52 protein-coding genes and 1 pseudogene (2 of these 53 cut by a window edge) are annotated in these 56425 nt (G+C 61.7%); 25 read left to right on the top strand and 28 right to left on the bottom strand.

Annotated elements, in window-relative coordinates; genetic code table 11:
- The 6 genes from bamA to lpxB form a co-directional block, all read left to right on the top strand.
- On the top strand, positions 1-1693 hold the 3' portion of the coding sequence (gene bamA, locus FJ419_RS17820) for an outer membrane protein assembly factor BamA (protein WP_140696093.1). 665 nt of this gene lie to the left of the window's left edge; only the last 1693 of its 2358 coding nucleotides appear in the window; its start codon lies off the left edge, out of view; it ends in the stop codon at positions 1691-1693.
- Positions 1694-1771: 78 nt separating this feature from the next.
- Entirely contained in the window at positions 1772-2827 is a 1056-nt protein-coding gene (gene lpxD, locus FJ419_RS17815; RefSeq protein WP_140696090.1) for a UDP-3-O-(3-hydroxymyristoyl)glucosamine N-acyltransferase, read from the top strand.
- Complete coding sequence (gene fabZ, locus FJ419_RS17810) at positions 2820-3281, top strand: 3-hydroxyacyl-ACP dehydratase FabZ (protein WP_095765364.1); 462 nt, start codon at positions 2820-2822, stop codon at positions 3279-3281. The genes lpxD and fabZ overlap by 8 nt, the downstream gene beginning before the upstream one ends.
- 15 nt (positions 3282-3296) lie before the next feature.
- Entirely contained in the window at positions 3297-4133 is an 837-nt protein-coding gene (gene lpxA, locus FJ419_RS17805; protein ID WP_140696083.1) for an acyl-ACP--UDP-N-acetylglucosamine O-acyltransferase, read from the top strand.
- A complete protein-coding gene (lpxI, locus tag FJ419_RS17800; RefSeq protein WP_140696080.1) occupies positions 4120-5037 on the top strand; it encodes a UDP-2,3-diacylglucosamine diphosphatase LpxI in 918 nt (305 codons plus the stop codon). The genes lpxA and lpxI overlap by 14 nt, the downstream gene beginning before the upstream one ends.
- Positions 5027-6208 (top strand): lipid-A-disaccharide synthase, encoded by a 1182-nt coding sequence (gene lpxB / locus FJ419_RS17795; protein ID WP_140696073.1) that lies wholly within the window; start codon positions 5027-5029, stop codon positions 6206-6208. The genes lpxI and lpxB overlap by 11 nt, the downstream gene beginning before the upstream one ends.
- 74 nt (positions 6209-6282) lie before the next feature.
- On the opposite strand, the gene gltA is transcribed toward lpxB, so the two are convergent.
- Positions 6283-7611 (bottom strand): citrate synthase, encoded by a 1329-nt coding sequence (gene gltA / locus FJ419_RS17790; protein ID WP_140546402.1) that lies wholly within the window; start codon positions 7609-7611, stop codon positions 6283-6285.
- A 178-nt stretch (positions 7612-7789) separates the two neighbouring features.
- Positions 7790-9214, bottom strand: coding sequence for a glutamate--tRNA ligase (gene gltX, locus FJ419_RS17785; RefSeq protein ID WP_140696070.1), 1425 nt, complete (start codon positions 9212-9214; stop codon positions 7790-7792).
- Between the two features lie 102 nt (positions 9215-9316).
- Here gltX and FJ419_RS17780 point away from each other — a divergent pair, with 102 nt between their 5' ends.
- A complete protein-coding gene (locus FJ419_RS17780) occupies positions 9317-11788 on the top strand; it encodes a ComEC/Rec2 family competence protein (protein WP_140696067.1) in 2472 nt (823 codons plus the stop codon).
- A 36-nt stretch (positions 11789-11824) separates the two neighbouring features.
- On the opposite strand, the gene lexA is transcribed toward FJ419_RS17780, so the two are convergent.
- Positions 11825-12559, bottom strand: coding sequence for a transcriptional repressor LexA (lexA, locus tag FJ419_RS17775; RefSeq protein WP_140696064.1), 735 nt, complete (start codon positions 12557-12559; stop codon positions 11825-11827).
- Between the two features lie 434 nt (positions 12560-12993).
- Between lexA and kynU the strand changes: the two genes are divergently transcribed.
- Together kynU and FJ419_RS17765 are read left to right on the top strand one after the other, a co-directional pair.
- On the top strand, positions 12994-14241 hold the full coding sequence (kynU, locus tag FJ419_RS17770) for a kynureninase (protein ID WP_140696060.1): 1248 nt from the start codon (positions 12994-12996) through the stop codon (positions 14239-14241).
- A 47-nt stretch (positions 14242-14288) separates the two neighbouring features.
- A complete protein-coding gene (locus tag FJ419_RS17765) occupies positions 14289-15119 on the top strand; it encodes an alpha/beta hydrolase (RefSeq protein ID WP_140696361.1) in 831 nt (276 codons plus the stop codon).
- Positions 15120-15218: 99 nt separating this feature from the next.
- On the opposite strand, the gene glp is transcribed toward FJ419_RS17765, so the two are convergent.
- The 5 genes from glp to FJ419_RS17740 are packed head-to-tail and all read right to left on the bottom strand — an operon-like array spanning position 15219 to position 20626.
- The gene (gene glp / locus FJ419_RS17760) at positions 15219-16424 is read right to left on the bottom strand and encodes a gephyrin-like molybdotransferase Glp (protein ID WP_140696057.1); all 1206 of its coding nucleotides are present in this window, start codon (positions 16422-16424) and stop codon (positions 15219-15221) included.
- A complete protein-coding gene (gene moaC / locus FJ419_RS17755; RefSeq protein ID WP_140696054.1) occupies positions 16424-16903 on the bottom strand; it encodes a cyclic pyranopterin monophosphate synthase MoaC in 480 nt (159 codons plus the stop codon). Before moaC ends, glp begins: the two co-directional genes overlap by 1 nt.
- Before the next feature lie 2 nt (positions 16904-16905).
- Complete coding sequence (gene trpC, locus FJ419_RS17750; protein WP_140696051.1) at positions 16906-17718, bottom strand: indole-3-glycerol phosphate synthase TrpC; 813 nt, start codon at positions 17716-17718, stop codon at positions 16906-16908.
- A 5-nt stretch (positions 17719-17723) separates the two neighbouring features.
- The gene (gene trpD / locus FJ419_RS17745; RefSeq protein ID WP_140696047.1) at positions 17724-18734 is read right to left on the bottom strand and encodes an anthranilate phosphoribosyltransferase; all 1011 of its coding nucleotides are present in this window, start codon (positions 18732-18734) and stop codon (positions 17724-17726) included.
- Complete coding sequence (locus FJ419_RS17740) at positions 18731-20626, bottom strand: peptidylprolyl isomerase (RefSeq protein WP_140696043.1); 1896 nt, start codon at positions 20624-20626, stop codon at positions 18731-18733. Before FJ419_RS17740 ends, trpD begins: the two co-directional genes overlap by 4 nt.
- A gap of 143 nt (positions 20627-20769) precedes the next feature.
- On the opposite strand from FJ419_RS17740, the gene tpiA reads away from it, so the two are divergent.
- From tpiA to FJ419_RS17715, 5 genes are all read left to right on the top strand, one after another.
- A complete protein-coding gene (gene tpiA, locus FJ419_RS17735) occupies positions 20770-21537 on the top strand; it encodes a triose-phosphate isomerase (RefSeq protein WP_140546413.1) in 768 nt (255 codons plus the stop codon).
- A 338-nt stretch (positions 21538-21875) separates the two neighbouring features.
- The gene (gene secG, locus FJ419_RS17730; protein WP_140696032.1) at positions 21876-22370 is read left to right on the top strand and encodes a preprotein translocase subunit SecG; all 495 of its coding nucleotides are present in this window, start codon (positions 21876-21878) and stop codon (positions 22368-22370) included.
- A 211-nt stretch (positions 22371-22581) separates the two neighbouring features.
- On the top strand, positions 22582-23709 hold the full coding sequence (locus FJ419_RS17725; RefSeq protein WP_140696029.1) for a L,D-transpeptidase: 1128 nt from the start codon (positions 22582-22584) through the stop codon (positions 23707-23709).
- A gap of 148 nt (positions 23710-23857) precedes the next feature.
- On the top strand, positions 23858-25495 hold the full coding sequence (locus FJ419_RS17720) for a CTP synthase (protein WP_140696021.1): 1638 nt from the start codon (positions 23858-23860) through the stop codon (positions 25493-25495).
- 175 nt (positions 25496-25670) lie between these two features.
- Complete coding sequence (locus FJ419_RS17715; RefSeq protein WP_140696007.1) at positions 25671-26216, top strand: DUF1697 domain-containing protein; 546 nt, start codon at positions 25671-25673, stop codon at positions 26214-26216.
- 113 nt (positions 26217-26329) lie between these two features.
- Here FJ419_RS17715 and FJ419_RS31195 read toward each other — a convergent pair whose 3' ends face one another.
- The 9 genes from FJ419_RS31195 to FJ419_RS17670 all read right to left on the bottom strand — a co-directional run bounded on the left by FJ419_RS31195 (position 26330) and on the right by FJ419_RS17670 (position 30995).
- Positions 26330-26557 carry a GDCCVxC domain-containing (seleno)protein gene (locus tag FJ419_RS31195; RefSeq protein ID WP_140696004.1) on the bottom strand — a complete coding sequence of 76 codons (228 nt, stop codon included), beginning with the start codon at positions 26555-26557 and terminating at the stop codon, positions 26330-26332.
- Positions 26554-26835 carry a cation transporter gene (locus FJ419_RS17705; protein ID WP_140696001.1) on the bottom strand — a complete coding sequence of 94 codons (282 nt, stop codon included), beginning with the start codon at positions 26833-26835 and terminating at the stop codon, positions 26554-26556. The genes FJ419_RS31195 and FJ419_RS17705 overlap by 4 nt, the downstream gene beginning before the upstream one ends.
- An 11-nt stretch (positions 26836-26846) precedes the next feature.
- Positions 26847-27227: a mercuric transporter MerT family protein gene (locus FJ419_RS17700; protein WP_140542382.1), complete on the bottom strand. Its 381-nt coding sequence runs from the start codon at positions 27225-27227 to the stop codon at positions 26847-26849.
- Positions 27224-27877, bottom strand: a complete 654-nt coding sequence (locus FJ419_RS17695; protein ID WP_140695998.1) for an NrsF family protein — start codon at positions 27875-27877, stop codon at positions 27224-27226. The genes FJ419_RS17700 and FJ419_RS17695 overlap by 4 nt, the downstream gene beginning before the upstream one ends.
- Positions 27874-28479 carry a sigma-70 family RNA polymerase sigma factor gene (locus FJ419_RS17690; RefSeq protein WP_140695995.1) on the bottom strand — a complete coding sequence of 202 codons (606 nt, stop codon included), beginning with the start codon at positions 28477-28479 and terminating at the stop codon, positions 27874-27876. Before FJ419_RS17690 ends, FJ419_RS17695 begins: the two co-directional genes overlap by 4 nt.
- Entirely contained in the window at positions 28476-28958 is a 483-nt protein-coding gene (locus FJ419_RS17685) for a DoxX family protein (RefSeq protein ID WP_140695992.1), read from the bottom strand. Before FJ419_RS17685 ends, FJ419_RS17690 begins: the two co-directional genes overlap by 4 nt.
- Positions 28955-29749: a DNA-binding domain-containing protein gene (locus tag FJ419_RS17680; RefSeq protein ID WP_140695989.1), complete on the bottom strand. Its 795-nt coding sequence runs from the start codon at positions 29747-29749 to the stop codon at positions 28955-28957. The genes FJ419_RS17685 and FJ419_RS17680 overlap by 4 nt, the downstream gene beginning before the upstream one ends.
- Entirely contained in the window at positions 29733-30596 is an 864-nt protein-coding gene (locus FJ419_RS17675; RefSeq protein WP_140695986.1) for a DUF692 domain-containing protein, read from the bottom strand. The genes FJ419_RS17680 and FJ419_RS17675 overlap by 17 nt, the downstream gene beginning before the upstream one ends.
- Before the next feature lie 66 nt (positions 30597-30662).
- Positions 30663-30995 (bottom strand): DUF2282 domain-containing protein, encoded by a 333-nt coding sequence (locus FJ419_RS17670; RefSeq protein ID WP_140695982.1) that lies wholly within the window; start codon positions 30993-30995, stop codon positions 30663-30665.
- Between the two features lie 187 nt (positions 30996-31182).
- Between FJ419_RS17670 and FJ419_RS31190 the strand changes: the two are divergent.
- A pseudogene (locus tag FJ419_RS31190) lies at positions 31183-31388 on the top strand (hypothetical protein); the annotation flags it as partial.
- 80 nt (positions 31389-31468) lie between these two features.
- Here the strand turns inward: FJ419_RS31190 and FJ419_RS17660 are convergent.
- Entirely contained in the window at positions 31469-32926 is a 1458-nt protein-coding gene (locus FJ419_RS17660) for an NCS1 family nucleobase:cation symporter-1 (protein WP_140695978.1), read from the bottom strand.
- A gap of 303 nt (positions 32927-33229) precedes the next feature.
- On the opposite strand from FJ419_RS17660, the gene FJ419_RS17655 reads away from it, so the two are divergent.
- Positions 33230-33532 (top strand): DUF982 domain-containing protein, encoded by a 303-nt coding sequence (locus FJ419_RS17655; RefSeq protein ID WP_095765383.1) that lies wholly within the window; start codon positions 33230-33232, stop codon positions 33530-33532.
- An 83-nt stretch (positions 33533-33615) separates the two neighbouring features.
- On the opposite strand, the gene FJ419_RS17650 is transcribed toward FJ419_RS17655, so the two are convergent.
- From FJ419_RS17650 to FJ419_RS17630, 5 genes are all read right to left on the bottom strand, one after another.
- Entirely contained in the window at positions 33616-34002 is a 387-nt protein-coding gene (locus tag FJ419_RS17650) for a hypothetical protein (RefSeq protein ID WP_181170738.1), read from the bottom strand.
- 560 nt (positions 34003-34562) lie between these two features.
- A complete protein-coding gene (locus tag FJ419_RS17645) occupies positions 34563-35606 on the bottom strand; it encodes a hypothetical protein (RefSeq protein WP_140695975.1) in 1044 nt (347 codons plus the stop codon).
- A gap of 285 nt (positions 35607-35891) precedes the next feature.
- On the bottom strand, positions 35892-36551 hold the full coding sequence (locus tag FJ419_RS17640) for a PIG-L deacetylase family protein (RefSeq protein WP_140695972.1): 660 nt from the start codon (positions 36549-36551) through the stop codon (positions 35892-35894).
- Positions 36548-37363, bottom strand: a complete 816-nt coding sequence (locus tag FJ419_RS17635) for a sugar phosphate nucleotidyltransferase (protein WP_140695969.1) — start codon at positions 37361-37363, stop codon at positions 36548-36550. The genes FJ419_RS17640 and FJ419_RS17635 overlap by 4 nt, the downstream gene beginning before the upstream one ends.
- Entirely contained in the window at positions 37360-38655 is a 1296-nt protein-coding gene (locus FJ419_RS17630; RefSeq protein WP_140695964.1) for a class I SAM-dependent methyltransferase, read from the bottom strand. The genes FJ419_RS17635 and FJ419_RS17630 overlap by 4 nt, the downstream gene beginning before the upstream one ends.
- Before the next feature lie 253 nt (positions 38656-38908).
- On the opposite strand from FJ419_RS17630, the gene rfbC reads away from it, so the two are divergent.
- A complete protein-coding gene (rfbC, locus tag FJ419_RS17625) occupies positions 38909-39466 on the top strand; it encodes a dTDP-4-dehydrorhamnose 3,5-epimerase (protein ID WP_140695961.1) in 558 nt (185 codons plus the stop codon).
- Here the strand turns inward: rfbC and FJ419_RS17620 are convergent.
- Positions 39455-40768 carry a DUF4910 domain-containing protein gene (locus FJ419_RS17620; RefSeq protein ID WP_140695958.1) on the bottom strand — a complete coding sequence of 438 codons (1314 nt, stop codon included), beginning with the start codon at positions 40766-40768 and terminating at the stop codon, positions 39455-39457. The two genes, rfbC and FJ419_RS17620, sit on opposite strands and share 12 nt — an antisense overlap.
- Positions 40769-40778: 10 nt before the next feature.
- Positions 40779-41846 carry an SDR family oxidoreductase gene (locus tag FJ419_RS17615; RefSeq protein WP_140542368.1) on the bottom strand — a complete coding sequence of 356 codons (1068 nt, stop codon included), beginning with the start codon at positions 41844-41846 and terminating at the stop codon, positions 40779-40781.
- 431 nt (positions 41847-42277) lie between these two features.
- On the opposite strand from FJ419_RS17615, the gene FJ419_RS17610 reads away from it, so the two are divergent.
- From FJ419_RS17610 to FJ419_RS17595, 4 genes are all read left to right on the top strand, one after another.
- Entirely contained in the window at positions 42278-43798 is a 1521-nt protein-coding gene (locus FJ419_RS17610; protein WP_348642820.1) for a lipopolysaccharide biosynthesis protein, read from the top strand.
- On the top strand, positions 43795-44739 hold the full coding sequence (locus tag FJ419_RS17605; RefSeq protein WP_140695952.1) for a glycosyltransferase family A protein: 945 nt from the start codon (positions 43795-43797) through the stop codon (positions 44737-44739). The genes FJ419_RS17610 and FJ419_RS17605 overlap by 4 nt, the downstream gene beginning before the upstream one ends.
- A 43-nt stretch (positions 44740-44782) precedes the next feature.
- Complete coding sequence (locus FJ419_RS17600; RefSeq protein WP_140695949.1) at positions 44783-45730, top strand: NAD-dependent epimerase/dehydratase family protein; 948 nt, start codon at positions 44783-44785, stop codon at positions 45728-45730.
- A gap of 138 nt (positions 45731-45868) precedes the next feature.
- Complete coding sequence (locus tag FJ419_RS17595) at positions 45869-47302, top strand: exopolysaccharide biosynthesis polyprenyl glycosylphosphotransferase (protein WP_140695946.1); 1434 nt, start codon at positions 45869-45871, stop codon at positions 47300-47302.
- Between the two features lie 25 nt (positions 47303-47327).
- Here FJ419_RS17595 and FJ419_RS17590 read toward each other — a convergent pair whose 3' ends face one another.
- On the bottom strand, positions 47328-48005 hold the full coding sequence (locus tag FJ419_RS17590; protein ID WP_140695943.1) for a polysaccharide deacetylase family protein: 678 nt from the start codon (positions 48003-48005) through the stop codon (positions 47328-47330).
- A gap of 387 nt (positions 48006-48392) precedes the next feature.
- Here FJ419_RS17590 and FJ419_RS17585 point away from each other — a divergent pair, with 387 nt between their 5' ends.
- On the top strand, positions 48393-49757 hold the full coding sequence (locus FJ419_RS17585; protein ID WP_140695940.1) for a nucleotide sugar dehydrogenase: 1365 nt from the start codon (positions 48393-48395) through the stop codon (positions 49755-49757).
- Positions 49758-49766: 9 nt separating this feature from the next.
- A complete protein-coding gene (locus FJ419_RS17580) occupies positions 49767-51017 on the top strand; it encodes a glycosyltransferase family 4 protein (protein ID WP_246679237.1) in 1251 nt (416 codons plus the stop codon).
- A gap of 18 nt (positions 51018-51035) precedes the next feature.
- On the opposite strand, the gene FJ419_RS17575 is transcribed toward FJ419_RS17580, so the two are convergent.
- The gene (locus FJ419_RS17575) at positions 51036-51938 is read right to left on the bottom strand and encodes a glycosyltransferase family A protein (RefSeq protein WP_140695937.1); all 903 of its coding nucleotides are present in this window, start codon (positions 51936-51938) and stop codon (positions 51036-51038) included.
- 378 nt (positions 51939-52316) lie between these two features.
- Between FJ419_RS17575 and FJ419_RS17570 the strand changes: the two genes are divergently transcribed.
- Positions 52317-53477 carry a GNAT family N-acetyltransferase gene (locus tag FJ419_RS17570; RefSeq protein WP_140695932.1) on the top strand — a complete coding sequence of 387 codons (1161 nt, stop codon included), beginning with the start codon at positions 52317-52319 and terminating at the stop codon, positions 53475-53477.
- Between the two features lie 171 nt (positions 53478-53648).
- Here the strand turns inward: FJ419_RS17570 and FJ419_RS17565 are convergent, their stop codons facing one another.
- Positions 53649-54302, bottom strand: coding sequence for a class I SAM-dependent methyltransferase (locus FJ419_RS17565; RefSeq protein WP_210241668.1), 654 nt, complete (start codon positions 54300-54302; stop codon positions 53649-53651).
- Positions 54303-56162: 1860 nt separating this feature from the next.
- On the opposite strand from FJ419_RS17565, the gene FJ419_RS17555 reads away from it, so the two are divergent.
- Positions 56163-56425, top strand: partial view of an acyltransferase gene (locus FJ419_RS17555; RefSeq protein WP_181170737.1) — the start only. Its footprint extends 853 nt past the window's final position; 263 of the gene's 1116 nt are visible here — the first part of the coding sequence; its start codon is at positions 56163-56165; its stop codon lies off the right edge, out of view.

Raw genomic sequence — 56425 nt, 5'->3', positions numbered from 1 at the left:
CGACGACGTCTATGACGAGGACAAGCTGCGCGCCGACCAGGAGCTGCTGCGCCGCTTCTACTACAATCACGGCTATGCCGACTTTCAGGTCGTCTCGGCCGTCGGCGAGCTTGACGACGCCACCAACAAATACACTGTCACCATTACCGTGCAGGAAGGCGATCGCTATACGTTCGGCGACGTCAGCGTGGAAAGCACCATCCCTGAAGTCGATTCGAAGGCGCTGGAATCGGCGGTCGAAACCCACAAGGGCGACGTCTACAACGCCAAGGACGTCGAGGATTCGATCGTAGCGTTGACCGAGAAGGTCGCGGGTTCGGGCTATGCCTTCGCCCAGGTGACGCCGCGCGGCGACCGCAATTTCGAGAACCACACCATTTCGGTCGTCTACACGATCGACCAGGGCACCAAGGCCTATGTCGAGCGCATCGAGATCCGCGGCAACGACCGCACGCGCGACTATGTCATCCGTCGCGAATTCGATGTCAGCGAGGGAGACGCCTTCAACCAGGTTCTCATCCAGCGCGCGAAGAAGCGGCTGGAAGCCCTTGATTATTTCCAGTCCGTCGACATTTCGACCGTCCCCGGCTCGGCGCCGGACCAGGTCGTGCTGGTGGTCACCGTGGTCGAGAAGTCGACCGGCGAGTTTTCGGTCGGCGCTGGTTATTCCACTGGCGGCGACACGCCTGGCCCGTCCGTCGAAGGATCGATCACGGAGCGCAACTTCCTCGGTCGCGGCCAGTACATCAAGCTGTCGGCCGGCGGCGGCAGGCATTCGCGCGACTATGCTATTTCGTTCACCGAGCCTTACTTCCTCGGCCGGCGTATCGCGGCGGGCTTCGATATTTACAAGTCAACCCGCGAATACGATCACTATGATGCGGACACAACGGGCGCGACCATCCGCTTCGGCCTGCCGATCACTGACAACATTTCGACGCAGCTGGCGTACAATATCTCCCAGGAAAAATATAAGTACGACAACTGCGACAGCAACGGCGATGGTATTGAAGGCGACTGCAACCTTTCGCAGGCCATCAAAGACGCGATCGATCAGGGTTCCTGGCTCAAGTCGTCGGTCAGCTTGGGTCTCACCTACAACACTATCGACGATATGAAGAACCCGCATGAGGGTCTGTTCGTCACTGGTGTCACCGAGTTTGCCGGTCTTGGCGGCGATGCCAAGTGGGTAAAGGTGACCGGCCGGGCGAGCGTGTATCAGACGTTGTCGGAGCAGCTCGACCTTGTTGGCCTCGTCTCGGGCGGCGCAGGCTACATTGCGGGCTATGGCGACAATGGTCTGCGTATCTTCGACCAGTTCCAAAGCAACGATCGCATGATCCGCGGCTTTGAATATGGCGGCATTGGCCCAGTTGATCCGGCCACGGGCGACCATCTCGGCGGCACGACGTATTTCAATGCGTCGGCTGAAGCGCAGTTCCCGCTGCCTGTCATTCCGGAAAGCTTCGGCTTGCGTGGTGCCGTGTTTGCCGATGCGGCGACCCTTTACGGGACGAAGATTACGTCGGTTACGCAGGAATCGACGGACATGAAGCTACGCGCCTCGGTCGGTATCGGCCTGATGTGGGCTTCGCCGTTCGGCCCGATCCGTATTGACTATGCGATCCCGGTCAAGAAAGAGTCGACCGACGACGTGCAGGAATTCAACTTCGGTATCGCGACCCGCTTCTAATTTCGTGGTTGCGATGGTTCCGGGCCGGATGACGGCCCGGAGTGGACCGATCCAACCCAGCTGGATATTACTTCTGGAATGACCGATCCGGTGTTCTTCGCGCCTTCACGCCGGTACACGGCTGGCGAGGTCGCGAATCTGACCGGCGCCAGCCTGTTCGATTCCGATCAGGCCGAAATTGCCATCGAGGCGCTGGCTCCCGCCAACGAGGGTGGCAACGGCGCGCTCGTCTTTGTCGACGGCAAGCGCAATTTCGCCTTGATGCCGTCGCTCAGGGCGGCCGCGGTGCTATGCCCCGCCGATTTCGCCAGCAAGGCGCCGCCGGGCATCGCCGTGCTCATGCATCCGCGTCCGCAGCAAGCTTTCGCGATGGTCGGGCGCCTGTTGTTTCCGCAGGCTGCGACCCCGGGGCCATTGACCGGAGAAACCGGCATATCCATCCATGCGTTTATCGATCCATCCGCGCATATCGAGGACGGAGCGATCGTAGAGGCGGGCGCCGTGATCGGTCCCGGCGTATCCATCGGCAGCGGGACGGTCGTTGCGCCCCACGCCGTCGTCGGCCGCTCCTGCCAGATCGGCCGCGACGGCTTCATCGGCCCCGGCGTCAGCATTCAATATGCGCTTATCGGCAACCGCGTCATCATCCATGGCGGCGCCAGGATCGGCCAGGACGGTTTCGGCTTCGTTGGCGGCGCCAAAGGGCCTGAACGCGTGCCGCAGATCGGCCGCGTCATCATCCAGGATGATGTCGAGGTGGGCTCCAATTCGACCGTCGACCGCGGCGCCATGTCCGACACCGTCATCGGCCAGGGCACCAAGATCGACAATCTGGTGCAGATCGCCCACAATGTTCGCATCGGCCGCAATTGCATTATAGCCGGGCTTTCGGGTATTTCCGGTTCCGTCGTCGTCGGCGACAACGTCACCATGGGCGGCGGTGTCGGCCTCGCCGATCATCTGACCATCGGGCCAGGAGCCAAGCTTGCTGCGAGAAGTGGATTCATGAACAACGTGCCGGCAGGCGAGGTCTGGGGAGGTTACCCGGCGCAACCCATGGCGGAAGCCATGCGTGAGATAGCGATGCTGCGCAGGATGGCCAGGACGCGCAAGCAAGGCGACGGAAATGGCTGACACGGTGGCAACTTCACTCGACGCGGTCGACATCATGGGGCTCATGAAGCTCCTGCCGCATCGCTATCCGTTCCTGCTGATCGATCGCATCGTCGACATAGACGGCGACGAGTCCGCTGTCGGCATCAAGAACGTGACCATCAACGAGCCGCATTTCCAGGGCCATTTTCCCCAGCAGCCGGTCATGCCCGGTGTGCTCATCATCGAGGCCATGGCCCAGACCGCGGGCGCGATCTGCATTCGCAGCCTCAACACCGAGAAGCCGTCGCTGGTTTATTTCATGACCATCGACAACGCGAAATTCCGCAAGCCGGTGGTTCCGGGCGATCAGCTCAGGATCCATGTCAAAAAAATCAAAAAACGCGGCAACCTGCTGAAATTCGCCTGCGAGGCGATGGTTGACGGCGCGAAAGCCGCCGAAGCCGAGGTTTCGGCCATGATGGTTACCGGCTGACGGTTCGAAATGCTCATGAAAGTCGCGACATCCATTCATCCTTCCTCGGTCGTCGAAGAAGGAGCCAAGCTCGGCGAAGGCGTCCGTATCGGACCCTTCTGCCATGTCAGCGCCGATTCGATCATCGGCGACCGCGTCGAACTGATCAGCCATGTGTCGGTGATGGGCGCCACCACCATCGGGGCCGGGACAAAGGTCTATCCGATGGCGACGCTCGGCGCGCCGCCGCAAAACACCAAGCACAAGGGCGGTCGCACCACGCTGGTCATCGGAGCGAACTGCACCATTCGTGAAGGCGTCACAATGCATGTCGGCACCGACACCAGCCGTGGCGAGACGACTGTCGGCGACAACGGCAACTTCCTAGCCTACGCCCACATCGCCCACGATTGCGTCATCGGCAAGAACGCCACCTTCGCCAATGGCGCGACGCTGGGCGGACATTGCGAGATCGGCGACAACGTCTATATCGGCGGCCTGACCGCCGTTCATCAATTTGTGCGCCTCGGCGACAATGTGTTCATCGGCGGCTGCTCGGCGGTCGTTGGCGACGTCATTCCTTATGCCATCGCCGCCGGCAACCGGGCCAAGCTGCGTGGCCTGAACATCATAGGCCTCAAGCGCTCCGGTCTGCCGCGTTCCGAAATCTACCTGCTGCGCAAGGCTTATAGGACGATCTTCGATCGTTCCCGCACCGTCGGCGAGAATGTTGAGCTCGCCAAGGCCGAGTTCGCCGGGTCGCCAACGGCCATGAAGATCATCGATTTCATCACAAGTCGCGGCAAACGGCACTTTGCCGTCCCATCGCTCAAGGGCGACGGCGACGACGACAGCGGCGATGACGAGGGCTGAGCCGGCCAAGGCAGGGCTCGTACTCGCGCCGGGCTCCAGGGTCGGCATCATCGCCGGTGGGGGCAGCCTGCCCGTCGAAGTTGCCGATGGCTTGGTCAAGCAAGGTTTTGTGCCCTTCGTGATCATCGCCGAGGGTGAGGTCGGCCGCGAGGCGGACTTTTCCGCCTACGAGCGGCAGACGCTGGCGCTGGAAGATATCGGCCTGCTGCTTCCTTTGTTGAAGCGCAATGAGATCACGCATCTCGTTCTTGCCGGCGAAATCAAGCGCAGGCCGCGTTTGAGCAAGATTCGACCGACACTTGGCCTGCTGGCCATAATACCTTCCGTGATCAGAGCGCTGAGACGTGGCGACGACGGCTTGCTGAAGGTGTTGACCCGAGGCCTTGAAGATCGGGGCATTGCGGTGGTCGGCGCGCATGAGGTCGTTCCCGAACTGACGGCTGGCGAAGGCACGTTGACGGCGGCTCATCCAAATCAATCCGATTGGCGCGACATCAAAGCCGGGCGCGCCGCCGCCAAAGCCATTGGCGCGCTCGATATCGGCCAGGCGGCGATTGCGATCGGAGGTCGAGCCATCGCGCTGGAAGGCATTGAGGGCACTGCCGGCCTGCTCGACAGAACGCGAGAATTGCGCGGCCACGGCAGGCTGGCCGGAAAGGCGCGCGGCGTGCTGGTCAAATGCGCCAAGCCTGGGCAGGAACTGCGCGCCGACTTGCCCTCGATCGGCCCGCAGACGATCGAAGCCGCACACGCCGCCGGGCTGGCCGGCATTGCGCTGGAAGCCGGCCACTCCCTAATTCTCGAAGGTCCCGAAACGCTGGCGCGCGCCAATGCTCTCGGCCTGTTCATCGTCGGTCTGCCCGCCATGGAGGCGTCCAATGGGGAGCCGGCTAATGGTCGCTGACAAGCCGCTCAAGCTCGCGATCGTCGCCGGCGAGGAATCCGGCGATCTGCTCGGCGCCGACATCGTGCGGGCGCTCGAACGCACGACGGGCCGCAAGGTGCAGCTCGTCGGCATTGGCGGCCGCCACCTGCAGCAACTGGGGCTGACCCCGCTCTTCGACGGTGGCGAGATCGCGCTGATGGGCTTCAGCGCGGTGCTGCGCGACCTGCCGCGGCTGATGCGCCGCATCAGCCAGACGGCGGCGATGATCGCGGCCGAGCGGCCCGATTGCCTGGTTACCATCGACAGTCCGGACTTTTCGCTACGTGTCGCAAAGAAGGTCCGCGCAACGGCACCCGCCATTCCGATCGTCCATTATGTCTGCCCGAGCGTATGGGCCTGGCGGCCGGGCAGGGCGGCGGCGATGAAGCCCTATGTCGATCACATCCTCTGCATCCTGCCGTTCGAGGTGAAGGCGCTCGCCCGTCTTGGCGGACCGCCGGGCACTTATGTCGGCCACCGGTTGACGCAGGATCCGGGCGTGCTTGGCGCCGCCAAGGCGCAGAGCCAGCCGCGCGACCTCGCCGACGACCGCGTCAAGACGGTGCTGGTGCTGCCCGGCTCGCGCCGCGGCGAGGTGCGGCGGCTGATCGAACCCTTCGGCAAGGCAATGTCGGCGCTGCGCCAGCGCGGCCACCGCCTGCGCTTGCTGTTGCCGACGGTGCCGCATGTCGCCGAGCTGGTGAAGGCCTCGATCGCGAGCTGGGACGACAAGCCGGAGATCATCACCGAGCCGGAGCGCAAATGGCAGGCCTTCGGCAGGGCCGATGCAGCGTTGATCGCGTCTGGGACGGTTTCGCTGGAACTGGCGCTCGCAGGCGTTCCGATGGTTTCCTGCTACAAGCTCGACCCGATCGCGCGCCAGCTTCTGCAGCATATGGTGACGACGTGGTCGGCGCTGCTGCCCAATTTGATATCCGACCGCGCGCTGGTGCCGGAATTCTACGATCAATATGTTCGGCCGGAAAACCTGGCGCGGCAGCTGGAAGCCCTGTTTGCCGACACCGGCATGCGCGCCTGGCAAAAGGCGGGCTTTGCCGAGATTGCCCGGCGCATGGCGACCGAGCGGCCCTCGGGCGAGATCGCCGCCGAGGTGGTGATGGGATGCATAAAAAGAGCGAATAGGGAGTAGCGAGTAGCGAATAGGGCTGTGTCGGCTTTGTCACTTTCCCCTATTCGCTACTCGCTATTTCGCTATTCGCTCAATTACCTTTTCGCAATCGGCACGTAATCGCGTTCCGTGGCGCCGGTGTAGAGCTGGCGCGGGCGGCCGATCTTCTGGTGCGGATCCTCGATCATTTCCTTCCACTGCGCGATCCAGCCGACGGTGCGGGCGACCGCGAACAGCACGGTGAACATGGTGGTGGGGAAGCCCAGCGCCTTCAGCGTGATGCCGGAATAGAAGTCGACATTCGGATAGAGCTTCTTTTCGATGAAGTACTCGTCGGTCAGCGCGATCTTTTCGAGCTCCATCGCGATGTCGAGCAGAGGATCGTCCTTGATGCCGAGCTCGCCCAGCACCTCATGCGCGGTCTTCTGCATGATCTTGGCGCGCGGATCGTAGTTCTTGTAGACGCGGTGGCCGAAGCCCATCAGCCGGAACGGGTCGTTCTTGTCCTTGGCGCGGGCGATGAACTCGGGGATGTGGTCGACATGGCCGATCTCGCCCAGCATGTTGAGGGCCGCTTCGTTGGCGCCGCCATGCGCCGGACCCCACAGGCAGGCGATGCCGGCGGCGATGCAGGCGAAGGGATTGGCGCCCGACGAGCCGGCCAGGCGCACGGTCGAGGTCGAGGCGTTCTGCTCGTGGTCGGCGTGCAGAATGAAGATGCGGTCCATGGCACGCGCCAGCACCGGATTGATCTTGTATTCCTCGCACGGCACGGCAAAGCACATGTGCAGGAAGTTGGCCGCGAAGCCGAGATCGTTCTTCGGGTAAATGAAAGGCTGGCCGATATGGTACTTATAAGCCATCGCGGCGATCGTCGGCATCTTGGCGATCAGGCGCATGGAGGCGACCATGCGCTGATACGGGTCCGAGATGTCGGTCGAGTCGTGATAGAAGGCCGACAGCGCGCCGACCACGCCGCACATCACCGCCATCGGATGCGCGTCGCGGCGGAAGCCGGTGAAGAAGCGCGACATCTGCTCATGCACCATCGTGTGGCGCGTCACGCGATAATCGAAGTCGTCCTTCTGCGCCTTGGTCGGCAACTCGCCGTAGAGCAGCAGATAGCAGACCTCGAGGAAGTCGCCATGCTCGGCGAGCTGATCGATCGGGAAGCCGCGATGCAGCAGGATACCGGCATCGCCGTCGATGAAGGTGATCCCCGACTCGCAGCTCGCTGTGGAGGTGAAGCCGGGGTCGTAGGTGAAGGCGCCGGTGGTGCTGTAGAGCGAACCGATATCGATGACGTCCGGCCCGACCGTCCCGCTTCGCACCTTCAATTCGTGCGTCTTGCCGGCGAGCTCGAGCCTGGCGGCCGACTCGCGCGTTTTGCTGCCCGGTTCCGGTTTTGTCGCAGCTTCGCTCATTCTCAACTCCTTTTGTTCCTCATGCCGGCAAGGCAATTCCTGCAAACGACACGTCGAAGTCACCGGAATGCGCGAACTCGCCACCGCATTTTAGGAGGTGCGTGCCAGATTGGGCCAAGCCCAATGTTGCACTGCGAAACACACCTTTCAATGCCAATCTTCTTGGGCCAGCTCGCTCCTAATCGATTTGATCTCCAATGCGCGCCAGGCTTTCCTGACGGCCCAGCACGGCAAGCACGTCGAACACTCCGGGCGAGGTGCTGCGGCCGGTCAGCGCGGCTCTCAGGGGCTGCGCCACGGCGCCCAGCTTGTGCCCGCCGGCCTGCGCAAAGTCGCGGATCGAAGCCTCCGCCGAGGCCGCGTTCCAGTCGCCCTGCACAGAAGACAATGCGCTGTGCGCGCCGCGCAGAATCGCGCGCGCATCCGCGTTGAGCAAGCCCGCCGCCTTCTCGTCCAGCGGCAACGGCCGCTCGACGAACAGGAACGCCGCGCCGTCGACCAGTTCCACAAGAGTTTTTGCTCGCTCCTTGAGGCCGGGCATGGCGGCAAGCAGTTGCGCCTTGCGCCTGTCATCGAGCTTTGCCGCGAGCGCCGGGCCGCCTTCGAGATAAGGCAAGGTGGCGACGAAGATGTCGAACAGCGCCCGGTCGTCCATCTTGCGCATATGGACGCCGTTCAGCGCCTCGAGCTTGGCGAAGTCGAAGCGGGCCGCGCCCTTGTTGACGTCGCCGATGTCGAACCAGGCAATCATGTCCTCGATCGACATCACCTCGTCGTCGCCATGGCTCCAGCCGAGCCTGGCCAGATAATTGAGCAGAGCCTCGGGCAGGTAGCCCATGGCGCGATATGCCTCGACGCCGAGCGCGCCGTGCCGCTTCGACAGCTTGGCGCCGTCGGCGCCGTGGATCAGCGGGATGTGCGACATCGACGGCACATCCCAGCCCATGGCGTTGTAGATCACCGTCTGGCGCGCGGCATTGGTCAGGTGATCGTCGCCGCGGATGATGTGGGTGACGCCCATGTCGTGATCGTCGACGACGACGGCATGCATGTAGGTCGGGACACCATCGGAACGCAGGATGATGAAGTCGTCGAGATCCTTGTTGGGGAAGCGCACCTCGCCCTGCACGCGATCGTTGACGATCGTCACGCCCTCGGTCGGCGCCTTGATGCGGATCGTGCCTTTGACGCCTGCCGGCGCCTCGGATGGGCCGCGGTCGCGCCAATGGCCGTTGTAACGCGGCGGCAGGCCCTTGGCACGTGCGGCCTCGCGCATCGCCTCCAGCTCCGCCGGCGTCTCGTAGCTGTAATAGGCCTTGCCCATGCGCACGAGCTGCTCCGCCACCTCGCGGTGACGCGGCGCACGCTCGAACTGCGAGACGGCGTCGCCATCCCAGGAGAGGCCAAGCCAGGTCAGCCCGTCTAGAATGGCAGCCGTGGCGGCTTCGGTGGAGCGCCCCCGATCGGTATCCTCGATGCGCAGCAGCATCGTGCCGCCGGTGTGCCTGGCATAGAGCCAGTTGAACAGCGCCGTGCGCGCCCCGCCGATATGCAGGTAGCCTGTAGGCGAGGGGGCAAAACGGGTGACGACCTTGTCGGACATGGAACTCTCGAGGAAGTGCTGAAAAATGCATGTCTCGCGCGGACTTCCACGCGACCGGCGTTCATGTAGCATAGGCGGTCTGGGGCGCAAGGGGCAGACCCGATGGCTGGACGTGGCCGGGGCGCGGAGGAGGGCGAGGGAACGACAGCGGGCGTCAGCGAACGCCTGATGTTTGCTCATGCCGTGCCCGCTGAGGAAGCGCCGCTTTCGCTTCCGGCGCCGCGTCCGCCAGCTGAGCTTCTGCCGCCTGGCGGCGGCACGTTACCGCCGGCATCGCCGACAGCCAATGTTGGCCGGATCCGCAGACAGCTTGGCCGCGTTTCGCTTCCTGCTCTGCGCCGAAGCGTTGCGGTCGCCGCCACCACCGAGCTCGACCGTGGCGTCGGCTTTCTGCTGGTGCCGGTGTTCCTGGCAGCCGGCGTGATCTGTTACTTCTCGCTGAGCGCCGAGCCGGACCTCTACAGGCCGCTTGCGGCGGCCGCCCTGATGGCGGTCTGCGCGGCGGTCTCGCGTTCCCGGCACAGAACGCATCTTGTCTTCATGGCGGCATTATTCTGCGCCTTGGGCTTTCTCGCGGCCAAGGTGGAGACCTGGCGGATGGCGAGCCCGATACTGGGTTCCGAAATCCAGACACGGCTGACGGGCCGCCTCGTCACCGCCGAGGCGATGGCGAATGGCCGTGTCCGGCTCACCATAGATCTCATATCCACGGAGCATCCGAAGCTGCGCTACGCGCCGGACCGCATCAGGCTGTCGGCGCGCAGGATCCCCTCCCCCTCCGGCATGTCGGCCGGGTCGATGCTGACCGGCTATGCCAAGCTGCTGCCGCCGACAGGTCCGGTTCGGCCGGACAGCTACGATTTTTCCTTCGACAGCTATTTTGCCGGCATCGGCGCCAGCGGCTTTTTCCTGGGCGATCCGAAACTTGTCGCGCCGACCCCGATTGCGCCAACGGAGGTGCCTTTCGGCGCGCGCGTGGCATCGGCCATAGAAAACGCCCGCGAGGGGATTGCCGACCACATCAGGAGCAGGATCGGCGGCTCCGAGGGCGAGATCGCGGCGGCGCTGATCGTCGGCGTGCGCGCCGGGATTCCGGAAGCCATCAACGAGTCGATGCGACGGACCGGCATCTACCACATCATTTCGATCTCCGGCCTGCACATGGCGCTGGTTGCCGGCACGATCATGGTGCTTTTGCGCGGCGCCTTCGCGCTGTTTCCCGATTTCTCGTCGCGGCGGCCGGTGAAGAAATACGCCGCCGGGATCGCGCTCATCTCGATCGCCGCCTACCTCATCATCTCCGGCATCGTGGTGGCGGCCGAGCGAAGCTTCATCATGCTGGCCGTGATGCTCGCCGCCGTGCTCTTCGACCGCGCGGCGCTGACAATGCGCAACCTGGCGATCTCGGCCATCGCCGTGATCCTGGTCTCGCCGCACGAAGTGGTCGGCCCGAGCTTCCAGATGTCCTTCGCCGCCACCGCCGCCCTGGTCGGCGCCTATGCCGGCTTTGCCGATTATCGCGCCGGCAAAACGACCGCGCCGCCGGCAAAGCGTTCGTTCGTCGGGTTCCTGTCGCGAAAACTGGCGGTTGGCGTGGGCGGCGCCGCCGTGACGTCGCTCATCGCGGGCAGCGCGACGTTGCTGTTTGCGATCTGGCATTTCCAACGCGTGTCGCCGCTCAGCCTGCTTGCCAATCTGGCGGTCATGCCGATTGTCTCGCTGATCGTCATGCCGTTCGCCGTGCTGAGCGCGCTGGCTATGCCCTTCGGCTTCGACGGTCCGTTCCTCTATGTGATGGGCAAGGGCCTGACAGCGATGATCGCCATTTCGGCATGGATTTCCGAGCGCTCGCCTGTCGATGCCGTCGGGCTGATCTCGATCCAGTCGGTGCTGCTGGCGACGGTCACGCTGGTCATCGCGACCATGGCCACCACCTGGCTGAGGCTTGCCGCCGTACCCTTCGCGCTCGCCGCGCTGCTAGCCATTCCGCACGTCCGCACACCGGATGTGCTCATTTCCGAGGACGCGCATCTGGTGGCGATGCCGATCGGCGGCGGCGAGCTTGCCGTCAATCGCGAACGCTCTAACGAGTTCACCACCGACAACTGGAAACGGGCGCTGAAATCCGAGGATGTCGTACCGCCGGAAAGGTTCGCCAAAGATACGCTGGACATTGCCGATCCCGTCGACCTGCCGCCCGGCTCGCCCTTCTACTGCAGCGGCGATCTCTGCATCGGCCGGCATCCTTCCGGCGCGATCGTCGCGCTCGCCGAGACCCGCGACGCCGCCCGGCCAGCCTGCGGTTTCGCCGACCTCATCGTCATCAACGACGCCACGGCCTATAACCCATGCCCCGATCCGCGTGTGCTCGTCGTTACCAAGCGGCAGCTGGCGCGCGACGGCAGCGCCGCCGTTTTCTTCGATCCGCAATCGGCAACCGCGCGGCCCACCGTCCGCTACGCAGTCGTAGAACCATACCGGCCCTGGCACGAGCAGCGGAAATACACGCGCGAGGCGAGGGGACTGGCGCCCTATAAGCAGCCGGAAAAACCAGCAGCCGCACCGGCCCAATAGATTGTCGTCCGGGCGAAGAAGGCCGGCCAGTTCTGCTCAGTAGCGGCGGATAAGTCCCACGAGCTTGCCCTGAACCTTGACCCGGTCCGGTCCAAAGATCCGGGTCTCATAGGCCGGATTGGCGGCCTCGAGCGCGATCGAAGCACCCTTGCGGCGGAAACGCTTAAGCGTCGCCTCCTCATCGTCGACCAGCGCCACCACGATCTCACCCGGGCTTGCCGTGTTGGCATTGCGGATGATGACGGTATCGCCGTCGAAGATCCCGGCCTCGATCATCGAGTCGCCCTTGACCTCCAACGCATAATGCTCGCCGCCCATGATCATGTCCGGCGGCACCGAGATCGAATGCGTCTGGTGCTGGATAGCGTCAATCGGTACGCCGGCGGCGATGCGGCCCATCACCGGAATGGATACGGCCGCCGCGGCCTCGTCGTCATTGCTTGGCGTCGGGGTGCGCGATGGCGCCGCCGGCTTGACCTGGCGGTTGAGATTGCCTTGGCCGCCCTGGATGACGCTCGGCGAAAACTTCTTCGCGGCATTCAGGCCAGGCGCGATCGAGTCGGGCAGGCGCAGCACTTCCAGCGCGCGCGCCCGGTTCGGCAGCCGGCGAATGAAGCCGCGTTCTTCCAGCGCCGTGATCAGCCGGTGGATGCCGGATTTGGAGGCAAGGTCGAGCGCCTCCTTCATCTCATCGAATGATGGAGGAATCCCGCTCTCCTTCAGGCGTTCATGGATGAACATCAGGAGTTCATGTTGTTTGCGCGTCAGCATCGGCGGCCCCCACGGGTTCTGAACCCAGAATCAGAAAAACAAACCCAGAACAAACACTATCTGTTCCAGTTGTGTTCCGCAACCGTTTAAAGTTTAGTGAATTTGTTAAGGCCGCCGAAACAATGTCGCATCCGGTGACGCCTTGGCCGCCCCGGTTGGGGTAGCGGCGTTGATTCCGCTCATATTTTGGAGCCTCCTTAAGCTGAAACAAGAGCCGACACCATCACGAAGCCGCGGATAGGATCCCGCCGGTTCCTGCGCAAGCGTGCCGCACCGTGAACGAAACGAACCCAAAATGCCAACCTTGGCAATGATTCCGATCCATGGTCTTCGCCGTCTATGGACCAGCTAACATAGGACCAAAGGTTCTTGCCCTGTCGCCGACGGTGGTGAGACAACCCCCTTGACCAGGTCGAAATGGAGGCGGCAGCACAATGAGGGGAATTCCTGATCTCGCCGAAGTCGAGGCGATGGATGCCGCGGATCCGCTGCGCGCCATGCGCGATCGCTTCGTCTTGCCGGAAGGCGTCATATACCTCGACGGCAATTCGCTGGGCGCAGCTTCGATCGACGTCTTCAACGAGATCGAGACTGCCGCGAGGCAGGAATGGGCGCGCGATCTCATCCGCGCCTGGAACACCGCCGGCTGGTTCGATATGCCCATCGAGCTGGGCGACCAGCTCGGGCGCCTGATCGGCGCGAAACCCGGCCAGACGGTCGTCTGCGACACGACTTCGATCAACATCTACAAGGTCCTGCATGCGGCACTTGCGATGCGGCCCGAGCGTTCGGTGATCGTTGCCGAGGCCGACAGCTTTCCGACCGACCTCTATATGGCGGAAGGGGTCGCATCGACGCTGCCCGGCACGGTGCTGCGGCTCGAAGGCGCCGATGCCCCGACGATAGAAGAGCTGATCGACGATCGCGTCGCCGTCATCCTGGTCAACCACGTCAACTACAAATCCGGCCGGCTGCGCGACATGGCGGCGCTCACCCGCAAGGCCCATGAAGCCGGGGCGTTGATCGTGTGGGACCTCTGCCACACGGCGGGTGCGCTGCCGGTGGATCTCGACGGCTCGAATGCAGATTTCGCCGTCGGCTGCACCTACAAGTATCTCAATGGTGGGCCGGGCTCGCCAGCCTTCATCTATGCCGCGAACCGCCACCACCGCGACATTCGCCAGCCGCTCAGCGGCTGGTGGGGCCATGCCCGGCCTTTCGCGTTCGAGCAGGGCTATGCCGCGGGCACGGGCATCCGGCGGTTCCTTTGCGGAACGCAGCCGGTGCTGTCGATGCGTGCGCTGAAAGGCGCGCTGGATCTCTGGAACGACGTCGACATGAGGGCCGTGCGGAGAAAAAGCGTCGCGCTGACCGACCTGTTCATCCGGCTTGTCGAGGCCAGATGCGGCGGCTTCGGTCTTGAGTTGGAGAGCCCGCGCTCAGGCGCAGAACGCGGCAGCCAGGTATCGTTCGCCCATTCAAATGGCTACCAGGTGATGCGCGCCTTGATCGAGCGCGGCGTGATCGGCGATTTCCGCGCGCCATCCACCATTCGTTTCGGCTTCACGCCGCTCTATGTCGGTTACCGAGATGTCTGGAATGCGGTCGAGGTGCTGGAGGACATCCTGCGCACTGGCATCTGGCAAGGCGCGCGCTTTGCCGTCAAAACAACCGTTACCTGACTTTGAATCGGCGATGCCGAACAAATGACCTGATCGCGGAGGCACCGTTGCTGGGACATCGTATTGTCGACTGGGATGACGCCTACGCAAATGGCGCCAATATCGCGGGCGGCGACCGCTGGCCGGCGGCGTGGGATGGGCCGGCGCGGACGTTTCGCGAACAACTACTGGCGGAGGGCAGGGCGCGGCTCGATATCGTGTATGGCGAAGCGCCGCGCAATCGCTTCGACCTATTTCTCCCGTCTGCGGCGCCAAAGGGGCTCGTTGTGTTCATCCACGGCGGCTACTGGATGGAGTCGGACAAGAGCTCCTGGTCGCACTTGGCTGGAGGCGCGATCGGCCGCGGCTTTGCCGTCGCCATGCCCTCCTACACGCTGTGCCCGCAGACCAGGATCAGCGGCATAGTCGGCGAGGTCGCTGCAGCGATTGAGAAGGCGGCCGCCATGGTCGATGGTCCGCTGATGCTGACCGGGCACTCGGCCGGCGGGCATCTCGCCAGCCGAATGGTGACCACGGCCTCACCGCTATCATCCGATGTGACGCGGCGCATACGCCAGGTGGTTTCGATTTCAGGCCTGCACGACCTTCGGCCGCTGATGTTCACAGCGCTGAACGAGACCCTGAACATCGACGAGCCGGAAGCGCGGAGCGAAAGCCCGGCATTGTTGCGGCCTCGACAGGGAGCCTGTATCACCTGCTGGGCCGGCGGCGGCGAGCGTGCGGAATTCCTGCGCCAGAGCGCGTTGCTCGCCAACGTCTGGATCGGGCTCGGCGCTGCCACACGTTCAGTGGTCGAGCCGGACCGACATCATTTCAATATTGTCGATGGTCTCGCCGACCCGGATCATCCCCTGACCCGTACGTTGGTCGACGAATAAGAGTTGCGATCGACTTCGTCGACCTATCAGGATAGACTTTGTCGACCTATCAGAATCGACTTTGTCGACGTCTGAACGATCGACTTTGTCGACGTCGGTTTAGCGCAGCATGAGCACGCTGCATTCAGCACCGGCTTCCGCGGCCGGCGCAAAGGGTTCGCGCACGATCAGGCCGTTGGCGTCGGCGAGCATCCGCAGCATCGAGGAGTCCTGAATGCCGAAAGGCGTCGCGACCAAGGTGCCGGCGTCCTCGCGCACGACGGCGCGCACATAGTCCTGCCTGAGATCGTTGGCCCGCATCGCGGTGCCAAGCCGGGCCGTTCGCATATCCTGCCGATGATCGCGGCCGCCGAGCCGGGCAAGCAGCGGCTTCAGGAAGAGTTGCGAGCAGACAATGCTTGCCACCGGATTGCCGGGCAGGCCGATGCAGCGGACATTGCCAAGCCGGCCAAACATCAGCGGTTTGCCGGGGCGCATGGCGATCTTCCAGAAATCGAGCTGCATGCCTTCGCCGGTCAGCACGCCATGGACGAGGTCGTGGTCGCCGACCGAGGCGCCGCCGAGCGTGACGATGACATCGGCGTTCGCCTCGACCGCTTTCCGGACCAGCGCGGCAATCGCCTCCCGGCGATCGGCGGCGATGCCGAGATCGAGCGCGAGCGCGCCGACCGACTGGGCGGCGGCGGCAACGCCGTAGGCATTCGACGAAATGATCTGGTCGGGGCCGAGCGTGCTGCCCGGGGGCAGCAATTCATCGCCGGTGGCGATGATCGCGACCAGCGGCCGGCGTACGACGTTCAGGGCTGGGTGGTTGGCCGAGGCCGCCAGCGAAAGGGCCGCCGCATCGAGAACGCGGCCCTTTTCGAGCAGCACGTCGCCCTGGGCGAAGTCGAGCCCGCGGCGGCGGACATTGCGTCCTTTCGCGGTCGGCTCGGTCAGCTCGATCCTGCCATTGCCGAGATCGCGGACGTTTTCCTGGATGACGACGGTGTCGGCCCCTTCAGGCAGCGGCGCCCCGGTGAAGATGCGCACGGCCTGGCCTTCCCCGACAGTTCCGGAGAAACCGCGCCCGGCAGTCGCCACGCCGATGACCTCGAGTAGCGCCGGCGCCGAAGCGACATCGGAGAAGCGCGCGGCATAGCCGTCCATCGCGGAGGCATCGAAAGGTGGCTGCGTGCGCAGCGCGACCACCGGCTCGGCCAGCACGCGGCCCGCCGCGTCAGCCAACGGAACGCGCTCGCCCGGCAGAGCCGTCACGCCGTCCAGCAGGCGTTCGAGCGCGTCGGTGACCAGAAGCAAGGCCATTATGAACCCGCCTTGTAGTCGCCTGATTTGCCGCCGGTCTTCTCGACCAGCCGAACGCCGGAAATCACCATCCCGCGGTCCGCTGCCTTGGCCATGTCGTAGATGGTGAGGCAGGCGACTGAAGCGGCGGTCAGCGCCTCCATCTCCACGCCCGTCTTGCCGGTGACGCGGGCGAGGGCGGTAACCTTGAGACCTGGCAAGGAATGGTCCGGCTCGATCTCGACGGCAACTTTCGTCAGAAGCAGCGGATGGCAGAGCGGGATCAGTTCGTGCGTCTTCTTCGCGGCCATGATGCCGGCGATACGGGCAGTCCCCAATACGTCGCCTTTCTTGGCGTCGCCGGCCAGGATCATCTCCAGCGTTTCCGGCTGCATGGAGACAAACCCTTCGGCGACTGCCGTGCGCGTCGTCTCGGCCTTGTCGCCGACGTCGACCATATTGGCTTCGCCCTTGGCACCAAGATGAGTAAGGGAGGCCATCTTCAAATGGCCTCGGCACGCGCCTTGCCGGTGAGCAGCAGTTGCGTGGCGGCGGCCACGTCGGCCTGCCGCATCAGGCTCTCGCCGACCAGGAAGGTGCCGATCTTGCTCTTCTCCAGCCGGCGGCAGTCCTGATGCGTGAAGATGCCGCTTTCGCTGACCAGCAGCCGATCCGCCGGCACCATGGCCGCCAGCCGCTCCGAAATGTCGAGGCTGGTTTCAAAGGTTCTGAGATCGCGGTTGTTGATGCCGATCAGCCGCGACGAGAGGCGGAGCGCGCGTTGCATTTCCTTTTCGTCGTGCACCTCGACCAAAGCGTCCATGCCGAGCTCGAAGGCGGTTGCTTCAAGGTCCTTGGCAAGCGCGTCGTCGACGCTCGCCATGATGATTAGGATCGCGTCGGCGCCCCAGGCGCGTGCTTCGTAGACCTGGTAGGGATCGAACAGGAAATCCTTGCGCAGAGCCGGCAGGCGCACCGCTGCCCGAGCGGCTGTCAGGAATTCGGGAGCGCCCTGGAAAGACGGGGCGTCTGTAAGCACCGAAAGGCAGGCGGCGCCACCTTGCTGGTAGGCCTGTGCCAATGACGGCGGATCGAAATCGGCGCGGATCAGGCCCCTGGAAGGGCTGGCCTTCTTGATTTCGGCGATCAAAGCGAAGCCGCCATCTCGGCGCTTGGCTTCCAGCGCGGCAAGGAAGCCGCGCGGCGGCTCGGCGTCCCCGGCCTTCGTCTTGATCTCGGCGAACGACACGGCGAGCTTCGCCGCGGCGATCTCTTCACGCTTGTAGGCTTCGATCTTGCGCAGGATATCGGACAAGGGGTCTAACCGTTCGAAATCTCGATGAGCTTGTCGAGCACCGCAAGCGCGCGGCCGCTGTCGATCGCTTGCGCCGCCGCCGCGATGCCGTCGGCCAGCGTCGTCACCTTGCCGGCCACAACCAGTCCGGCGCCGGCATTCATCAGCACCGTATCGCGATAGGCGCCGGCGGCTCCGCCAAGCATATCGCGCAATTGCTTGGCGTTGTAGGCCGCGTCGCCGCCGCGCAGCTCTTCCTTTGTGTGCCGCTTCAAGCCGACGGCTTCCGGCGTCAAGGTGAAGCTGCGAATCTCGCCGCCGGCGAGCTCCGCCACCTGTGTCTCGCCGGTGGTGGTGATCTCATCATAGCCGTCGCCATGGACAACCCAGGCGTGATCGGCGCCCAGCGCCTTGAGCGTCTCGGCCACGGGCATGATCCACTCCGGCAGGAACACGCCAACCATCTGGCGGCTGACGCCGGCGGGGTTCGACAGCGGTCCGAGCAGGTTGAAGATGGTGCGCGTGCCGAGCTCGACGCGGGTCGGCCCGACATGCTTCATCGCCGGATGATGCGCCGGCGCGAACATGAAGCCGACACCCGCCTCATGGATGCAGCGGCCGATCGTCTCCGGCGGGATGTCTATTCTGACGCCCAGCGCCGTCAGCACATCGGCGGAGCCGGTCAGCGAGGACAGGCCGCGATTGCCATGCTTGGCGACCGGCACGCCGGCCGCGGCGATGACGAAGGCCGAAGCGGTCGAGATGTTGACCGAATGCGAATTGTCGCCGCCGGTGCCGACGATGTCGATGGCGCCTAGCGGCGCCTCGACGCGCAGCATCTTGGCGCGCATCGTGGCGACCGCGCCGGAAATCTCGCCCACCGTCTCGCCGCGTACGCGCAGCGCCATCAGGAAGCCGCCGATCTGGCCGGGCGTCGCGTCGCCCGACATGATGATGTCGAACGCCTCGCGCGCTTCCTCGAAGGAAAGCGCGGTGCCCGTGGCGACCTTGGCTATGTGTGTCTTGAGAGCGCTCATCGTGTCTGTGCTTGCGAAACCGCGTTCGGATCGATGCGGACGTCATATTGCGACTGCAACTGCGCCACCAGCTGGTCGAGCAGATCGTCGGACATGCCGGCGCCGAAGGATTTCTGCGCGTCGTCCGGCACCGCGCTGCCATCGGCGCCCGCCGGCTCGAAGACCTCGGCGACCTTGAACAGGATCTGGCCGTCGCCGGTGGGCGAGGGGATTAAACCGGTACCGCCTTCGCCGACGCCGAACATGGCCGCGGCGCCTTCCTTGCCGAAATCGGCATCGTCGGCTTCGCGCTTCAGGCCGCGCTTGGTCTGCATGTCGAGCTTGAGCTCGCCGGCGATTACGTCGAGCGCGGCGCCTGCCTTGAGGCGCTTCTCCAGTTCCTGAGCCTTGGCGTCGAGACGCTTGTCGGTCTCGGCCTCTGTCCAGTCGGCGACGACCTTCTTGCGGACTTCATCCAGCGTGCGGTCGCGCGCCGGCGTGACCGACTGCACTTCGTAGAAGACGAAACCGTTGCCGGCAGTCGTCAGGCCTTCGTTCTCGGTATTGGGCTCCGCCGCGAACACCGACTTGATCAGCTCGGCCGATTCCGGCAGGTCGTTGACGATCGTGCCGTCCGGCCGCTGGCCGGTACGGTCGATGGCGTCGATGGTGACGACCTTGAGCTTCAACTTCTCGGCGGCCTGGGCCAGCGAGGCGCCCGAGGCGCGGGTGTCCTCGTAGCTGTCATGCACATCGAGCAGGATGCGGCTTGCCTCGCCAAGCGCCAGGTCCTTGCGGATCTGGCCGGACACTTCCGACAGCGGCTTCACCACCTGCGGCTTGATCTCGGTGACGCGCAACAGCACGGGGCCGAAGGCGCCCTGGACGACCTGGCTCACCTCGTTGGCATTGAGCGAGAAGGCGGCATCGGCCACCGCCTTGTCGGCGATCTTGTCCTTGGCCAGCGTGCCGAGCAGCGTGTCGGCCTGCGTCTTGCCTTCGGCGGTGACGAGCTTGTCGAAGGTAGCGCCAGCCTTCAGCGAATCCAAAGCGGCCTTGGCCGCATCCGGCGTCTTGAACACCAGCTGCTCGATGGTGCGCATCTCGGGCGTCGTGTAGCGCGCGATGTTCTTGTTGTAGTCCTCGCTGATCTGCTGGTCTGTCACCGCGGACGGATCCATGATGTCCTGCGGCTCCAGCCGGACATAGGAGAACTTGCGGTATTCCGGCGCGGCATAGTTCTTCTTGTTGGCGTCGAAATAGGTTTTGAGGGCGCTGTCGGACGGCGCCTCGATCGGCTGCACCAGCGTCTTCGGCAGCACGACATAGTCGATCGTGCGATCCTCGCCGCGATAGAGAGAGACCGCCTTCAGGAAGGTCTGCGGAACCTTGAGGCCGTCGGAGATCGCCTCGACGATCTGCTGGCGCACGGCCACCTGCGAGCGGTTCCTGAGATAGTCCTCGGGCCGCATGCCGAGCTGGCGCAGCAGATACTCGAAGGTGCGGCGATCGAACTGGCCGCCGGGGCCCTTGAAGGCCGGATCCTCGCGCGTCAGTTCGGCCAGCCGATCCTTGGAGAGGCCGAGCCCGAGCTTGCGCGCCTGTTCGTCGAGCACCGCACCCGAAACGAGCTGCGCCAGCACCTGGTTGTCGACACCGAGCAGCTTGGCCTGTTCGTGGGTGACGCGCTGGCCATATTGCTGCGACAGAAGGTTGAGCTGGCGGTCGTAAGCGAGGCGGTACTCGTTGATCGAGACCTCCGTGCCGCCGGCCGTGATAACCGCGTGATGACCGCCCAGCACGCCACCCACCATGCGCGTGGTCGCGCCCCAGGCGAGGAAACTCACCACCAGCAAGGACAGCAACGCCTTCGCGACCCAGGTACCTGCCGCGCTTCTCAATATACCAAGCATGCATACTTCCGATTTTTGCGCATTTTCGCATGCGCCGAGTCTGAAACAAGCGCAATAGCGCCCTTCCGGCCCACTGTCGATTGCTTTGTGACCTGATTTTGGTAGTGAGGGCGCTGCTTAATGTCGCTCGGAGAACGCGCCCCATGACCCCTGGAATCCGCCCGCTTGTCGCCGGCAACTGGAAAATGAACGGCACCAGCGCCTCGCTCAACGAGCTGCGGTCGATAGGCAACGGGTTCATGAGCGGGCTCGACGCCGAGACCGAAGCGCTGGTGTGCGTGCCGGCGACCTTGCTGCAGCGCGCCGCCGAGATCCTGTCGCGCACGCCGGTGCGTGCCGGTGGAGAGGATTGCCATCCCAAGGAGAGCGGCGCGTTCACGGGCGAGATTTCGGCCGAGATGCTCAAGGATGCCGGCGCAAGCCACGTCATCGTCGGCCATTCCGAGCGCCGCGAGCTGTTCGGCGACGACGATGCAATAGTCCATGCCAAGGCGTCGGCGGCCTGGCGGGCAGGGCTGGTGGCCATCATCTGCATCGGCGAGACGCGCGCCGAGCGGGAGGCGGGCGCCACGCTTGATGTCCTGTCGCGCCAGCTTGACGGTTCCGTGCCGGCGAGCGCCACCGCCGCCAACACCATCATCGCCTACGAGCCGGTCTGGGCGATCGGCACTGGCCTGACGCCGACCGCCGCCGATGTAGCCGAGGCGCATGCGCATATCCGGGGCAAGCTGACCGCGCTGTTCGGCGATACCGCGGCCAGGACGCGCATTCTTTATGGCGGCTCGGTCAAGCCCTCCAACGCGGTGGAACTGCTCGGCGTCGACAATGTCGACGGCGCGCTGGTCGGCGGCGCCAGCCTGAAGGCAGCCGACTTCCTGGCCATAGCGGAAGCTTATATGAACATGGCTTAGGCTGTTGTGTTGATATTCAGGTGATGCCGGCCTGCGAACGATGATTTCCCGAGCTTCCGGCCTCCGCCGGCCGAAGCCCTCATAGGTGTCTCAGCCCAATAAAGGCTACGGCCGGCGTAGGCCGGTTCTCGAAAACCAACGTTCCCGGCTCGCCTGACCTGAATCTCAACACACCCCAGCCCGTCTCCCAGGCTCGCGCGGGCTAAATCGTTGTAAAGGCCGCATTGCTTCCCATATTCCCGGCCACGGGCTTGGAAATGCCGCCAAAGCATTGTAAGGAGCCGCCTCCAAATCATCGGTCGCATGCGCGCTCGCGCAAGGCCTCGCCAGGATAAATTATGGAAACCGTACTGATCGTCGTCCACCTCATGGTCGTGCTCGCCCTCGTCGGCGTGGTGCTGCTGCAGCGCTCCGAAGGCGGCGGCTTGGGCATCGGCGGCGGTTCCGGTTTCATGACCGCTCGTGGCGCCGCCAACGCGTTGACCCGCGCCACCGCGATCCTGGCGGCGGCCTTCTTCGTGACGTCGCTGGCGCTGTCGATCCTTGCCCGCTACGGCGAAAAGCCGATCGACATCCTCGACCGTCCGGCAACCTCCAGCCAGGGCAACGGCGTGCTCAACCAGCTGCCGGGTTCGAATGGGCCGGTGGGCACTTCCAAGCCCGCCGCTCCGGCCGACGGCTCCGCTCCCGCGGCTGGCGGTGCGACGACCACCACGCCGCTTGCCAACGGCGCCACAGCGCCGGCTCCGGCCACAACGCCCGCGAATCCGACCACCGCGCCGGCGACCAACGGCGTCACCTTGCCGGTCACCCCCCAGGTTCCGAACCAGTAGCCGGACAAGTACCGGCCGCGATCTGTTGTTCTTTGAACACAGTCGCGGCAAATGCGCGCCCGATCACGAAGATTCAACCGGGCGTGGCGCCTGCCTCAGCTTGAGGCGATGACGGCTAATCGATTATAGATTGCGCGCGGCACTTTTGGCGTCCTTGGGGGACGCCGGGCGACGCCGTGGGCAACACGCATTGAACGATCGGATCTTCGCCATGCAGCTTCGCAGCTTCATCATTTTGGGAGTCTGTGCCGTCCTCGGCATGGGTTCCGCGGCCCTTGCCGGACCGGCAACCATGGTCTCCTCCCCGTCGGCAGAGAAAACCGACGCCATTCCCGCTGCCGCCGCCAAGAGCGACGCATCGCAGCTGAGGCTTCTCAAGAAGAAGAAAAATCCGACCTCGGACGATCTCGCGCAGATCGGCAGGCTCGAGGCCAAGATCGACGCCGACAAGCAGGCGGCAAAGGATAAGGCGCTCGAGGCTCGCAAGATGGCCATGCGCGAGGCCGCCAAGGCCAAGGCTGACGCGGCGCGCCAGGAATGGTTCGCCAAGAAGGGCACTGCCGCGCCGGCTGAGGTCGCCGACGCCAAGCCGGCCAAGAAGACCACCAAGATCATCGCGCCGCTGGATCCGGTCGCGCAGATCATTCCGGTCAAGGCCGAGGAGCCTATCCCGGCCGAGGCCATGAACATCACCGCTACCGGTAACAATGGCGAGTTGCGCAGTGAGCAGCCTGGCCAGAAGCAGACGAGCAGCGGCGGGCTGTTTGCCGGCCTCTTCGGCGGCTCGTCGGTGAGCTCGATCAGTTACCTGCCCGAGACCCGCGCGCTTGATTCGGCGCTGGCCAAGAAGGCCGCCAAGCGGCCGTTCAAGGTGAAGCCGGAATTCGTGCCGCAGGACGTCACTTTCACCGGTTATGAGCCGGGCACCATCGTCATCGACACCAGCGCGCGCCGCCTCTATCTCGTCGAGTCGTTTTCCACGGCACGCCGCTATGCCATCGCGGTCGGCCGCGAAGGCCTGCAGTTCAAGGGCACGGTAGCCGTCGGTGACAAGCAGGAATGGCCGCGCTGGATCCCGACGCTCGACATGCAGAAGCGCGAGCCGAAGCATTACGGCCAGTACAAGGACGGCATGCCCGGCGGCGGCGAGAACCCGCTCGGCGCGCGCGCCATCTACCTCTATGACGGCAAGAAGGACACGCATCTGCGCATCCACGGCACAATCGCGCCGCAGTCGATCGGAACCAGCGCCTCCAATGGCTGCTTCCGCATGATCAACGAGCACGTCATGGATCTCTACAGCCGCGTCAAGATCGGCACGAAGGTTGTTATTATCTAAGGCTTTCCATCAAACTGCCGAAAGGGCCGGCATCGCCGGCCCTTTTGTTTTGACTGAATCCAAGCCCGTGCGGCCCCCGGCGCCATTTTGGGAAAAAGCCTTCGCGGCGGTTTTTTCTCTGGCGGAATCAATCAGGCCGCGTTAAGCGATGACTCCCATGGCGCGATATGTATTCATCACAGGCGGCGTGGTTTCCTCACTCGGAAAAGGCATCGCCGCAGCAGCTCTTGGGGCTCTTCTGCAAGCGCGAGGCTATCGCGCGCGGATCAAAAAGCTCGATCCTTATCTCAATGTCGATCCCGGCACGATGTCGCCGTATCAGCACGGCGAAGTGTTCGTGACCGATGACGGCGCCGAGACCGACCTCGATCTCGGCCATTACGAGCGCTTCACCGGGCGCTCGGCGAACCAGCAGGACAATATCACCACCGGCCGTATCTACAAGAACATCATCGAGCGCGAGCGACGCGGCGACTATCTCGGCGCGACCGTGCAGGTGATCCCGCACGTCACCGACGAGATCAAGCATTTCGTGCTGGACGGCAATGACGACTACGACTTCGTGCTGTGCGAAATCGGCGGCACGGTCGGCGACATCGAGGCGATGCCGTTCCTGGAAGCGATCCGACAGCTCGGCAACGACCTGCCGCGCAACAACGCCGTCTATGTGCATCTGACGCTGATGCCCTACATCCCGACGGCCGGCGAACTTAAGACCAAGCCGACGCAGCATTCGGTCAAGGAACTGCGCGGCATCGGCATCGCGCCCGACATTCTTTTGGTGCGCGCCGACAGGCCGATACCGAAGGAGGAGCGCCGAAAGCTTTCGCTGTTCTGCAACGTGCGCGAAAGCGCGGTTATCCAGGCGCTGGACGTGCCGCATATCTATGACGTGCCTCTGGCCTATCACCAGGAGGGCCTCGATTCGGAAGTGCTGGCGGCCTTCGGCATCGACCCGGCGCCGAAGCCGCGCATGGAGCCGTGGCAGAAGCTTTCCAACCACATCCACAATCCGGAAGGCGAGGTGACGATCGCCATCGTCGGCAAATACACCGGCCTCAAGGATGCCTATAAATCGCTGATCGAGGCGCTGTCGCATGGCGGCCTCGCCAACCGCGTCAAGGTCAAGCTCGACTGGATCGAAAGCGAGATCTTCGAGAAGGAAGATCCGGCGCCGTGGCTGGAGAAGGTGCACGGCATTCTCGTTCCCGGCGGCTTCGGCGAGCGCGGCTCGGAAGGCAAGATCCTGGCGGCAAAGTTCGCCCGCGAGCGCAAGGTGCCTTACTTCGGCATCTGCTTCGGCATGCAGATGGCCTGCATCGAGGCGGCCCGCTCGCTGGCGGGTGTCGACCATGCGTCGTCGACCGAGTTCGGCCCCACCAACGAGCCCGTCGTCGGCCTTATGACCGAGTGGCTGAAGGGCAATATGCTTGAGAAGCGCAGGGCCGCAGGCGATCTTGGCGGCACGATGCGGCTTGGCGCCTATCAGGCCGAGCTCGCCAAGGGCTCAAAGATAGCGGATATCTACGGCGACACGCAGATTTCCGAGCGCCACCGGCACCGCTACGAAGTCAACATCGACTACAAGCAGCGTCTCGAGGATTGCGGCCTGGTGTTTGCCGGCATGTCGCCCGACGGCGTGCTGCCGGAGACGGTCGAATATCCCGACCACCCGTGGTTCATCGGCGTGCAGTATCACCCCGAACTGAAGAGCCGGCCGCTCGACCCGCATCCGCTGTTCGCGAGCTTTATCTCGGCGGCGGTGGATCAGTCGCGGCTCGTCTAGGTGTGCTGATATTCAGGTGAGGCCGGCCTGCAAATGGCGGCTTCCTGCGCTTCCGGTGCTCACGTACTTCAAGTACGCTCCGCTCCGGTTCTCGGAACCCACCATTTTCGACTCGGCCTGACCTGAATCTCAGCACACCTTGGCTCCGACCTGCGTGCCAGCTATGCGGACCGTAATGCAAACTTATGTCGCGCTGCTCTACAGCATCATCCTGGGCGAGGGGCGGCGGGTGGTCATGTCCGACCTGAAGGCCATGGCGGAAAGCCTCGGGCTGAAAAACGTCCGCACGCTGGTGGCGACGGGCAATCTGGTGTTCGAGGCGCGCACAGGCGAGCTTTCAAAGCTCGAGCGCCGGCTGGAAAAGGCGTTCGAGAAAAGCTTCGGCCGGCATGTCGACATCATCGTGCGCGGTGCCGAGGACTGGCTGAAGCTTGCCGCCGCCAATCCGTTTCCGGGCGAGTCAGCGGACACGGCCGATCAGGTTGCGGTGCGCGTGATGCGCGAGCCGCTGCCCGCGGACACCATCGAAGCACTCAAGGCCTATGCCGCCGCCGACGAGAAAGTATTCCTGGTGGACGGCGATATCTGGCTTGTCTTCTCGCGCGAGCGGCCGAGCTCGCGGCTGCTTGCCGCGGCCAATCACAAGCGCCTGGGCATCGGCACGTCGCGCAACTGGAACACGGTGCGCCGTCTGGCGGAGATGGTAGGCAGTAGGCAGTAGGCAGTAGGCAGTAGGCAGTAGGCAGTAGGCAGTAGGGTGGCACCTTCTATTGCCTAATCCCTACTGCCCTTGTTTCAGACCTTGGCGATCCTTGCCCCGGCACCGCCGATGCCTCAGCAGCAATGATGGTGGCCGGCAGCACCGGACTGTCGCTCTTCCTGTTTCGGCGGACAGGGGTGATCGCCGTATGAGCAGAATACGCAGCAATCGCCCGGTAGGGGCTTGAGGAGGATCTTGCAGCTTTCGCATTCGTAGAAATGCAGGCAGGCATCGGCAGGCATTGTCTCGCTTCTACGGTGGCCGCAGCCGGGACAGGTGATGGTGCTGGTAACCTCGATCATTGTTCGTTCACCAATGCTGCTGGATAGCCCGCATTGGCGGAAGCATCGGCGATCGACGCGGTGCTCGTCTTGCGATCGTCGAAGACGACAGTTGCAGTCTTGGCCCTGACATCGGTCGAAACCGAGACAATGCCGTCGAGGTGCCTGATTGCGGTCGCAACGGTGATCGGGCAGAGCGGACAGGTCATGTCGGGCACCGAGAATGTGGCGGCGTGTTGTGCTGCGACGGCGGGCACCGTGGCCAGGAGTGGGACAACAATTGCAATGGCGACGCGCATGGCGGGATCTCCTACAAATTGAGCCGTCCGAAGACATCGACTGCCGCCGCCGCCACTGCAATGAGGCTCGCGGCCAACAGGACGAATTGGGTGGAACGGCGATAAACGGGACTGGCGCAAAGAGAACCGGCAAGGCAGGCCGCCGCCTCGTTGCGGCGATAGCGCCAGAATCCAAGACCGATCGAGACGGCCGCGAGGGTAAGGAAGTATGGCTGGTAAGGCGCCAGCGCGGTGAGGCGCGCGATCCAGGCGCCACTGATTCCCACGAGAGCGAAGGCGAGAGGGAGCACGCAGCAGGCGGAAGCGAGGAGACCTGCCGAGAGTCCGCCAAGAGCGAGCGATAGGGCAGCCCGCGATTTCGCTAGGTTGCTGACGGGCAATGGTCCGCTCATCGCGGCTTCTCCAAGGCGTTCGATACAAACAGGCTGATGGCGCCGCCCGACAACACGATCAACGATCCGGTGCCGAGATTGAACATCAGAATCTCGATGCTGGCGTCGAGCGGATGGAACAGGGTCAGCGCAGCCGCAGTGATCCCAGCGACGGAAAGACTTGCAGCCAAGATCACTGGCGCCGGGTCGAAAAGAGCGGCATGGCGAAGCATGAGCGCCAAGGCGAGCGACAAAGGCAGGCTGGTCAGCACCAACGTCGCAATGCAAGAAGCCATCTCACCGGGAGGTGCGCCGGGAACCAGCGGTGTCCAGAAGTTCAGACATTGATAGCCGATCGAGAAAAGCCACAGGGCAAGTGACGGAAGGGGCAGCCACAGCCAGTGACGTGAACGCCCGGGAAGGCTGACGAGGAATGCCGCGAATGCGGCAAGGATGCCGGTGAAGACGGCCCCCGTGAGGCTTAAAGCGAAGCGGATCTCGGCCAGACGAACGAGCAGGCCTGGCCGCCAGCCGTGGGCTGTGGCGATCATGGTGAGGATCAATGCAGCGAGAAGCAAGAAACCGGTGGCCCGCAACAGCGGCGGACGGAGTCGCCTGACCGGACTCAGATTGGCGGCAAGCGCGGAGATGAGATCATCCGTGTGAATCATGTTTCACTCCCGCCAGAGAAGAAGCTCCGAAGACGCCGGATGGCGCGGTGGGTGGCGACTTTGAGCGCCGCCACGCTCATACCGCTCGCCGCCGAGGCCTCCTTCAGCGACAGTCCCTCGATCTTGGTAAGCCGCAAGGCTTCACGCTGTCCGGGGGGAAGGCGGTCGAGGGCCGCGGCAATCTCATGGATATGTGTCATGTGCTCAAGGTTCGCGGACCGATCGGCAAAGGTTTCGTGGATGGGGTCCGATTCCGTTTCCAACGCCCTGCGGCGACCCTGGCGGCGCAGACGGTCGATCAGCCTGCGTTTGGCAATGGCCGTGAGCCAGGGACCGAACGGCCGCGCCGGATCATAGGTCGCACGCACGGCGTGCAGCGTCAGCAGTATAGCCTGCACCGCATCCTCGACATCGCTGGGATTGCGGTGACAGCGCACCGCGTGAGCGCGCAGGTATGGCGCAATGCTCTCGAGGAGCCGCCGATAGGCATTGGCATCGCCATCCTGGGCCCTCGCCATGAGGATCGACCAATCCAGCTCCTGCACCTGCGGCGGAAGAGCGGCTTCGCCCCGCACAAGTTTCAGTGCAGGAGGGGTGGTCATTGCCGATACGCCTCCGAAGCAAATCGTCGCGCGACCAGACGGTCAACGGAAATGGGCCCTGCGCCAAGGGCAATGATGGAGATCGCCATGGCGGCCCAGGGCAGATGGAAGTTGGCCCAACCGTCGGGCACGACAAGTTGGATGATACCGGTCATGACAAGCATCGCCAGCGCGGCAAAGCGGGTGGCGAGGCCCAGAACCAACAGCACCGGCAACGTGATTTCGGCGGTCGCGACCAGATAGGCCACGGCATCGGGCATGGGGAAACCATACTCGGCGCCGAAGATGTGCAACTTGAATTCCTCTTCGAACAGATAAATGGTGCTGTCCGAGAGTTGCAGGAAACCGTCCCAGCGGGTGAGCCCGGAGCGGAAAAACGGCACCGCGAGCGCTGCTCGCAGAAACAGCGGCGCTACGGCCATGGCGACCGAGGAAAGCCACGCCGTCAGCGTACGGATCAGGTTCGGAGCTGACATCATGACGGCTCGTCTCCGGTATCCGGTTCAAGGCTCCAACCGATGAAAGCGCCGGCTTCAATCAGTCCGGCCAATATCGTCCTGAGATCGAAGTGCTGGGTGGCTTCGAGCACGGCTATCGTCGCGGCCACCATTGGCTTGCCGGCGCCTAAAGTCCTGATGAGGGCCGCAGCTCCCACCGGCAGCTGGCGCACGACGACTTCTGCGCCCGGGCGGATGATGAGCGCATCCTCACCACCTGCCTGGAGATCGACAGCAGCGGGCTCGCCGCCGGCAATGTTCATGCGCCAGATGGTGAGGGCGGGAAACTGCGATTGCGTCACCCGGAGCGAAGGATGGAGCGCCAGCCGGATCTCGCCCAGGCGGCCCTGATCGACGGCGAGGAGATCATTCGCCGAAAGCGGCTCCGCATCGGCCGCATGATAGGCTTCGATCCAGGCGCGCTCGATCCTCGCCACGTCGGCGAGATAGGGAAGTGTCGCTGCGGGCTCGAACCCAGCGATGAATTCGGGGAGGCCTGCACCGTAGTCCAGCATGACAGGGCGCTGCGGTGGATGGGCGGTTGCGAATTGCCCCGTCATGGCGCGGAAGAATTCATCCCCGACGATGCGACGAACGGCCGGATAATTGTCCTTCAGTGTCTCGATGAGGCCGGCCACGACATTGTTGCGATAGACCGCGAAGCGACGCGGACTTGGCAAGCCGTCGGGTCCTACGAGGCCTTGCGGCGTGGCACGAGCGGCGTCAAGCAAGGCCAGCGCGAAATCCCGTTGCTGCTCAGCCAGCCCTTGCAAGGCGCACCTCCTGTCCTGGCGCGTGAGACTTCATATACGCTTCGGCCCGCATGGCCTCGGCATGCAGCTCACTCCATGACGGTAAATCGGCGTCCCATTCGATCAGCGTCGGCGTGGGACCGAGCTTGCCGATCGCGTAGGCGTAGAGTTCCCAAACCGACGGGTCGACCGGCCGGCTGTGGGTATCGATGAGCAGCGGCCTCTGTTTCTCGTCGGTTTCCGGCGTGAAGCCGGCAAGATGTGTCTCCTGCACGGCGCCGAGCGGATAGGCGTCGATATAGGCGAAGGAGTCCCACTGCTGGTTGGTCGAAGCGACGTGGACGTTGCTCACATCGAGCAGCAGTCCGCAGCCGGTGCGCCGCTGCACCTCGGCGATGAAATCAGGCTCGGCATAGGTGCTTTCTGCAAAGGCGATGTAGGTGGAAGGATTTTCCAGCAGCATCTGGCGGCCAAGTGTTTCCTGCACTTCGTCGATGTGTGAGGCGATGCGCTGGAGCGTTTCCATCGTGTAGGGCATCGGCAGGAGATCGTTCAGAAACGCATCGCCGTGGCTCGACCATGCAAGGTGCTCGGAGAAAAGGCCCGGCTGATAGCGGGCGATCAGGTCTTTCAGGCGCCTCAAATGGTCTTGGTCGAGGGGCCCTGCCGCGCCGATCGACAGACCGACACCGTGCAACGAAAGAGGATATTGCTCGCGCACCGCAGCAAGGTACCGGTGCGGTGGTCCGCCCGCTCCCATGTAGTTTTCGGCATGGACCTCGAAAAAGCCGATGTCCGGCCCGGTTTCCAGGATCTCGCGGTAGTGCTGCGGCTTAAGTCCTACTCCGGCGCGCGGAGGAATGTTCATGGTCGACCTCCCGGAAGGCAGTGGAAAGGGCGGATGGCGATGCCACCCGCCGCGGTCTGCTCGGAATCAGCCAATCGGCTTTAGCGAGCCGTGGCCATTTGGCGTGGTCATGGCAGTACAGGTTCCCTTCGCCACCAGCTTGAAGGCATTGCCCTGGTAATCCTTGGTGGCCGTGCCCGCACATGTGGTTCCAGCATCCGCGTAGCAGTCGTTGTGGCCCTTCAGCGCTACGCCGAAACACTTCTCCATCTTGCCGGAAGCGACCTCTTTCTTGGTCTTCTCCTGCATCTTCATCATTTCCGCCTCGCTCATCGCGGCTGATGCGGAACCAATGGCGGCGGCGCCAATGGCTGCGGCGAAGGCACTGGCGACGGCGGCGGATATGAGGCGGTTTGACATGCTTTCCTCCAATGGGTGTTGTTGCGCGAACCCTTCTCCCCCGGCGATGCCGGAAGCCGCAGGTTCTACTGGAAGTTCGCGGCAGCGCTGGCGGAGGTTACGGCGGTTCAGATCATCACCGTTCACGAATCTGTGTAGTGCCGCAGTCGGGCTCGTTATGTGGGATGGTTCGAGGTGGCGGCGGGGGGTAATGCGCGAGCCAGTGCCGGGATGCCGTTGCGGCGCTCCAGGTCTATGCAGCCGACGACGAGTTGGTGCGGTTGGTCGATGACGACATTTGGCTCGTCGCGCGAGCGGCCGAGCTCGCGGCTGTTGGCCGCCGCTAATCACAAGCGCCTCGGCATCGGCACGTCGCGCAACTGGAACACGGAGATGGTAGGCAGTAGGCAGTAGGCAGTAGGCAGTAGGCAGTAGGCAGTAGGCAGTAGGGTGGCGTCTTCTATTGCCTAAGCCCTACTGCCTACTGGCTTGTTTCAGGCCTTCGCCACCTTCGCGCCTGCACCAAGCGCCATGGTGCGCAGCACATAGTAGACGACGCCGGCGATCGCCACGCCGAAGAACCAGCCATAGACGCCCCACCAGGACGGCAGCCAGTTGGTGAAGTTGGGCAGGATCGAGGAGAAGATGGCGCCGATGCCGGCAGCGATGAAGGCATTGACATGCCACCCGCTCTGGAAACGGAACTCGCCGTCTTCGCGATAGAGCGCTTCGACGTCGACCTCGCTTTTGCGGATCAGGTAGTAGTCGACCATCATCACGCCGAAGATCGGTCCCATCGTCGCGCCGATGACGTTAACGAAGGAAGCAGCGCTGCCTTCCCATGGCGCGAAGGGATAGAGCACCAGGGCGATCAGCGCCGCGATGTAGCCGCCCTTCTTGAAGTCGATCTGACGCGGGAAGACGTTGGAGAAATCGAACGCCGGCGAGACGAAATTCGCCACGACGTTGATGCCTAGCGTCGCCACCGCGAAGGTCAGCGCGGCAAGTGCGGCGAGGAACCAGCTGTCGAACTTGGCCGAGATCTGGTCGGGATGCAGCAGCACCTCATGGTAGACGTCATAAGCGGCAATCGTCGTGACGCCGGCGACCAGCGAGAACAGGATGAGGTTGACCGGCAGGCCCCAGATGTTGCCCTTGCGCAGCGCCGCCTTGTCCGGCGCATAGCGGGCGAAATCGCAGAAGTTGAGGTAGAGCGCCGAGAAATAGGTCACCCAGATCGCCGCCACCGCGAACAGCGCGGTCCAGGACCCGGGCTCGCCCGGAACGCCGGCATCCTTGGTCTTGTCCAGCAGCACATCCATCGGGATGTCGCTGGTGAAGGCGAAGGTGCCGGACTTCACGCAAAGATAGATGGCCAGGATCAGCATCATCACCCACACGGCCGGGCCGGCCCAATCCTGGAAGCGACGGACGGTTTCCATTCCCTTCTGGATGATCAGCAACTGCAGCGCCCAGATAATGACGAAGCAGATCACCTCCAGGGTCGAGTGTCCCAGAAGGTGTGAGCTCTTGTTGAACTCGTCGAACCATTGCAGGCGCGTCAGCAGCGCCACGATCGCGCCCGACGCCGCGGCCGTCTGGGCGCCGTACCAGAAGCAGGCGACGATCGCCCGCACCAGCGCCGGGACGTTGGCGCCCCAGATGCCGAAGGAGGCGCGGGCAAGCACGGGGTAGGGCACGCCGGTCTTCACGCCGGCATAGCCGACCATGTTCATCAGCGCATAGATGATCAGCGAGCCGATGCCGATGGCGATGATGAAGTTGACGAAGCCGCCGCAGAATAGAAACAGGCTTGCCGCCAGGTAGTAGCCCCAGAGGCTGTGGACGTCGGAAGTCCAGACGTTGAAGATCGAAAACGGTCCCCAGTTCCTGACCGTTGCGGGAGCCAGATCCTCATTGTAGAGGTCAGGCGATGCGCCTTGAATGGTCATTGCAAGTGTTCCCCTTTTTGCAAAACGCGCCCTCACGCGTTGACGCGGAGGTTAAGCCTGACGCAGGGTAACCGGCAAGCAACCCATTTGCCGGCTTTCGCCTTAAAGACATTCAATGAGAATCGCCGTTATCCGACGGCTCCAGGCCTGCATTGGCTGAGTCGCCAAGTGATTTTCGCCAATGTCCGTGCAGGCCTGCGGTTTCGAACTTTTTCCATCGGCAACCAAATTTGTTTGGAACCAATTCGCGGGACGTGCGTTTATTGCGGTTCGACTGCGCTGCGGTCGACCGGGAGGATAATTATGGATCGCTTGCATTTCTTTACCCCAGTGCGAATTGCGCGTGGGCAGGGATACCCTGTGGAGGAAGTCGATAGCGTCTCCGAGGCGATGGTATTCCTGCGGAAGTGGCCAACGGGACGACGCGGCCCGGTTTATCAATGCGCCCTGAATTGCTGCGCGGCGGCACTGTCGGGCAAGATGTCGGCCGAGGAAGCGCGCAAAGCCTTTGTCGGCTTTGCCCGCATCACCCGGCTGCTCGACGACGACATGGCGCTGCCGCTGGGCGGCGCGTCGATGGACAATGTCCACGCCCTGAGGCGCTAGCGCCGTCACGCCCCCGCGGCTGCGCTGACAGATACGACGATGAGGCGTCGGCTTATGGCCGGCGCCGGTGTGCTGTCGTCGGTTCAGTTTTCCTTGAAAGAGCGTGTGAGCGAAGCCTGCACCGGGGCCAGCATATAGTGGAGCAAAGTGTGCTCTCCCGTCAGGATCATGACTGCCGGCATGCTAGGCGACAAGTGCACGTCATGCAGCTCTGCGAGATCGGCTGTGTCGACTTTGACCTTGGCGAGGAAATAAGGCTCGCAGGTCTTTTCGTCCGTCAGCCGGTCGGCCGACACCAATGTGAGCAAGCCATGGATTTGCGGCAGATGCCGGCTCACCACGCGGGCCGGGATATCAGGATGTACCACGTCGATATCGGCCGGCTTGATGCGTGAATCTATGACCAGATTGGCAGTTTGAGTCGGAAAGAGGCCGCGCGCTTCACCCGATCGGGTGAGGGACGCAATCACTGCGAGGTCGGCGTTCGGGTTAAGGCGATTTGCCTTCTCTATCGAGGCGGCTCGACATGTAAGGGCCGGTTTCGAGCCGGAAAGGATCGGGGTGGCGTGCCGGCTGGTCCGTCACTGCAAAATTGATAATATTAAATATTCCGAATATTCAGCCCACCATCCGGTTTGCTACCGCTATCCTGGAAGTGCTTCCCGCGACGGGTCTCGCCGCGAAAAGCTCGGGATTCCCGGATTTCGCTATTTCTCGTGAGCGTATTTTAGCTATCATTAATGTACGGTGGACTGAGTCCGCCGGGCCGGCGTTCTGAAGCCACTTACCCCAAGAAGGACGCCGGCCGCTTTGCGCCTTTTGAAGCTAGACCCGTTGTCGCACTGGTGCGGCGGCGACAACGGGTCTGCTCTGTGACTTCGCTTGGCCAAGTTGGTGGCACATAGCCTTGCAGTGGGGCATTCTGCGACATTGGCGCCGATGGCGCCGTAACAAAAAGGTCCGTGTCTCAAGCGCATTGGTCTGAACGCGGGCCAGGAGCGCGAGAAGCGCGGCGCTTGCTGACCTAGAGTCAGTTGGGCGAGGGGCCGACTATTGAACCGATGCCGTCGCGACGGAGATCTGCTCCACGCCGCGCCATCTCGGCTGCTTTGAGACCGCCGACAAGCCTGCGGATCGTGGGATGCCAACCGAGAATCTCAGACGATACGCCGAGCTGGCCGCGCGCCGGCTTTCGCGGCGGCCAGACGCGAAGACCAAAGTACCGAGCAGCCAGGCGGTCGATCTCGCCGCTGAATTGAATGAGCAGGCTCCCATGAGCAGCTTCGAATACCCGGGCAAGGCCATTGATATCCATCGACGGTTTTTCCGCCGGCCGCAATGCCACCACGACAGCGTCCCACATTTCCGGCAGCAGCATCTGCGGGTGAGCAAACACTGTCACTCTCGCGCCTTGCTCGATCAGGGCATCTTCTATGTAGCGCCTGCAGGGGGTGTCGCACAGGAGAGCGATTCTCGTATCGCGGGGGTTTATGCCTGCATCGTGCAACAGTCGACAGCACAGCCGGGCTAAATCGGGATGCAGGTTTATGCTGGGATGCTCTAGATTTGGAGCGGCGACTTTGACCTGCATCTCGCTGCAGGCGTTTAGGTCCACCATCTCGGGAGAGAGTTCCCATGGCTCGGCCATTAGAGCCACGACTGAATTTGGTCGGAGGTACTCGACGGTCGACCGTGATATCGGCAGTGTCCGGGGACAACTCACAAGAATGTCGACCTCATTCCAGTGATGAGGATGCATTCGTCGCAATATCTCCAGCCTGGCCGAATGTCCGGCACCGGTGGCCAGGTCCAAGGCGTCCCAGGAGGTGGCTGGACTTCTGGCATGCTTTTTTCGCTCGGCTGTAAGCGCAAATACGCGTCGGGCGCCGGCGAGCGCTGCCGCGGTTGCCGTGATCGCCTCCGAGCCAAACCCAGCTCCAGTAACCACAACCTGTCCGTCGAGATCAAGTTGCAATGTTCCAATGCACTCGCGGATGGCATCGATGACCGACGCGCGGTCGACCTCGGTACCATGACCAGGATCTTCGCCCTCCGACTGCGAAGTGCTGTTCACAGAGTCCCCCCACGTGTCGTCATGGGCGTGGGTTCGCTCGCGGCGTGCATTCTCCATGCGGTTTGACCGATGATGTAGAGGCAACGTGCCGACTAGGGGTTGTTTGTAATTGTTTGCGCAACCGTCGTTCTATTGTAATCTTAGCAGTTGTTGCGACGGGTTTGCTGTAGGCAAAATCGCCTGATTTTGGCGAAAACGTGCACCACATTCTCGACCAACCTACCTCGTTTGGAGAGGGTCTGGCGCTCCTGCCTATCGCGATCCGTCGCATACGATCGTCCCGCTTCAGCCGAGGGACCAGGCGGCCTTTCGAACCACGAACCCCTCCGCAAATCCGTCCTTAGCGCGGCACTCCATGCCGCGCAGCCGTGCCAGGCCACGAAACGTTTCGGCGTCAAACCAATCTTTGGACCGCTGACTGCCGAAGTGGGCAAGAAGCAATTCGATTTTGCGCTGCATTTGGGCTTCGGTCAGCGGCGTGTAGAAGTTTGGCTGACCCAGGTCGCCGTCCCATTTCGGGATCTCATATTCAAGAATAAGGTGATCCCGAAAAAGGTTCCAGGTGATCCTGTTGACCTCGCGATGATCCTGATGCGCATCATCCCGGCGGTGGGTGAAGATCAGGTCAGGCTTGGTTTTTTTGGCCTGGGACGCAAGCCATTCCTTGATCTCCCGCCCTTGGGTCGGAAAGTAGCTATCATCGAAGTCTGCAATCGTCACGGTGGGATCTGTGACCCCTTCGAGGAAGCTATGGGCCGACGCGCGAGCCTCCTCGCCCCGGGCTCCGCGCCCGTTTAACACAATCCAGTGCACGTCAAGCTTCGCGCCGCTGGCAACAAGGGACAGAAGGGTCCCTCCCGCGCCGATCTCGATATCGTCGGAATGGGCGCCAAGACAAAGCACGCACAGACTCTCCTGCATGCCTGCGAGCGACAGGGCCCTCATGATCTGGCGACTGCGAGTCCAGTATGACCGGACCGCTCGCGCATCTGCCGGTTCCAGGGCATGTTGCCTTTTTCGACCATGTCCTCGAGCACCTGCCAGTCGCGCAATGTGTCCATGGCGCGCCAGAAGCCATTGTGTTTGTAGGCCATCAGCATATCGGCCTCAATCAGCCTCCGGAAAGGCTCAAGCACGAGTTCTTCGCCTTCGCGCATGAAATCGAAGATTTCTGGCCTGAACATAAAATACCCGCCATTGATCCAGATATCTGAGCTCGTGGAACTGCGGAACTCACGGACGTGGCCGTCCTCGGCGATATCCGCAAAATGATAGGTGACTGGCGGGGGCACCGCGAGGAAGCAGGCGACCTTTCCGCTCGCGCGGAACTTGCGCTCCATGTCGTCGAGGTCGACGTCCGTGAGCCCGTCGCTGTAGTTGGCAAGGAACATGTCCTCGTCTCGAACCAAATCACGAGCGGCCCAGAGCCGTTCGCCGATGTTGCGCCAGATGCCAGTGTCAATGAGAGTGACTTGCCAACCCTTGTGACTGTCATCCAAGAGCCTGACATCTCGACCGTCGCCGGTTACCACGCAATCAGCGAACATCTGCGGCCGGCTGTTGAGAAAGAAATCCTTGACGACGTTTGCTTTGTAGCCAAGGCAAAGGATGAAGTCTTCATGCCCATAGTCGCTATAGTATTGCATCACATGGCGCATGATTGGCTGCGGGCCGAGCGGGATCATCGGCTTGGGCACCGCTTCGGAATAATCGCGAATGCGGGTACCAAGCCCGCCGCAGAAAAGAACTACTTTCATGGCCGGTACTCCGCGGGATCGATCACCTTGACGAAGGGGATTGGCACGACGAATTTCGCGCCCCATGCTGCCACGTGCGACATCTGTCTCACGATCTCGTCCTTCAGGTTCCATGGCAGGATCAGGATGTAGTCCGGCTTAGCCTCCTGGATGGCTTCGACGGGCTTGATCGGAATGTGCATACCGGGCGTGAAGCGTCCGTGCTTGTAGGGATTCCGGTCGACCGTGAAATCCAAAAAGTCGGTGCCGATCGCGCAATAGTTAAGAAGGGTGTTGCCCTTGCCGGGCGCTCCATAGCCGCAGATCGTCTTGCCTTCGTTCTTCGCCGAAATCAGGAAGCTGAGTAGGGCGCGCTTGGCGCCATAGGCGCGATCGGCGAATGACGTGTAGGTCTGCATCTGCCTGAGGCCGGCGATTGCCTCTCGCTCGATCAGTCCAGCCACCGCCGGCGACGGGCGATAGACGCTATCTGCCCGCGCCAAATAGACTCGCAGCGAGCCTCCATGCGTGGGCAGTTCCTCTACGTCGAAGATCTTGAGGCCGTGCCTTGCGGCCATCATGTCGATCGTCGCGAGCGAGAAATAGGAGAAATGCTCGTGATAGATCGTGTCGAATTGGTTTTCGTCGATGAGCCGCTCAATGTGCGGGAATTCAAGGGTGACCACACCCTGCGGCTTGAGCAGTAGCACGATGCCTGCCACGAAGTCGTTGAGGTCTGGAACTTGCGCGAGAACATTGTTGCCGATGATCAGATCGGCCTGCTTGCCTTCGTTGATGAGTTCGCGCGCCAGGCGTACACCGAAGAAGGCGACGCGCGTCGGCACGCCCTTGGCGATTGCAGCTTGCGCGACGTTCGCCGCAGGCTCGATGCCAAGTGTCGGAACCCCCAGCGGCTGAAAATGCTGCAGCAGATAACCGTCATTGCTGGCCAGTTCGACTACCAGGCTGTCTTGTCGGAGCCCGAAGCGCGCCGCAGCGTAATCGCAATAGCGTTTCGCATGCGCGACCCAACTTGCGGAATAAGATGAAAAATATGCGTACTCGGTGAATATCTCTTGCGGAGTAATATGCTCCGGCAGCTGCACTAGGAAGCATCCCTCGCAAGCCATCACGTGAAGCGGATAGTAGGCCTCGACGTTGCCCAGGCGGTCCGGCGATATGAAGCTTTCGCAGGGCGGCGACATTCCCAGATCGACAAATGTATGACGAAGAGGCGCTGCACAGAGCCGGCAACGTCGCTCGTGTTCGACGTCCACCTGTTGGCCGCGCGCGTCGGCTGAATGAAAATTCATCAGACCCAACCCCGGATTTATCTGCAGTGACCTTGAACCAGTCAGCGAGAGCCGCTGACTTGGTATTCTGAGAGATAGGTTAGTCAAATCGAATGAGGCTCAGCCTAGGTTGATCCGGAAGAGGTACGCGGACGCCCTTTTTTGATCATGTATTCTTGAGTGGACAGCAGTTTGTGTATGACAACAGCAAGATAGCTTTGCTGCGATGCATCGCCGGCAGTTTAGGCTGAGGCTCGTCAAAAGGAGCTTTCGAGTGCGTTTTCATCCGTCTTCGCTCAGCGGACCAATGTTGGTCGAGCCGGAACCCATCTGGGATCAACGCGGGTTTTTTACCCGTACCTTCTGCGTTTCCGAGTTTGCCGGCCACGGTCTGACGACCAGCTTCGTCCAGCACAGCATGTCATATTCGCAGCATACGCACACGTTGCGCGGTATGCACTTTCAGAATTCGCCTCATGCGGAGGTAAAACTGGTAAGTTGTATTGCGGGCTCTATTTATGACGTCATTGTCGACCTGCGCCCACAATCGCCAAGCTATCTGAAATGGGAGGGATTTGAGCTGACGGCCAGCAACCGCCGCATGCTCTACATCCCCAGTGGCTTTGCCCATGGCTTCCAGACACTCAAGCCCGACTCGACGGTCAGTTACATGATTTCCGAGTTTTATACGCCCGGGGCGGCGAGCGGCTTACGATTCGACGATCCATGCCTGGCGATCGGCTGGCCTGCTCCACCCAGCATATTGTCGGATCGCGACAGGCATTGGCCGCTGCTCACGGCCGAAGCGCGTCGCACGGAGCTACTGAGCTGACAACAGCCCATGTTCGCGTAAAAGTCGGGCGGCGGCAGCGATCTCGGCGAACGGAAGTCCGGACCGCTCGGCCATCGCAAGCAGCGAATTGCTGCCGTCCGCTTGGTTGAGAACCCATAGCATTGGCATCGCCCCATGGCTGGAAGCGTGAAGGCCTCCAAGCGCTGCGTATAAGCCGCGCCTGCCAAGCTGAGGTTCGCCCTTGGGGCTGAGGTTGAGAGGAACCCAGTCTTCCTCGACGACGTCGATTACGCCCGCAAGCATGTCGTATGAATGGGCCAAATGCTCCGGACGAATGAAATCGAGATCGTCGGCGGAGGTGTGGTATTGCGGAAAGGTGCCGTGGGCACCGCGTTGGAATAGGCCGACCGGCATGTTGAAGCCGGGCGAGCAGAACTGGCGCTCGTCGTAGCCGTACGGACTAAAGTCGATCACCTTTGCGGATTGGCCCGGGAGATGGGAAAGGACATGTTCCATGGCTCGGTCGATGAAGGCATCACCGCGCCGGCTGCGTTTGTAGGTAGGGCCCTGGCCATCGCCGACGCACGAGACCACAAGGCCGTGGTCGATCCGGGGGATTCTGTCCTCATTGGCCGCGAGCCATGCCAGGGAACCGATAGTTCCGGGAATGAAAAGGAAGCGATAGCTATAGCGTGTCTGACGCGCGCGGAGCTTTCCTGCCAGTACCGTCAGCAAAGCCAGGCCCGAGCAATTGTCGTTCGCCATTGAGGGGTGGCAGATGTGGGTGGTCAGCAGGAACTCCCGGTCGCTCGTGCCGCCATGGACATATTCACCATATGTCAGCGCGCCTTGCCTGAGTTCGCTGTCGATATGAACGCGATAGCGACCCTCCGGAAGAGACGTCAGGAGATTGTGCGACATGCAGAATCCCCACCGTTCCGCATAGTATGAGGTACGGTAGGGGATAAGGTCAGGTTGCTCCGGTATCGTGAAAACATGCTCCTTCAGCTCGGCGAGGCTCACCACCTTGTCGACCGGAACGCTGTAATTCAGAACATGGAGATTGGAGTGCCGGAAATCGACTATCCGGTTGCCTTTTTCGTCGTCGATATAGGCCTCACGGATGATCCATTCTTTTGGTACAACCCAATCGAAGACAGGCGTTCCCGTTGCAACCTCGTGCACCTCGATCGGCAGGTGCCGTGACAAAACGCGCAGCGTCTCGCGAACGCCGGGACCAGTGATGCTGCGGGCGATCGGGAAAAGTTCTCTGGCAAGTTCGTAAATCTTCTCGCCTAGTCGGGCAGAAGTATTCACCAGTTGTTGAGCGCCATCATCCATATCGCCGTCGTTATTGTAGCATCGCTGCCGGAATTTTTGCCTGGCTGTGCGTCAGGCGACGAAGATCATGAGCGATCACGCCAGTCGCCATCAGGTGCTTGATATGGGCGATCCGCTGATAGCGCGGACCTTCGAATTCACCGGGCGTCAGTCGCGATGACTTGAGAACGCTGAGAAGTTGCTCAGCCCCGCTTCGAGCGTTGTGGCGCGGCAAAGCGTCAGGCAGGACGCGGGCAAGCTTGCTGAAATTGACACGATACGAGCGCTTGTCCGGTCCGGCGTCGCTGGCGAAGGTGAGTTGGCAGCCGGGGACGATTTCGGTGACGATGTCCGCGATGTCACGGATCCGGTAGTTGTGCTCCGTTGACCCAACGTTGAACGCTTGGTTCCAGACCGCTTCGGTCGGTGCGGCAAGACCTGCGATGAAGGCTCGGGATATGTCCTCGACATGCACGAGCGGTCGCCAGGGCGTTCCATCCGATTTGAGATAGAGCAGCTTTTCCGAAACGGCCCATGCCATAAGGTTGTTGAGCACGATGTCGAAGCGTATGCGCGGCGAGACACCATAGGCGGTCGCCGGCCGGAAATAGACGGGGCAGAAATCGCCATCTGCCAATGCCGATATGTCTCGTTCCGCCAGAACCTTGGACTTTCCGTAAGCCGTGACGGGATTGAGGTCACCGGTCTCATCGATCAGGTTGCTCTCGGATACCCCGTAGTTGCTGCAGGAGGAGGCGAACAGGAAACGTCGCACGCCGGCTTCCTTGGCAACCTGGGCTATCCGGACGCTTGCGCGGTGATTGATCGCGAAGGTGATGTCGGGGTTCAGGTTGCCGAGCGGGTCGTTGGAAAGCGCTGCAAGGTGGATGACGGCCTCGACGTTGACGAAGTCGTCGTGGCTCGCATCGCGCACGTCCTTGCAAATGCTTGGAATATTGGTGAGCTTGCCTGCGGGGGCAAAGGTGCACCGCTCGTACAGATTGGCATCGTAACCTATGACGTCGTGCCCCGCAGCGATCAGCATGGGCACCATCACAGAGCCGATATAGCCTTGATGGCCCGTGACTAGAACTCGCATTGTTCCTCCTGCGGAATGCATGGCGCTGTTCGACCTTCGCACGATTTTGTCCCGAGGCTACTGACCCAATCGGATGAGGGGTTTAGGTCTGTCGGCCATGCGCGCAAATTTCCGGCTTGAGAGCGTCTCTACGTCCTGTGCTCGCCGTTCTGGCCAGCTGCGGGATTTTACGGGCAAGAGAAGCCGGACGCGCCCCGCACTTCACCGGGCCGGAGAAGCGCCCGGATACCTCGCCCACCCCGGGCCGCATTGCCGGCTCTTCGGAACTAATTCAAACGGGCATCGACTAATCACAATTGATATCGGCACACGCGCTGTGGAGGGGTGCCCGGCACGAAGCGCGAGCCATAAGCTGGCGTCGTCTTGGTGGGCTATCTCACGCCCTCCTGTGATTTGGCTATGGCACCGTTACGAGTCTCGGACCGTACGGCATCTTCTTTCTGGCGGGGAGTTCGAAGCTGGACGAACTGAAAGGAAAATCGCTGCGGGGTGCGTTTGCGAAGCTTTGCGGACAAGGGATTTCCTTTGTTCTGCGGCTCGGCTTTGTCGCCGCAATCGCACGCCTCCTGGAACCGGCGGATTTCGGCCTGGTCGCCATGGTAACGGTAGTTACCAGCTTCTTCGACCTGTTCTCCACCGCAGGACTCTCGGCAGCGACGGTTCAAAAGGCCGACATCAGCGATCAATATGTATCGACCCTTTTTTGGGTCAATGTGGCCGTCGGCAGCATCCTTGGCGTGCTCTGCCTCATCGCCGCGCCTTTCCTCGTCGCTTTCTACCAGGAGCCTCGCCTGCTTCCGGTGACCGCCGCACTGGCGGCCGGCTTCCTGTTCAACGCCGCCGGGGTGCAGCACCTTGCGCTTCTGCAACGCTCGCTGCGCTATGGGGCCCTGGCTGTCATAGAGACAATTGCCCAACTGGCCAGCATTGCGACCGGGCTTGGAATGGCGTTCTATAGCTTTGGCTATTGGGCGCTGGTCGGCGCTGCACTCGTTCAGCCTGCGACGACGACCCTTCTTATGTGGCTTTCGATTTCCTGGCGTCCGGGAAAGCCCGGTAGGCTCTCCGATGTTCGGTCCATGCTAAGGTTCGGGGCCACGATCACGTTCAACAATCTGGTCGTCCATCTGGCTTATAATTTCGACAAGCTGATGATCGGGCGCTATCTGGGGGCAGACGCCCTGGGCATCTATGGGCGAGGCTATCAGCTCATCAATATACCGAACACGACCTTGCTGTCGGCAGTCGGTGGCGTGGCCTTTTCCGGCTTGTCCAGGCTGCAGGGTGATGCGGTTCGCTGCAAAGCGTATTTCCTCAAGGGATATACACTCGTCAACAGTCTTACACTTCCAACGACAATGTTCTGTGCAATCTTCGCGGACGAGATCATCACCGTCGTTCTTGGGCACAAGTGGCATGCCGTGACCCCGATCTTCCGCTTGCTCGCCCCCACGATCCTGGTTTTCGGGATCATCAACCCAACGGGATGGTTCCTCCAGTCGACGGGTCTCCAGGGACGCAGCCTCAAGATGGCATACGCCATCGCTGTGCTGGTCTGCCTGGCCATCATCATAGGTCTACCTTACGGAGCCAACGGCGTGGCTCTGGGCGTTTCTGCGGCCATGACCGTATGGGTGGTGCCGCATATTGTCTGGTGCGCGAAGGGGACGCTTCTGTCGCCTTTCGATCTCTTTGCCGCGATCTGGCGGCCATTGCTGGCCAGTATCGCCGCGAGCGGTGCGGGACTGGAGGCGGCGTTCTACCTGGGGCCGTCGTCCACGCCGCTCCTTCGGCTTCTGATGGGCGGGATGGTCATGGGCGCGGTCTACGCTTGTCTGCTCCTATTCGTCCTGGGGCAACGGAAATTCTATGTGGATGTCCTGGCAGCGTTGAAACCCGCCTCGCCGGATCGAATTGCCGACACATCCGCCAATCTCGGAGCAAGCAGATGAGCAAAAATGTTCCACGGGTGAGCATCGGCCTTGCCGTCCGCAACGGAAAAGGGTGGGTGGAAAATTGCATAGAATCCATCCTCGGCCAGGATTTCGAGGGCTTCGAACTCGTCATTTCCGACAATGCATCTGACGATGGGGTGACAGAAACGCTTGCAAACTATGCGCGGGCCGATGGGCGCATCCGACTGAACGTCAATCCTTCGAATATTGGGCTTCATCAGAACATGAACCGGGTGCTGCGCCTGGCACATGGCACGTTCTTCCGATGGATCAGCGCCGATGACTGGCTCGAGCCGGGCTATCTTTCGAAATGTGTGAAGACGCTTGAAGGCCGGACAGATGCAATTGGCCTGACCACCGGCTTCACCGTTCACTCGCCCGAGGGGGCGGCGAGATGGAAGGACTACGAGGGGGAATTCCCAAGCTCCGGCGACGCAGCCCGGCGGTTTGAAAGGATGCTGTGGTTCTACCATGCCGGCGACGCCAAGTATGACCCGATCCACGGCATGTACCGACGCTCCCGGCTCTTGCAAACGCGCATGCTTCGCCGCTCCGAGCAGCCAGACTGGCTCATATGCGCCGAACTGGCGCTGATAGGGCCGATCATTCACATCCCCGATCGGCTCGCGAACCGCACGCAGAAGCCGCGTCGCGGCCTCGACCGCGTTGCATCCCGCCGACGTCTTGATCCCATCAGCAGCGAAGAACTCAGAACCTGGCCGTCCCGCACCTATCGCGACCTCCGCGATATCGTTCTGGGGGCAAAGCTTACCGAGGATCAGTTGCGTCGATGCGAAATGGCGCTTCGCCGCTTCTGGGCGAAGGAAACAATCAGGGCCGGACGGGCGCAATTCTCAGATTCAAGGCTTTTGCTGCTCAGGCGCTTGCGTGGAAATCAGGGACGCTTCCTGTCATCGACACCTGTGAGTCAAGACTAGGAATGGGCGATGGTGCAGTCCGCGGACATGAAGGTCGGCCGAGATGGTCCACCAAAATCCAAAGATCGCTGACCTCAGGGTTCTGATCACCGGCGGGGGTGGCTTCCTTGGCTCCCATCTTTGCCAACGGCTGCTTGGATTTGGCTGCGAGGTCCACGCGACGTCACGTTTCGAACGAGAGAGAGACGATCGCGGACCGATCTGGTGGCGAGCCGACATGGCCGATCTCTCGACGGTTCGTAGCGTTGTCGCCACGGTGAAGCCCGACATCGTCTATCATCTGTCCGGCTCGGTTGGCGCGAGCCCCGACCTTGAATTGGTGGTGCCGACTTACCAAAGCCTGTTGACCAGCACACTCAACGTTCTGCTGGCCGGAACGGAGGCCGGCAGCAGCCGCATTATCCTGAGCGGCTCGTTTACCGAGCCCCAGCCGGGTCTTGCGCGTCCCACGCCACATTCGCCGTATGCAGCGGCGAAATGGGCGGCGTCCGGCTACGGACGCATGTTTCACTCTCGCTTCCAGGCACCGGTGGTCATTCTGCAGCCATTCATGGTCTACGGACCGCGCCAGGCACCCGCCAAGCTCATCCCGAGCGTAATCAGGTCGCTCCTTGGCGGGACCGCACCCAAAGTGACCAGCGGCAAGCGAAAGGCTGACTGGATTTATGTGAACGATGTGATCGACGGGTTCGTTTTGGCGACGACGACGAAGGGAATTGAGGGGGCCACGATCGATCTCGGATCTGGCCGTCTCGTCTCTATTCGCGAAATCGTCGAGAGGATTGTTGCAATCGTTGGCTCCGCATCCTCTCCTGTTTTCGGTGCGGTTCCCGACCGGCCGGCTGAAAACGAGGTGATCGCCGATACCGAGTGTGCGTTCGCGCGGCTCGGCTGGGTGGCGAAAACCTCTCTCGACGAGGGTCTCCGTCGAACGGTGCAATGGTACCGCACAGGCGCAATAGCGGCCGCAATCGCACAAGCACTTAACTAACTACTCCTTCTGAATAACTGGGATGAGCTCAGCGCACTTTTGTAGGCGTTTTGCGCAGCGCCGGACCGGCCAAATAATGTGGGCAAGCGGGCGTTACGGCCTGCCTGTTTATCGTCAACACGGTCCGGTGTATTTGCAATGGATATGTCGCCGATCGCCAGTTTGGAGACAGCAAGGGAGTTTGCAGCCAGTCCTTCCGGACGTTCCCTCGTTTCGTACCGGTCAGTAGCCCCGCTGGCCATCACGGCGGATACGTTGGCCATTACCGCGGCGTGCGCCATCTGGAGCGTGCAATCGGGCGCAGATGGAGCCGGGGTGGCGATGCTAACATTGGCCATTGCACCCATCGCCTGCGCGCTGTTCGTGTGCTCGGCGAAGCTGGCCGGCCTCTACCAGCCTTCGACAATTCTTTCCGAAAACATGCGCCTCCATGTCGTTACATCGCAATGGCTATGCACGGTGGCGCTTCTTGGCGTGAGCACCTTTGCTCTGGGCAAGCAGGTTGATCCGGAAACCGGCATTGCCTTGGCGCTCGATGGACTGATCTCGCTTTTCGCTCATCGAGTTTGCTGGCGGCTGTTTGTCCGCAGAGATTCAGCAAAAGGAACCACGGCAGGACGCAAAGTGGTTTTGATCCACCAGGGAGCCTCACTCGATGCCAACGCGGCCCCTGAGCTGCAGCAGCATGGAATTCACATCGAGTATCGATTGAACCTTGGGACGCCGGATAACGAAGCGCTGATACGGCAGCGGATCGAACTTGCAGTCGCGATCGCGCAGAACTCAGATGTCGATGAGATACTCATAGCGGCCGATGTTCGGGATTGGCAGCGGCTCAAACCTCATCTAGCGCTTCTGCGCCAACTTCCGTTGCCAGTCTCGCTCATTGCCCGCGACTGGCTGGTCGATTTTGTAAGGCAGCCGGCTCAGATAGTGGGATCGTCGGCTCTCGTCGAACTGCAGCATCCGCCGCTCTCTATTATGCAGCGGGCAGCGAAGAGGCTCATGGACGTCGCCATCTCAATGGCCGCTTTGGCGCTGCTTTGGCCGTTCATGACACTTATTGCCGTGATGATCCAGCTCGACTCGCGCGGACCGGTCCTGTTCAGGCAAACCCGCATAGGTTTCAACGGTAAAGCCTTCAAGATATACAAATTCAGAACCATGAACGTCCTGGAGGACGGCCCAGGAATCCAGCAAGCCACTTCCGAGGACAAACGCACCACAACGTTTGGCCGTTGGCTTCGTCGAACCAGCATAGACGAACTGCCGCAATTGCTGAACGTCCTCATGGGTGACATGTCGGTCGTTGGACCGAGGCCGCATGCGGCTTCGCATGACAGCGAATTCGGTCGAGCGATCGCCAACTACGCTTTTCGCCGTCAAATGAAGCCGGGCATCACAGGCTGGGCCCAGGTAAGCGGACTTCGCGGCGCAACGCCGGGGGTCGACCTGATGACGAACCGGATCCAGATGGACATGCTCTACATAGAGAGGTGGAGTATCTGGCTGGACATCCGCATAATCCTGCAAACACCGTTTGCCGTCTTACGCGGGCTAAATGCGTACTAGACGCGACGATGGCAGGGCACAGCAGTTACCAAACAGACTTGCGAGCGTGCGAGAGACTGGAGCGCAGCCGCTTGAGATAAGAGTCCTGGAGGACTAGATCCTTTGGGATGTCTTTCCATTGCCATGAGCGGTCCAGCGTGTTGCGCGGTTTCAACCATGCTTCCTTGGTGGCGATGCCGCGACCCGACGTGTAGACACGGCTGTAGCCTTCAGTTGTCAGTTTTCTCAAAACGCGGCGATCATAACGGCCGAAAGGAATACTGGCCTCATCGATCTCGCAACCGCAGATGTCTTCCAGCTTGTGCTTGGCATCCACTGTTTCGGTCTGCAGACCGGCATCATCGAGCTTGCTCCAGTCAAGGTGGTGCATGCCGTGGCTCCCGATCCGCATACCCTTCTGAAGAAGTTGCCTGATCCCCGATGCACTCAGATATCCGCGGCTTCCCACTCGCCCTGCGCAAACAAAGAAAGACGCACTGAGATTTCTTTCCAGAAGTGCGGGCAACGCAATGTCGAGATCGCTTTCATTGCCGTCGTCAAAGGTGATGAGGAGGGGGTAATTGCTCGCAGCTGCAGATACTTTGTCTAGGGCGGCGAGAAATGGATCCGCATCCCACCAGAAATCCAGTTCGGCTTTGTCGATACCGGGTGGGGCTATGCCTATGCCGTGGAAGTTGATGAAGCGCTCTTTCGATCCAACCACACCTAATTTCCTATGGTCGCTTTATTCTTTATGATCCTTTGCGCGCAGGAACCGATATCCGGCGCAAGGCAAGTACAGATCGATGTCTGCGAAGAACCCTCCCACCATGAGCTTGTGGTGTTCATTCTTCAACCCGGCCTATCGCCTTACTCGCATCGCATGATCCGTCCAAGCTCATCAACGCGGCGGGCTTCGCAGAGCTGGGTGCGATCTGAATGCAGAGAACATCCCCCTTTTGACCATGCCTAAGGGGCATTCTACCCATAAGTGTGCGGTCGCTTCGCTCAACGGACAGCTCCTCAATTCGCCCGGAGTTGGAACAATGCCATTGTTTGCCTGAGGCGATCTCTGCCCGGCTCAAACATGATGCGGAGTTAGGGGGCGTCCATGAAAATAGCTGTATTCGGGCTGGGCTATGTCGGATTTACCACCCTGTGCTGCCTTGCACACCAGGGCCATGAAGTGGTTGGGTTTGACGTCAACGGCCGCAAGGTCGCGGGCGTCAACTCCGGAATTGCACCGATCATCGAGCCGGGACTTGGCGAAATGCTGCTCCATGGGCTGGCGGAGCATCGCATCTCGGCGTTCGTGGAAGTCGAAGACAAGCTCGAAGACTGTGACGCCGCAATAGTATGCGTCGGCACGCCAAGCGGAGCGGACGGCGCCCACGACATGAGATTCGTGACTGAAGTCTCAAAGGAAATAGCGCTGCACGTGGGGCACAGCCTCGCGAAGCCGTTGACCGTCATCTACCGCTCGACCGTAAGGCCCGGAACAATGGAGGGTCTGATCGCACCGATCTTCGCAGGGTTGCTGGGAGACGCGGCGGACCGCGTTGAACTCGCCTACTGCCCCGAATTTCTGAGGGAATCTTCGGCCGTCAATGACTACTTCCTGCCTCCGAAGGTGATCATAGGAACGCAGGACGGCGAGCCAAAGCCAGTATTAGACGAGCTTTTTGCCGGCTTCGAAGCGCCGCGCTTCGTGACGCGATTTGCGGAAGCCGAGATGACAAAATTTGTCGACAACAGCTGGCATGCGATGAAGGTGGCGTTCGCCAACGAAATCGGCCGGATCGGCCTTCAACTCGGTGTCGATCCGGCGAAAGTGCACGAGATCTTTGTTTCCGACACAAAACTCAACATTTCTCCATACTACCTGCGCCCCGGCGGAGCATTCGGTGGCTCGTGTCTGCCAAAGGACGTCCGTGCATTGCAGAACATCGTGGCGGACTGCGGGATAAATGCGCCTTTGATCGACTCGCTCCTGCGCTCCAATGACGCCCATAAATACTGCCTGTTCCAACTCGCCACAAAGGGTCTGAAGCCGGGAGCATCAGTGCTTCTCGCGGGCCTGGCTTTCAAGGCCGGAACGGACGACCTGAGAGAGAGCCCCAATATCGACCTTGCGCGCAGCCTGCTGAGGGAACGCTACAGGCTCTCGATTTTTGATCCGGCCATCGACGCCGGCAAGTTGGTCGGCGCCAATCTGGGCTATGCGTGGTCGTGGCTTCCGCAGTTTGCCACCCTGCTGGTGAGCAAGAAGCAGGCCGAAGCTCGACATTATGATCGGGTGATATTCGCAAACCGCACTGCGGGCATGCTTTCCTTCTCGAGGGCGCAGAGCGTGATCGACCTCAACGCGCTGTCGGACAGCGCAAACTGGCTGCCAGCCCCTCCCGCATCCCTGGAAGAGTCTGCTCAGCCTGGTGATGCCGCCCTGCCGTTCGATGTCAGGCGCGCTGTGGCTTAGGGGAGAGACATGTCCGCCATCTCAATGTTTGGGGCCGAACAAACTCGATCCGGCAGTCTTTCTGCCCGCAAGGTCTTGATGATTGTGGAGAACTTGCCAGTGCCGTTCGACCGGCGCGTTTGGCAGGAGGCGCGTGCATTGCGTGACGCTGGCGCGGAGGTTTCCATCATTTGCCCTGTCGGAGTAGGGGCGGAAGAGCATGAAGAGACGTTGGAGGGCATTCACGTCTACAGGCATGACTTGCCGGTCGAAGCCAAAGGCGCATCGGAGTTCCTCCTCGAATACGGCGCGGCGCTCTGGCACGAGACCCGCCTGGCATGGAAAATCCTGTTTAGGCATGGGTTCGAGACCATCCATGCTTGCAACCCGCCGGATCTGATCTTTCTCGTCGCTCTGCCGTTCAAGTTGCTCGGCAAGCGTTTCATTTTCGACCACCACGACATCAATCCCGAGCTTTACGAGGCGAAGTTCGGCAAGCGTGGGCGGCTGTGGCGGCTTTTGTGCCTATTCGAATGGATAACATTCAAATGCGCCGACGTCGTCATTTCGACCAATGAGAGCTACCGAAGGATCGCGCTCACCCGTGGCAGGAAGCGCGAGAGCGATGTCTTCGTGGTGCGGTCCGGTCCGGACCTGACACGCTTGAGGATCGACTGCCCCGACCCCGGCCTGAAGAAAGGACGCAAGTTTCTCGTGGGCTATGTCGGCGTGATGGGGGAACAGGAGGGGATCGACCTACTTTTGCGTAGCGTCAAACATCTCGTTCATGAGCGCGGTCGGCAGGACATTCAGTTCGTTCTTGTTGGCAGTGGCCCGCAAGTTGGAAATCTCAAGGAATACTGCCAAAGTTTGGGGCTGAACGACTATGTCACGTTCACCGGTCGGGTTCCCGACGAAATGCTCTTCACCGTGCTTTCAACAGCCGACGTGTGTGTCAATCCGGATCGCGTCAATCCGATGAACGACAAGTCCACCATGAACAAGATTCTCGAGTACATGGCTTTCGGCAAACCAATTGTGCAATTCGACGTCACCGAGGGGCGTTTCTCGGCGGATACAGCCTCTCTCTACGCCCGCCCGGATGATCCGATCGACTTTGCTGACAAGGTTCAATGGCTGCTTGGCAACCCCGAACAGCGCAAGGTTATGGGTGATTACGGCCGCGATCGTTTGCAGCGGGAACTTGCCTGGAGCTATCAAGTGCCGAACCTTATCGCCGCCTATCAACGAGCCAGGGCCACCGCTCCAAGGAAGCCGTGAGCCGGGTCTTCCCTGCGCTCAGACGCGATTCCATTTGTCGAGGATGCGCGAGGCGTCTGCTCCGAATCCAAGAGCCAGCATCACCTTGCATCGGTAAAGGCGAACCAGGACGACGCCGTACATGGCAAGCATGCGCGCCCTTGGGCCTTCGATGCGATCGGAAAAGCCCACCCGGAGCAACTCTGCCGCGGGCGAGAGTGCGACCGCGAAACTGCGCAAGATCCAGCGCGGCCGCCACCCTCGCTGAGAGCGTACCCGATTGAAATCGTGAGCAACATGCCGTTCCCATTTTGCAGCGATCTCAGTGAGATTCCGGCGAGCGGGATGAAACACTATCATCCGCTTGCGGTAGTGGGTGCGGAAGCCCTTGCGGAGCGCCCGCTGTCCCCAGTCCCTATCTTCCGCAATTTCAATCCCACCGAACGGTCCAACCGCAGACAGAATTTGTTTGCGCATCGCCAGATTGCCGGTCCCGGTATACCCCTGCTTGGTGATGTATTCGCGCATTCGGTAGGCAAAGACGCTTTCGTAAGCTTCAAGTAGGGTAATTCGATGTGCGTCCTGACGCGCAATCCTGACGTCGCCGCCTATGATGCCGATATCTTCCCTTTCTGCAAAGCAGCTTTCTATTTCGTAAAGCCAATCGGGATGGGCGATGCAGTCGGCGTCGATGAAGGCCAGCGTTTCGCCGCCCGCGTGGGCTGCGCCGCGGTTGCGCGCTGGCCCGGGGCCGGGTGTGCGCTCGAGAAGGAGCGTGACAGCGGGAAAGGAGGCGCAAAGGTCGCTCGGTATCTGTCTCGATCCGTTGTCAACGACAATGATCTCGACTGTTTGCTGCGGCGGCCGCTGCGCCTGCAAGGATGCGAGACAGCGCCTGAGCATTTCTTGCTGGTCGAGATGTGGGATGATGACAGTGATCATTTCGCGGTCCTCGTGGACTGCCCCAGGGTTGCTGCGGTAGTTCATTCCTCGAGCACTTGAGGTGAACACTCGACCAGCGCGATGCAGAAGTGCCATGAAGATCATAAATCGCGGGACGTATGCATCCAGTCGGCCAACGGGTTAGCAATGTGCGTCTTTTGTTCAGATATGCTCCAAACCGGCCTGGACAGATGATGACCCATTGGTGAGACGGAGCCCGACGCGGGTTGCGGGTGGTTACTGGGGTCCAAAACTGGTGGCGAGCTGTTCAGGGGCGGAAAATCTTTCATGGGAATCGAGGTTTGGCGTCTCCACCAGCGGCATTTTCGTCGCGCCCAATGCTGGCGCAGTCCGTCTCTTGATCAATGATTGCCTCAAATGATCCGCAGCACCCCGATCGAGGGGTCTTCCCTGGTTGTCTCGGCAAGTGATTCATGGCGGGATTTTGCGGCCATGTGGCCGACCATGGCCAATCGGGGCTCGGCTCGCGCCTTCGTTTTCCAGACGGCCGATTTCTTAAACGTTTGGTGCGACACAATCGGGCCGGCGCGCGGCACTCGGCCATTGTTTATTGCGGTGGTAGATGAGCGCGGTGCTCCTCACGCGCTTTTGCCGCTTGGCATCGAGAAGCGCAAATTCGGCTTGAAGGTTTTGTCGTTCTTGGACGGTGGCGTCAGCGACTACAATGCGCCAGTCCTGTTTCCGCACGTCAAAGACTGGCGCCCTTCATTCGTAGGCAAGTTGTGGGATGCAATAGCAAGGATTGCACCCCCTTTCGACATCGCAGTTGTCGAAAAGATGCCCGAGCGCGTGTTCGACATCGACAATCCGCTGACGCCCTTGATCACGGCTCGCTATCCCCACAGCGGGTATGTCATGCGCCTGCCCAGCAGCGTGGACGAGTTTGTCTCCGAGCGCCTCCCGCGAGCCCAGGACACGCGGCGCAAGCTTCGCAAGCTTGGTGAGCGCGGCACAGTCGCCTTCAGGATCGCGAGCACGTCCGCCGAACGCGACGAGATGCTCGAAGCGATGATGAGGCAGAAGTCGCGACGCTATATCGAAACGACTGGGGTCGATGGAATGGAGCGACCTGGCTATCGTGCCTTTCTTCGGCAGGCCGCGCTCGAGCTTGCCCCACGAGGCTACGTCCATGTTTCGTCGTTAAATTTGGGCGGCACGGTCCTGGCGGTGCACTGGGGATACAAGGACGATGGCAGATTTTACTACATGATGCCGAGTTTCGAAGCGGGCGAATGGGTTCGTTTCTCGCCTGGTCGCCACTTGCTCAACCATCTGATTGAGTGGGCGATAGACGCTGGCATGAAGGAGTTCGATCAAGGTCTTGGCAACGAGGATTACAAGACGGAGTATTGCGACGCTGCGATACCACTCCACCAGATCGAGATCCCGAGAACGATGCGGGGTCAGGCCGATCTGCTGGTGCGCAGGTTGAAGATGTCCCTCCGCGACACTCTCGTGTGGCATTCGCTCAAGGGCCTGCGAACCGCGTGGCGGATGCGCAAAATTCCGAGAAGGTAAGGACTGCGCACAGTGACGAACCATCTCCGATCGCTGGCGCGCTGGAGGCAGACGGCCGCCGCGCGCCTGTTTGTGCCAGCTTGGCCTGTTAGCACTAACGCGGCTGCCCCCCACCGCGAGCGCTATCGCAATCGCTATGGTTGTCATTCCAGCGTGAATGCAGCTGCCTCATCAATTGACGGCGACAATTGATTTGGTCATCCCCAGCATCCGCTCCTTGAAGAGGTCAGAGCGAGGAAAGTGATACCTCATCTCGGTCTGTGACAGGAGCTCAATCTCCAGCACATCCTTGACGGCCTGTCCCTGGTCTGGCCGCGACGGTGACAACGGCCAGCGTCGGATCAACTTGGCGCGGGCTGCCTGGGGCAGGAATTGCAGGCCCGGGAAGAGGTAATGCGGCTCAATCGGGAAATACCGATAAGGGGTTTGCACCCAATGATGCGGCGCCAAACCGTGGATGATCGAAGCGAGGTCGGCACGGCGCGCGTGCCCACCCACATGTTCGATCAAGGAATTCGAATACACGATGTCGAATTCCATGGCTCGGATTTCTGCGGGCGGATCGCAGGCGTCGCCCTGCACGACTCTGATCCAGGCAGCCCTGCTCGTCTGGGGTAGGAGATTGACTACCGTCACCCATTTGGGGCGAACCGGACTTCTCTCCCAATGAACCACCGTTCCGCCGAGATCGACCACGCGCATTCGTCCGATGTCGGGGAAGCGCCGCTGGAATTCCGCCCACAGTCTTCTTCGTAAGGTCGTCGCTATCGATCGCTGCTCTCGCGGATCGGTGATGAATTGGCGCAGCTGCAGCATTTCACTCATCAGACTGCCTACCCTCTATAGCGCCCCCTTTTCCACCCGCGGGAAGGGAGGGCGCCCGGTCGAAATCGACACCATCTTAGCTGACGTGGCGATGAGTGGAGCAACTTCGGAAGTCGCTCTCATTATTCATTGTGCTGAACTAGCCATCCACGAAAGAATAAGCCGGCGCTCCGGCCACCTGAATGCGACCGGATGCCCTTCGCGCCCCACATCAGCCAAGGAAGGTGATTTCAGTCCTTGGCGGGCTGCGACCCGGACGCCGCAAAAGCTATTGATCCGTTGCCAGGCATTCGTCGCAGCGAGCCAGATTCCAGACCTGGCATCCACGCGTCCCTGCCCACGGGCGGCTGGCAACGGCATCACCGGGCAGGTTCCTCATCAGTGACGAGCGCCTCGCGGCTATTGGCTTTACCACTATCGGCGCTCCGGCTCTCTCGCTTTTGGGTAGCAATCGCCCACCGTCTCTTTGTGTACGATGCTCTCTCGGCGCCTTTGGACCGGCAAGTTGGAACTGGCTCCAAGCGGCTGCGGCTTCGAATCGATGGCGACGCCACTAAACTTGAGGAACAAAAAACCATGGAAAAACCAGCGAACGAAGGTCCCTTACGCCCTGGCGATGTCGTCGAGGTGCGCTCCGCGGCTGAGATTGTCGCGACACTCGACAGGGATAGCGCCCTGCACGGGACAGTGTTCATGCCGGAGATGATAGGATATGTCGGCCAACGCTTTACGGTGTCGCGGCGCGTCGACAAAGTCTGCAACATGGTTGACGAAAGTGGCTCTCGTCGAATGCGCGGGACGTCTATCTTGAGGATCTGCGCTGCGACGGGTCGAGCCACGGCGGATGTCAGGCAGGTTGCCGTATTTACTGGAAAGAGGAACGGCTGAGCAAAGTCGGTGACAACCACGCCGCGCGTTCTGGGGTCGCCAGGATGGCAGCTTCCGCAGAGCTCGAGCGGACTGCCGGCGCCGCTACGCACCCGGCCACCCCGGTGGATAAAAGCGGGGCGCAGGTCTGGCGATGTCAATCGACTGACGCTCTCAAGGCATCCGAGCCCGTGAGGCGACGGGATTTTGGGCAATATTGGCGCGAATTGACGAACGGCAATTTCAAGCCGATCCGTTTCTTGGGCCTTTTGGTCCGGGCCATAATAATGGACGTGCTCCATCATTTCGGGCTGATAAGGACGCTCCCCCTGCAAGGTCCGAGTAAGGTTGGCTCCAAGCGCGAGATGCTCGGGCTGCGGCTAGGCGATCTGGTCCGGGTACGGTCCGCGGAGGAAATCGCAGCCACCCTTGACGATCGAGGCGAGAGTAGTGGCCTCTCCTTCGACCGCGAGATGCTTCCCCATTGCGGCGGCACGTTCCGTGTAAAGACTGCGGTGCAGCGGATCGTGGATGAGAAAACGGGCCGCATGCTAAAGATCCCCAAAGACTGCATAATCTTGGACGGTGTCGCCTGCTCAGGCGAACTCAGCGTCCACGGTCGATGGTTTTGTCCGCGCGCGATTTATCCGTTCTGGCGGGAGTCCTGGCTCACCAGGGTCGGCGACACTGCCGACCAGCCCACGGAACAGTCTTGCCACCGTTAGACTCAAAAAGCACTGGCGCACCCCTCTCCAACGAGGCGAGGATGTGGATGAAGTTTCAAAGTCTCACAGCGCGGGGGGGAAAATGCGATGTCGCGCCAACAGTCGCCGGTTTCCGCAACGTTCGTACTCCTTTTCGTTTTTGGCTGCCAACACTGTCCGCTCTGTTGGCCCGATTAGGTAGTTGCGCGCGCCAGATCCGCCGCCCAAACTTCCGCAGCGAAGCATCTCACCGGGCAGCCCAATGATCCCAAATGTTCTCGGTTGGAACATGAGCGGCCGGACCCTCGAAAGCCGGCTGGCCGAAACGGGGTTCGTGGGACCGGGCTTCGATGAAGTTCGATTGGCTGCGGCGACCACGGTCCTCCTGCATCATGCCCACGGCTCTATCTACGGTGCGAAGGCAGATCTGCTCTTGACGTTCAGCGGCGGATTTCTGCATTTCGGCCTCCTCGCCGTTCTTGTTTTCTTCGCCATCAGCGGCTTTCTGGTCGCTCCAGGCCTGGTTCGGTCGGGCAAGGTAATCGACTATGC

The sequence above is a fragment of the Mesorhizobium sp. B2-6-2 genome (assembly GCF_006440615.1).
GTDB lineage: Bacteria > Pseudomonadota > Alphaproteobacteria > Rhizobiales > Rhizobiaceae > Mesorhizobium.
The sequence above is the reverse complement of the archived record's forward strand: the minus strand, read 5'-3'. Positions and strand labels throughout refer to the sequence as shown.

Excerpts from the sequence above, each read along its gene's own strand:
- FJ419_RS17565 (WP_210241668.1), bottom strand. The coding sequence starts at position 54,302 with ATGAGTGAAATGCTGCAGCTGCGCCAATTCATCACCGATCCGCGAGAG.
- FJ419_RS17670 (WP_140695982.1), bottom strand. The coding sequence starts at position 30,995 with ATGTCAAACCGCCTCATATCCGCCGCCGTCGCCAGTGCCTTCGCCGCA.
- FJ419_RS17695 (WP_140695998.1), bottom strand. The coding sequence starts at position 27,877 with ATGATTCACACGGATGATCTCATCTCCGCGCTTGCCGCCAATCTGAGT.
- FJ419_RS17715 (WP_140696007.1), top strand. The coding sequence starts at position 25,671 with ATGCAAACTTATGTCGCGCTGCTCTACAGCATCATCCTGGGCGAGGGG.
- trpD (WP_140696047.1), bottom strand. The coding sequence starts at position 18,734 with ATGAGCGCTCTCAAGACACACATAGCCAAGGTCGCCACGGGCACCGCG.
- FJ419_RS17660 (WP_140695978.1), bottom strand. The coding sequence starts at position 32,926 with ATGACCATTCAAGGCGCATCGCCTGACCTCTACAATGAGGATCTGGCT.
- FJ419_RS17575 (WP_140695937.1), bottom strand. The coding sequence starts at position 51,938 with ATGATCACTGTCATCATCCCACATCTCGACCAGCAAGAAATGCTCAGG.
- lpxD (WP_140696090.1), top strand. The coding sequence starts at position 1,772 with ATGACCGATCCGGTGTTCTTCGCGCCTTCACGCCGGTACACGGCTGGC.
- FJ419_RS17600 (WP_140695949.1), top strand. The coding sequence starts at position 44,783 with ATGGTCCACCAAAATCCAAAGATCGCTGACCTCAGGGTTCTGATCACC.
- FJ419_RS17685 (WP_140695992.1), bottom strand. The coding sequence starts at position 28,958 with ATGATGTCAGCTCCGAACCTGATCCGTACGCTGACGGCGTGGCTTTCC.
- gltA (WP_140546402.1), bottom strand. The coding sequence starts at position 7,611 with ATGAGCGAAGCTGCGACAAAACCGGAACCGGGCAGCAAAACGCGCGAG.
- gltX (WP_140696070.1), bottom strand. The coding sequence starts at position 9,214 with ATGTCCGACAAGGTCGTCACCCGTTTTGCCCCCTCGCCTACAGGCTAC.
- lexA (WP_140696064.1), bottom strand. The coding sequence starts at position 12,559 with ATGCTGACGCGCAAACAACATGAACTCCTGATGTTCATCCATGAACGC.
- FJ419_RS17615 (WP_140542368.1), bottom strand. The coding sequence starts at position 41,846 with ATGCGAGTTCTAGTCACGGGCCATCAAGGCTATATCGGCTCTGTGATG.
- kynU (WP_140696060.1), top strand. The coding sequence starts at position 12,994 with ATGAGGGGAATTCCTGATCTCGCCGAAGTCGAGGCGATGGATGCCGCG.
- FJ419_RS17675 (WP_140695986.1), bottom strand. The coding sequence starts at position 30,596 with ATGAACATTCCTCCGCGCGCCGGAGTAGGACTTAAGCCGCAGCACTAC.
- FJ419_RS17595 (WP_140695946.1), top strand. The coding sequence starts at position 45,869 with ATGGATATGTCGCCGATCGCCAGTTTGGAGACAGCAAGGGAGTTTGCA.
- FJ419_RS17580 (WP_246679237.1), top strand. The coding sequence starts at position 49,767 with ATGTCCGCCATCTCAATGTTTGGGGCCGAACAAACTCGATCCGGCAGT.
- FJ419_RS17655 (WP_095765383.1), top strand. The coding sequence starts at position 33,230 with ATGGATCGCTTGCATTTCTTTACCCCAGTGCGAATTGCGCGTGGGCAG.
- FJ419_RS17570 (WP_140695932.1), top strand. The coding sequence starts at position 52,317 with ATGATCCGCAGCACCCCGATCGAGGGGTCTTCCCTGGTTGTCTCGGCA.
- glp (WP_140696057.1), bottom strand. The coding sequence starts at position 16,424 with ATGGCCTTGCTTCTGGTCACCGACGCGCTCGAACGCCTGCTGGACGGC.
- FJ419_RS17720 (WP_140696021.1), top strand. The coding sequence starts at position 23,858 with ATGACTCCCATGGCGCGATATGTATTCATCACAGGCGGCGTGGTTTCC.
- tpiA (WP_140546413.1), top strand. The coding sequence starts at position 20,770 with ATGACCCCTGGAATCCGCCCGCTTGTCGCCGGCAACTGGAAAATGAAC.
- FJ419_RS17700 (WP_140542382.1), bottom strand. The coding sequence starts at position 27,227 with ATGAGCGGACCATTGCCCGTCAGCAACCTAGCGAAATCGCGGGCTGCC.
- FJ419_RS17620 (WP_140695958.1), bottom strand. The coding sequence starts at position 40,768 with ATGGATGATGGCGCTCAACAACTGGTGAATACTTCTGCCCGACTAGGC.
- FJ419_RS17780 (WP_140696067.1), top strand. The coding sequence starts at position 9,317 with ATGGCTGGACGTGGCCGGGGCGCGGAGGAGGGCGAGGGAACGACAGCG.
- FJ419_RS17635 (WP_140695969.1), bottom strand. The coding sequence starts at position 37,363 with ATGAAAGTAGTTCTTTTCTGCGGCGGGCTTGGTACCCGCATTCGCGAT.
- lpxB (WP_140696073.1), top strand. The coding sequence starts at position 5,027 with ATGGTCGCTGACAAGCCGCTCAAGCTCGCGATCGTCGCCGGCGAGGAA.
- moaC (WP_140696054.1), bottom strand. The coding sequence starts at position 16,903 with ATGGCCTCCCTTACTCATCTTGGTGCCAAGGGCGAAGCCAATATGGTC.
- FJ419_RS17585 (WP_140695940.1), top strand. The coding sequence starts at position 48,393 with ATGAAAATAGCTGTATTCGGGCTGGGCTATGTCGGATTTACCACCCTG.
- FJ419_RS31195 (WP_140696004.1), bottom strand. The coding sequence starts at position 26,557 with ATGATCGAGGTTACCAGCACCATCACCTGTCCCGGCTGCGGCCACCGT.
- secG (WP_140696032.1), top strand. The coding sequence starts at position 21,876 with ATGGAAACCGTACTGATCGTCGTCCACCTCATGGTCGTGCTCGCCCTC.
- FJ419_RS17630 (WP_140695964.1), bottom strand. The coding sequence starts at position 38,655 with ATGAATTTTCATTCAGCCGACGCGCGCGGCCAACAGGTGGACGTCGAA.
- FJ419_RS17725 (WP_140696029.1), top strand. The coding sequence starts at position 22,582 with ATGCAGCTTCGCAGCTTCATCATTTTGGGAGTCTGTGCCGTCCTCGGC.
- FJ419_RS17740 (WP_140696043.1), bottom strand. The coding sequence starts at position 20,626 with ATGCTTGGTATATTGAGAAGCGCGGCAGGTACCTGGGTCGCGAAGGCG.
- FJ419_RS17705 (WP_140696001.1), bottom strand. The coding sequence starts at position 26,835 with ATGCGCGTCGCCATTGCAATTGTTGTCCCACTCCTGGCCACGGTGCCC.
- FJ419_RS17690 (WP_140695995.1), bottom strand. The coding sequence starts at position 28,479 with ATGACCACCCCTCCTGCACTGAAACTTGTGCGGGGCGAAGCCGCTCTT.
- fabZ (WP_095765364.1), top strand. The coding sequence starts at position 2,820 with ATGGCTGACACGGTGGCAACTTCACTCGACGCGGTCGACATCATGGGG.
- lpxI (WP_140696080.1), top strand. The coding sequence starts at position 4,120 with ATGACGAGGGCTGAGCCGGCCAAGGCAGGGCTCGTACTCGCGCCGGGC.
- FJ419_RS17605 (WP_140695952.1), top strand. The coding sequence starts at position 43,795 with ATGAGCAAAAATGTTCCACGGGTGAGCATCGGCCTTGCCGTCCGCAAC.
- lpxA (WP_140696083.1), top strand. The coding sequence starts at position 3,297 with ATGAAAGTCGCGACATCCATTCATCCTTCCTCGGTCGTCGAAGAAGGA.
- FJ419_RS17640 (WP_140695972.1), bottom strand. The coding sequence starts at position 36,551 with ATGAGGGCCCTGTCGCTCGCAGGCATGCAGGAGAGTCTGTGCGTGCTT.